The sequence below is a fragment of the Pseudomonas sp. WC2 genome, assembly GCF_050586545.1.
GTDB lineage: Bacteria > Pseudomonadota > Gammaproteobacteria > Pseudomonadales > Pseudomonadaceae > Aquipseudomonas.
In genome coordinates this window covers 111,833-169,503 of sequence record NZ_JBOBDR010000015.1, presented here as the reverse complement: position 1 = coordinate 169,503, position 57,671 = coordinate 111,833, and the positions used below count along the sequence as shown (strand labels likewise).

Genomic DNA, 57,671 nt, shown 5'->3' with positions numbered 1-57,671 from the left:
CGTCATGATGTGTTGCGCAGCAGCTTCTACTGGCAAGGCCTGGACAGCGCCCATCAAGTGATCAGCCGCCAAGTGCAACTGCCGCTGCAGGTGCTGGAAAAAACGGACACCGATGCGCTGGCCGAGACGGAGCGGGCGCAAGGTTTCGAACTCGACTGCGCGCCGTTGTTGCGCTTGAAGCTGGTGCGCACCGCCGCCGATAGCTGGCATTTGATCTACACCAGCCATCACATCCTCATGGACGGCTGGAGTAATGCGCAGTTGCTTGGCGAGGTGATTTCGCACTACGCCGACGCGCGCTCATTGCCGGCGCCGGTGGGGCATTACCGCGATTACATGGGCTGGTTGCAGCAGCAATCGGCAGACGCTGGCAAGGCGTTCTGGAACGCTGCGCTGGCGCCGTTGCAGGCACCGACATTGCTGGCCGATGCCGTGCGTGCGCCCGTGGCTGGCCACGGCACAGACGAGCATCGCGAGGTGATCGACGCCGCCGCAACGCGGCGTCTGGGCGAGTTCGCCCGTCAGCAAAAAGTCACCCTCAACACGTTGCTGCAAGCGGCCTGGAGCCTGTTGCTGCAACGCTACACCGGGCAGGATTGCGTAGCGTTCGGCGCCACGGTGGCCGGTCGTTCGGCGCCGCTGCCGGGCATCGAACAGCAACTGGGGCTGTTCATCAACACCCTGCCGCTGGTGTGCAACCCGCGCCCGGATCAGCACGTCGGGCAGTGGTTGAGTGATCTGCAGGCGCAGAACCTGGCCCTGCGTGAATTCGAGCATGTGCCGTTGTACGACATTCAAGGCTGGGCAGGGCATCAGGGCTCGGCGCTGTTCGACAGTCTGCTGGTGTTCGAAAACTTCCCGGTCGCCGAGGCGCTGAAACAGGGCGCGCCGGCCGGGTTGACCTTCGGCAACCTGCATAACCATGAACGCACTCACTATCCGCTGACGCTGGGCATCGAACTGGGCGCCACGCTGAGCCTGGAGATGAGCTACGACGCCGCGCGATTCAGCGCCGCCCAAGTGCACATGCTCTGCGCCAACCTGCGCCACTTGCTTGAGCAGTTGATCACCAATGTCACCGCTTGCCTCGGTAACCTGACGCTGCTCGATGCTGCTGCCACGCACACCATGCTCGCCCATTGCCAGCCGCCAGTGCTGCAATTGCAGCACACCGGCCTGGTGCATGAACGCATTGCCGCGCAGGCCAAAGCCACACCGCAGGCACTGGCCGTACAGTGTGGTGAACAGCGTCTGAGCTATGACGAACTCAACCGTCAGGCGAATCGCCTCGCTTACCGTCTGCTGGCCAGCGGTGCCGCGCCGGGCAAACGCATCGGTCTGGCGCTGCGCCGTGGCCCGCAAATGATCGTCAGTTTGCTGGCCGTGCTGAAGACAGGCGCCGCTTACGTACCGCTGGATGCCAACTACCCGGCCCAGCGTCTGGCCTACATGATCGAAGACAGCCGTATCGATCTGCTGCTCGATGAATCCGCTCTGCTGCAAGACGTGCCGCTGCCTGCAGGTCTTGAACATTTGCACCTGGGCGACGTCATCGAGACGCTGGGCGCTTATCCGGACAGCGATCCGCTGAATCACGCCACGGTCGATGACCTGGCCTACGTGATCTACACCTCGGGCTCCACCGGCCAGCCAAAAGGCGTGGCGATTGCTCACGCGGCGCTGCGCGAATTCTGCCAGACCGGTGCCGAGTATTCGGCGCTCACCGCTGATGATCGCGTGCTGCAATTTGCGACGTTCAGCTTCGATGGTTTTGTCGAACAGTGCTACCCGCCGCTGTGTGTCGGTGCGGCGCTGGTCATGCGCGGTGACGAACTCTGGGACGTCATCCAGTTGGCCGACCAGATCGTCAGCCACGGCGTGACCCTAGCGGACTTGCCGGCGGCTTACTGGTTCTTGCTGGCGCGTGAATGTGCTGGCGGCAACATCGCCAGCCTGGGCCCGTTACGTCAGGTTCACGTCGGTGGTGAAGCGATGTCGGTGGAAGGCCTGCGCCTGTGGCACGAGGCTGGGTTGAGCCATGTGCGCTTGCTCAACACCTACGGGCCGACCGAGGCGACGGTGGTGTCCAGCGTCCACGATTGCCGCCTGAGCGATGCCAGCGATAGTTTCGGCATTCCGATTGGCCGAGCCATCCCCGGCCGCGCGTTGTACGTGCTCGACAGCAGCGGGCAATTGCTGCCGGCTGGCGGCGTCGGCGAGTTGTGCATTGGTGCGAGCGCCTGTCTGGCGCAGCAGTATTTCGACCGTCCGGCCCTCACCGCCGAGCGCTTCCTGCCAGACCCGTTTGCCGCCGAGGCAGGGTCGCGGCTGTACCGCAGCGGCGACCTGGCCCGTTATAACGAAAACGGCGATCTGGAATACGCCGGGCGGATCGACCACCAAGTGAAGATTCGTGGCTTGCGCATTGAGATGGGGGAAATCGAAGCCTGTCTGCAAGCGCAGGAAGGCGTGCACGCCGCCGCAGTCATCGCTCAGGATTTCCCGGGGGGCGCACAACTGGTGGCTTATGTGGTGCCGGAAGCAGGCACCGAGCCTGCGACCGCACAGGCGCAGTGGCTGGGCTCGCTCAAAGCTTCGCTGCAACAAGTGCTGCCCGATTACATGGTGCCGGCGCACCTGCTGTTGCTGGACGCGTTGCCCTTGAACAACAACGGCAAACTGGATCGCACTGCGCTGCCGAAAGCCGAACTGAACCAGGATTTGTGCGCTTATGCCGCGCCGCAGACCTTGCTGCAGGTGCAACTGGCGCAGATCTGGGAAACCGTACTGGAGTCCGGCGCGGTGGGGCTCAACGATCACTTTTTCGAACGCGGCGGCCACTCGTTGCTGGCCACCCAGGTGATTTCCCGGGCCCGCCAGACGCTCAAGCTCGATGTGCCGATGCGCACCCTGTTCGAGCAGCCGACGCTGCAAGCCTTTGCCGCCGCCTGCGCGACCCTGCAACACAGCGAAACTGTGCCAATGCTGGCGTTGCCGCGCGGTGATGCACTGGCGTTGTCTTATGCCCAGGAGCGTCAGTGGTTCCTCTGGCAACTGGAGCCGGACAGCGCCGCTTACCACGTGCCAAGTGCGCTGCGCTTGCGCGGTGCGCTGGACATCGCTGCGTTGCAGCACAGCTTCAATCAACTGGTGGCCCGTCACGAGCCGTTGCGCACCACGTTCCGTCAGGACGACGAACGCACCGTGCAGGTGGTTCATGCGCAGGGCCAGTTGACGATTGAACAACACCGCCTCAACGCTGAAGAGGGTCTGTCGAACTGGGTGCAGACGCAGATCCGCCAACCGTTCGATCTGTTGAACGGGCCACTGCTGCGCGTCGCTCTGCTCTGCATGGCGGCGGATGATCATGTGCTGGTGATCACTCAGCACCACATCGTTTCTGACGGCTGGTCGATGCAAGTGATGGTGCGCGAACTGATGGCGATGTATGCCGCAGAATGCGCCGGACAACCGCTCGAACTGGCAGCACTGACGCTGCAATACGCCGATTTCGCGCAGTGGCAACGACAGTGGATGGACGCCGGCGAACGTCAGCGTCAACTCGATTATTGGAGGGCTCAACTCGGCGGCGAACAACCGGTGCTGGAGTTGCCGCTGGACCATTCGCGTCCGGCGGTGCAGAGCTATCGTGGCGCGCGGCTGGATGCGCCGCTGGAATCCGCGTTGAGTGCGCAATTGCAGGAGGTTGCCCGACGTGAGGGGGTGACGATGTTCATGCTCTTGCTGGCCTCGTTCCAGACCCTGTTGCACCGCTACAGTGGTCAGGACGATATCCGCGTCGGTGTGCCGATTGCCAACCGTAATCGCGCTGAAACCGAAGGCCTGATCGGCTTCTTCGTCAACACCCAGGTGATGCGTGCACAGTTTGCCGGGGACCTGAGTTTCCGTGATCTGCTGGCGCAGACTCGTCAGGCCGCAATGGGCGCTCAGGCGCATCAGGATCTGCCGTTCGAGCAATTGGTCGAAGCGCTGGCGCCGGAGCGCAGCCTGAGCCACAGCCCGTTGTTCCAGGTGCTGTTCAACCACCAGCGCGATGCCGCACCGGTCACCGATGTGGCGGGTTTGCGCATCGAAGGCCTGCCGTGGAACAGCGCCACCGCCCAGTTCGACCTGACCCTGGACACCACCGAAACCGCCGCCGGGCTGATGGTCAGTCTGACCTACGCCAGCGATCTGTTCGAGGCGGCGACCATCGCGCGCCTGTTCGAACACTGGCAGGCATTGCTGCGGGCAATTGTCGCTGCGCCGCAACAGGCGATTGCCGCGTTGCCGATGCTCGCCGCGCAGGAGCGTCAGCAGATTCTCGAAGACTGGAACGCCACTGCCACCGAGTACCCGCTGCACCTGAGCGTGCAGCAATTGATCGAAGCGCAGGTGCTGCGCACGCCGGACGCCATGGCGCTGAAATACGCCGATGAATGCCTGAGCTACGCGCAACTCAATGCCCGCGCCAACCAGTTGGCGCACAAGCTGATGGCGCTGGGTGTCGGACCTGAAAGCCTGGTCGGCATCGCCGCCGAACGTTCGATCGAAATGGTCGTCGCGCTGTTGGCCGTGCTCAAGGCCGGGGGCGCCTACGTGCCGCTGGACCCCGAATACCCGCAGGATCGCCTGGCCTACATGATCGAAGACAGCGGCGTCCAGCTGTTGCTGACTCAGGCGCATCTGCTCGATGCCTTGCCATTGACCAGTCAGGTACAAACCCTGTTGATCGAGGCGTCGCTGGAGGGCTTCGCGAGCGCCAATCCGGATGTAGCGGTCACAGGTGAAAACCTTGCCTACGTGATTTACACCTCCGGCTCCACCGGCAAGCCGAAAGGCGCTGGCAACCGTCATGTCGCCCTGACCAACCGTCTGTGCTGGATGCAACAGGCCTATGAGATCGGCGCGGGCGACAGCGTGCTGCAAAAGACCCCGTTCAGCTTTGACGTGTCGGTGTGGGAGTTCTTCTGGCCCCTGATGACCGGCGCACGTCTGGTCGTCGCAGCCCCGGGCGATCACCGCGATCCGGCAAAACTGGTGGCGCTGATCAATCGCGAACACATCACCACGCTGCACTTTGTGCCGTCGATGTTGCAAGCCTTCTTGCAAGACGCCGAGGTCAGTACGTGCACCAGCCTGCAACGCATCGTCTGCAGCGGTGAAGCGCTGCCGGCAGACGCGCAACAGCAAGTCTTCGCCAAGGTGCCAACTGCCGGGCTGTACAACCTTTACGGCCCGACCGAAGCGGCCATCGACGTGACGCACTGGACGTGTGTGGAGGAGGGGCGCGACAGCGTGCCGATCGGTCAGCCGATTGCCAACCTCGGCTGCTACATCCTTGACGATAATCTTGAGCCGGTGCCGACCGGTGTGCTCGGCGAGTTGTACCTGGCGGGCGTCGGTCTGGCGCGCGGCTACCACCAGCGTCCGGCGCTGACCGCCGAACGTTTTGCGGTCAGCCCTTTCGGCGCCGGCGAACGGATCTACCGCACCGGTGACCTGGCGCGCTACCGCGCCGATGGCGTGATCGAATACGCCGGCCGAATCGACCATCAGGTCAAGCTGCGCGGCCTGCGTATCGAGCTCGGTGAAATCGAAGCGCGTCTGCTCGAACACGCCAATGTCCGTGAAGCCGCGGTGTTGGTGATCGACGGCAAGCTACTGACCGCTTACGTGGTGCTGAACGAAGAAACCGCAGACTGGCGCGACACCCTCATGCGTCATCTGCACGCCGGCCTGCCGGAGTACATGGTGCCCAACCAGTGGCTGAATCTGCCGCAGATGCCGTTGAGTCCCAACGGCAAACTGGATCGCAAGGCGCTGCCGAAACCGCAATGGGGTGCAGACAAGGCCGAATACATCGCGCCGCGCAGTGAGCTGGAGCAACGCATTGCGGCAGTGTGGGCCGATGTGCTGAAACTGCCGCGAGTCGGCTTGGCCGATAACTTCTTTGAACTGGGGGGCGATTCGATCATCTCGATTCAAGTGGTGGCCCGTGCCCGTCAGGCCGGAATCCGCTTTACCCCCAAAGACTTGTTCCAGTACCAGACTGTCCAGGCGCTGGCGGGCGTCGCGACGCTGGGCGATGGCGCGGCGCAGATCGATCAGGGCGCGGTCAGTGGCGCTACACCGTTGCTGCCATTCCAGCAGTGGTTCTTCGCGGCAGACATTGCCGAGCGGCATCACTGGAACCAGTCGGTGATGCTCAAGCCGGCCGTGAGCATTCAGGCAAATGCGCTTGAGCAAGCCTTGCAAGAACTGGTCGCGCATCACGATGCCTTGCGCCTGTCGTTCACCGAAACGGCCAGCGGCTGGACCGCAAATCATCACGCAACATCGGTGCACCACACCCTGCTGATGCAGACGAGTGTCAGCGATGAACAACAGTTGCAGCACGCTTGCCTTGAGGCACAACGCAGCTTCGACCTGGCTCACGGCCCGCTGTTGCGTGGCTTGTTGGTGACCCTGGCCGATGGTTCGCAACGATTGCTGCTGGCGGTGCACCACTTGGTAGTGGACGGTGTGTCCTGGCGGATTCTGCTCGAAGATTTACAAAGCGCTTACCAGCAGCGCATTGACGGCAAGCTCCCGCGCCTGCCAGCCAAGACCAGCGCCTTCAAGCACTGGGCCGAGCGTTTGCAGCAGCACGCGCCGCAACGCGTTGGCGAACTCGAGCTGTGGCGCGCACAACTGGCGGATGCGCCCGTCGACCTGCCGTGCACCCATCCACAGGCTAGCCTGCAAAATCGTTACGCACACACCGTCCAGACGCGCCTCGATCAAGTGCTGACCCGACAACTGCTGCAACAGGCGCCGGCGGCGTATCGCACTCAGGTCAATGACCTGTTGATGACCGCGCTGGCCCGAGTTATCTGCCGCTGGACGGGGCACGCCTCGACCTTGATTCAGCTGGAAGGCCACGGTCGTGAAGACCTGTTCGACGACCTCGACCTGAGTCGCAGCGTCGGCTGGTTCACCAGCCTGTTCCCGGTGCGCCTGACTCCCGCCGCGTCGCTTGACGGTTCGATCAAGCAGATCAAGGAACAGCTGCGGGCGATTCCCGACAAAGGCCTGGGCTTTGGCGTGTTGCGTTACTTCGGCGACGAAGCGACCCGCCGTGAGCTGGCGGCGCTGCCAGCGCCGCGCATCACCTTCAACTACCTCGGCCAGTTCGACAGCCAGTTCGATGACGGCGCGCTGTTCGCCCCGGCCAGCGAAAAGGCCGGTGACGAACAGAGCCCGTTGGCGCCGCTGGGCAACTGGCTGGAACTCAACGGTCAGGTCTACGGCGGCGAGTTGAGCCTGGGCTGGACGTTCAGCCGCGAAATGTTCGATGAAGCAACCATTCAACGCCTGGCCGATGAATACGCGGTCGAACTGGCAACGCTGATCGAGCATTGCTGCGCCGCGCAGAACGCCGGCATCACGCCGTCGGACTTCCCGTTGGCGTCGCTCAACCAGCAACAGCTCGACGCCTTGCCGGGTGCCGGTGCCGATGTCGATGACATCTACCCGCTGTCGCCGATGCAACAGGGCATGTTGTTCCACAGCCTGTACGAACAAGGTTCGGGCGATTACGTCAACCAGATGCGCGTCAGCGTCGAAGGCCTGGATCCCGAGCGTTTGCGTCAGGCCTGGCAGGGCGCGGTCGACCGCCACGCGATTCTGCGTACTCGGTTTGTATGGATCTCCGAGCAGGAACAGCCGCTGCAAATCGTCCAGCGGAGGGCCGAGTTGCCGTTCAGCCTGCATGACTGGCGAGGCCGCGCTGACCTGCCGTCGGCGCTCGATCTGCTGGCGCAGGAGCAACTGCAACAAGGCTTCGACCTGTTGCAGGCACCGTTGCTGCGTCTGGTGCTGGTGCGCACCGATGATGACCGCCACGAAATGATCTACACCAGCCATCACATCCTCATGGACGGCTGGAGCAACTCGCAGTTGCTCGGCGAAGTGATGCAGCGCTACGCCGGTGCAACCCCGGCCGCGCCGCTGGGCCGTTATGCTGATTACATCGCATGGCTGCAGCGTCAGGACGGTCAGGCCAGCGAACGCTTCTGGACTGAGCGTCTGGCCGACCGGGAGGAACCGACTCACTTGGCCCGCAGCTGCGTGGATACGCAGGTGACCGCTGGCCAGAGCGGTTACGACCAGCAAACCCGTTGGCTGGACCGTGAGCAGACGCAACGTCTGGGCGCGTTCGCCCGTCAGCACAAGGTCACCCTCAACACCGTGGTGCAGGCCGCTTGGTTGCTGCTGTTGCAGCGTTACAGCGGCCAACCGACCGTGGCGTTCGGCGCGACGGTCGCCGGGCGTCCGACCGAGCTGCCAGGCGTCGAGCAACAGGTCGGTTTGTTCATCAACACCTTACCGGTGATCGCCACCCCGCGTGTCGAGCAACCTCTCGGTGAGTGGCTGCAAACAGTGCAAGCGCTGAACCTGGCCATGCGCGAATTCGAATACACGCCACTGGCCGACATTCAGCGCTGGTCGGGACAACGTGGCGAAGGCTTGTTCGACAGCCTGCTGGTGTTCGAGAACTACCCGGTGTCGGAGGCGCTGAACAGCGGCGCGTCGCAAGGCTTGCGTTTCGGTCAGGCCTCCAGCCAGGAACAGACCAACCTGCCGTTGACGGTGCTGGTGGATCTGGGCGACAGCCTGTCGTTGCAATTCGCCTACGCCCGGCAACATTTCAGCGCTGCGCAGATCGAGCAGATAGGCGGACACTTGCAGCACCTGTTGCAGCAAATGGCCGACTCGCCGGCGCAACGTCTGTTGGCCGATCTCGGTCTTTTTGATGCCGCGCAACAAGAAGCGGTGTTGCAGGACTGGAACCGTGCGCCGGCCACCTTTGCGCAAACCCGCACACTGCCACAACTGATCGAAGCACAAGTGCGTCGGGCACCGCAGGCCATTGCCGTGAGCCTGGGCGAGGAACAATTGAGCTACGGCGAGCTCAACGCCCGTGCCAATCGCCTGGCCCATGCCCTGATCGCACGGGGTGTCGGCGCCGATGTGCTGGTCGGTCTGGCTGCCGAGCGTTCGATCGAAATGATCGTCGGCCTGGTCGCCATCCTCAAGGCCGGGGGCGCTTACCTGCCGCTGGATCCGCAATACCCGGCCGAGCGCTTGCAATACATGATCGAAGACAGCGGCATTGCCTTGCTGCTGATGCAGCCGGGGGTGCTCGATCACCTGGCGGTGGCCGACAGCGTCGAAACCCTGCTGCTGGGTGATGACAGCCGCTGGCAGGATCAATTGGCAACCGATCCGCAGGTCTGGGCCGACAGCGCCAGCCTCGCTTACGTGATTTACACCTCGGGCTCCACCGGCAAGCCGAAAGGTACGCTGCTGGCTCACGACAACGTGCTGCGTCTGTTCGAGGCCACGGACCCTTGGTTCAGCTTCGGTGCCGAGGACCGCTGGACGCTGTTCCACTCGTATGCGTTCGACTTCTCGGTCTGGGAAATCTTCGGCGCGCTGCTGCATGGCGGGCGTCTGGTGATCGTGCCGCACAGCGTCAGTCGCTCGCCGCAGGAGTTCCATGCGCTGCTGTGCCGCGAGCGCATCACCGTGCTCAACCAGACGCCGTCGGCATTCAAGCAACTGATGCAAGTCGCCTGCGACGCACCACAGGATGCACAACTGTCGCTGCGTTACGTCGTGTTTGGCGGTGAAGCGCTGGAAGTGCGCAGCCTGCGTCCATGGTTCGAACGCTTCGGCGACGCTGCGCCACAACTGATCAACATGTACGGCATCACCGAAACCACGGTTCACGTGACTTACCGTCCGTTGACCCTGGCCGATCTCGAACAGGATGCCGGCAGCCCGTTGGGCGAACCGATCCCGGACCTCGGCTGGTACGTGCTCGACGCCGACCTGCAACCGGTGGCGAAGGGCTGCATCGGCGAATTGCACGTCAGCGGCGCCGGGCTGGCACGCGGTTATCTCAAGCGTGCCGACCTCAGCGCATTGCGTTTCGTGCCCAACCCGTTCGGTGACGACGGCGCGCGGCTGTACCGCACCGGTGACCTGGCGCGCTATCGCGCCGATGGCCGGATCGAGTACGCCGGACGCATCGACCATCAAGTGAAGATCCGTGGTTTCCGTATCGAGCTGGGGGAAATCGAGGCGCAATTGTTGGCGCTGCCGCAAATCCGTCAGGCCGTGGTACTCGATCAGCCTGGCGCCGGTGGCGTACAACTGGTCGCATATCTGGTGGCCGATCAGTCGGTCGAACTCGATCAACAGGGCCCGTGGCGTGAGCACCTGCGCCAGGCGCTCAAGCACAACCTGCCGGATTACATGGTGCCGGCGCACCTGTTGCTGCTCGACAGCCTGCCGCTGACCGCCAACGGCAAGCTCGACCGCAAGGCCCTGCCGCAACCGGATGCCAGCCTGCTGCAAAACACCTACGTGGCGCCTGAAAGTGAACTGCAGCAGCAGATCGCCGGGGTCTGGGCCGACGTGTTGAAGCTGGAGCGAGTCGGCCTGACGGACAACTTCTTCGAGCTCGGCGGCCATTCGCTGCTGGCCACTCAGGTGGCCCTGCGTTTGCGCGAGTTGTTGGGCTTCGAAGTGCCGTTGGCCAGCCTGTTCGCCAGTGCCGATCTGGCGGCTTTCAGCGCGGCCGTACAAGCCCTGCAACCTGATTTGCAGCCCGTTCATGATGTTTTGGCTAAATCCTTGGAGGCTCTCAATCGTTTATCAGCAGATGAACTTGAAAAACTGATTTCCTGAGAGGACCACGGCATGCAGCAGTTGATTGAATCGGTAGGCGCGCTTTCTCCCGAGAAACGCAAGGCGCTGGCGATTCTACTGGGCAAACAGGGCATTAACCTTTATGGCATCGCGCCGATTTTCCGGCGTACCGAAGGTGAACCGCTGCTGTTGTCTTATGCCCAGGAGCGGCAGTGGTTTCTCTGGCAGATGGAGCCGGACAGCGCGGCGTACCACATTCCCACGGCGTTACGCTTGCGCGGCGCCCTGGACATGGCGGTACTGCAGCGCAGTTTCGATACGCTGATCGAGCGTCACGAAACTCTGCGCACCGGGTTTGCCCGAGGTGATCAGGACAAGGCCATTCAGCTGATCAAGGCGCCGTATGCCTTGCCGATCGAGGTTCCCCCACTGGCAGGCGAAGTCGATGAGCCGCGTTTGCGCGCGGCCATCGAAGCACAGATCGCCCGCCCGTTCGACCTTGAACAGGATGCGTTGCTGCGCGTCTGCCTGTTGCAACTGGCACCGGACGATCACGTTCTGGTGATCGTGCAACATCACATCATTTCCGATGGCTGGTCGATGCAAGTGATGGTCGGCGAGTTGATCGAACTCTATGCCGGGTTCAGTCGGGGCGCGCCGGCCAGGCTGGCACCGTTGCCGATTCAGTACGCCGATTTCGCCCAGTGGCAACGCAGCTGGATGGACGCCGGTGAGCGCGAGCGGCAACTGAGCTATTGGGTCGAACACCTGGGTTCGGATCCGGGCGTGCTGGAGCTGCCGGCCGACCATCCGCGCCCACTGGTGCAAAGCTATCGCGGCGCACGTCTGGATCTGCAACTGGACGCGGCGTTGAGCAAAGGCATGCATGACCTCGCGCGACGTGAAGGCGTGACGATGTTCATGCTGTTGCTGGCGGCGTTCCAGACCTTGCTGCATCGCTACAGCGGTCAGGATGACATTCGCATCGGCGTGCCGATTGCCAACCGCAATCGCGCGGAAACCGAAGGGTTGATCGGCTTTTTCGTCAACACCCAAGTCTTGCGCGCCAGCCTCGACAGCAGCATGCCGTTCAGCGCGTTGCTGGCCCAGGCCAAGCAAACGGCGCTGGGCGCGCAGGCGCATCAGGATCTGCCGTTCGAGCAATTGGTCGAAGCCCTGGCGCCGGAACGCAGCCTGAGCCGCAGCCCGTTGTTCCAGGTGATGTTCAACCATCAGAGCGGCACGCGGCAGGTCAATCAGGCCATGCAGTTGCCGGGGCTTGCGGTTGAAAGTGTGAACTGGGACAGCCTCACGGCGCAGTTCGACCTGACCCTTGAAACCCACGAGTCGCCGCAAGGCGTGTGGGCCTCGCTGATCTACGCCACGGACCTGTTTGAGGCGACGTCCATCGAGCGGATGGGCCGGCACTTGCAGGCGCTGCTCAAGGGCATCGTCAGCGATGCGCAACAGCGCGTCGGCGAGTTGCCGTTGCTCGATGCCAGTGAGCGGCAGGTCTTGCTGCACGACTGGAACCCTGTGGACGCGCCGTTTGCCAGCGATCTGTGCATTCATCAGTTGATCGCTCGTCAGGCGGCGCAGACCCCGGATGCACGCGCGGTGACCTTTGCCGAGCGGCACCTGACGTATGCCCAGCTTGAAGCGCGGGCCAACCCGTTGGCGCATGCCTTGATCGAACGTGGCGTCGGCCCGGAAGTGCGGGTCGGCGTGGCGATGCAGCGCTCGGAAAATCTGCTGGTCGCGCTGCTGGCCGTGCTCAAGGCTGGGGGTGTGTACGTGCCGCTCGATCCGGATTACCCGGCCGACCGTGTCGCTTACATGCTCGAAGACAGTCGTGCGCTGTGCCTGCTGACCGAACGCGAGGTCGCCGCCAATCTGGCGATCGCGGCCGACACCGACGTGCTGCTGATGGACAACGCCGCCGAAGATTTCGCCGCGTACCCTGCGCATGCGCCGGACACGCGGGTGTCGGCCGACAACCTGGCGTATGTGATTTACACCTCCGGTTCTACCGGCAAACCGAAAGGCGTGGCGATTGCGCATCGCAACGTGCTGGCGCTGATCGACTGGTCGCAATCGGTGTACAGCCGCGACGATATTCAAGGCGTGCTGGCCTCGACCTCGGTGTGTTTCGACCTGTCGGTGTGGGAGCTGTTTGTCACCCTGGCCAACGGTGGTTCCCTGATCATCGCCCGTAATGCGCTGGAGTTGCCGCAGTTGCCGGCCCGCGATCAGGTGCGCCTGATCAACACCGTGCCGTCGGCGATTGCCGCCCTGCAACGCAGCGGCGAGATCCCGCCGAGCGTGCGCATCATCAATCTGGCCGGCGAGCCGCTCAAGCAAGCGCTGGTCGACACCCTATACGCGCAACCGACGGTCGAGCATGTTTTCGACCTGTACGGTCCGTCGGAAGACACCACCTATTCGACCTGGACCCGGCGCATGGCCGGTGGCCAGCCGAGCATCGGACGGCCACTGAAGCACACCGCCAGCTATGTCCTCGATGGCGAGCTGCAACCGGTGCCGCAAGGCGTTGCCGCCGAACTGTATCTGGCCGGTGCCGGCATCACCCGCGGTTACCTGGCCCGGCCGGCGTTGACCGCAGAAAAATATCTGCCGAACCCGTTCGGCGCTCCGGGCGAGCGCTTCTACCGCACGGGTGACCTGACGCGTTATCAAGCTGACGGCAACCTGCAATACGTCGGGCGTATCGACCATCAGGTCAAGGTGCGCGGGTTCCGCATCGAGCTGGGCGAGATCGAAGCACGCCTGCTGCAACAAGACGCGGTGCGCGAACTGGCGGTGCTGGCGCAGGAAGGCGCGAGCGGTCAGCAACTGGTCGCTTACATCGTGCCGAGCGCTGCGCTGGGCAATGCCGAAGAACAGGCGCGGCTGCGCGAAGTGCTCAAGGCCGGCCTGCGTGAACACCTGCCGGAGTACATGGTGCCGGCGCACTTGCTGTTCCTCGAACGACTGCCGCTGACCCCCAACGGCAAGCTTGATCGCAAGGCCCTGCCCAAACCTGATGCAGCGCTGGAGCAGCACACCTACCTGGCACCGAGCAACGACAACGAACGGCAATTGTGTGAGATCTGGCAGGCCGTGCTCGGGTTGGAGCAGGTGGGCGTCACGGATAACTTCTTTGCCTTGGGCGGTGACTCGATCATCTCCATTCAGGTGGTCAGCCGCGCCCGTCAGGCCGGTCTGCGCATTACCCCCAAGGATTTGTTCCAGTACCAGACCGTGCAAGGTCTGGCCCGGGTCGCCCAGCGTGGCGAAGCGGCGTTCAGCATCGAGCAGGGCGCCGTCACCGGCAGCACGCCGTTGCTGCCGTTCCAGCAACGATTCTTCGAACTGCAGATTCCCGAGCGTCAGCGCTGGAATCAGTCGCTGCTGCTGAAACCTTCGCAGGCGGTCGATGCCAACGTCCTTGAACGCGCCTTGCAGGCGCTGGTGGCGCATCACGATGCCTTGCGCCTGAGCTTCAGCGAAGGCGCTGAAGGCTGGACGGCCACGCACCGTGTGCCGGAGAACCAAGCGTTGCTGCAACAGGCGAGCGTGCAGCACGTCGACGAAATCGAAGCGGTGTGCGACGCCGCGCAAGGCAGCCTCGATCTGCAAAACGGCCCGCTGTTGCGCGCCGTGCTGCTGAATGTGGCCGACGGCAGTCAGCGTTTGTTGCTGGCGATCCATCACCTGGTGGTCGACGGTGTGTCGTGGCGCGTGTTGCTGGAAGATTTGCAGAACGCTTGCGAGCAACTGCAAAACGGTCAGACGATCAAACTCGCGGCCAAGACCAGCCCGTTCAAGGACTGGGCGCAACGCCTGCAAACGTTCGCCGCCGGCGAGCTGCAAAACGAACTGGCGTGGTGGGCCGAGCAGTTGGGCGAGGCGCCTGCCGATTTGCCTTGCGACAACCCGGCGGCGACCTTGCAAAACCGTCACGCGGTGAGTGTGGAAACCCGCCTGAATGCTGATCAGACCCGCCAACTGCTGCAGCAGGCGCCCGCCGCCTATCGCACGCAGATCAACGATGTGCTGCTGACGGCACTGGCGCGGGTGATTTGCCGCTGGACCGGTCAGGCTTCGACCCTGATTCAACTCGAAGGTCATGGTCGTGAAGAGCTGTTCGACGACATCGACCTGAGCCGCACCGTCGGCTGGTTCACCAGCCTGTTCCCGGTGCGCCTGACCCCAGCCATGGACCTGGCCGATTCGCTCAAGGCGGTCAAGGAACAACTGCGTGGCGTGCCGAACAAAGGCCTGGGTTTCGGAGCCTTGCGTTACCTGGGCAATGAACACGCGCAGCAGACCCTCGCCGCGCAGCCGGTACCGCGCATTACCTTCAACTACCTGGGGCAGTTCGACAGCCAGTTCGACGATGCCGCGCTGTTCGTGCCCGCCAGTGAAAGCACCGGCCGTGAACAGAGTTCGCTGGCACCGCTGGCCAACTGGCTGGACATCAACGGCAAGGTCTATGGCGGTGAGCTCAACCTCAGCTGGTCGTTCAGCCACGAAATGTTCAATCAGGCGACGATCCAGCGTCTGGCTGACGACTATGCGCAAGAACTCAATGCGCTGATCGCCCATTGCTGTGAGGCGCACAACCGCGGCGTGACGCCGTCGGACTTCCCGTTGGCTGACCTCAGCCAGGCGCAGCTCGATGCGTTGATCACGGATCCGCAAGCGGTGGACAACGTCTACCCGCTGTCGCCAATGCAGCAGGGCATGCTTTTCCACACCCTGTACGAACAAGGTTCGGGCGATTACATCAACCAGATGCGCGTGTCGGTGGAAGGGCTTGATGTCGAGCGTTTCCGTCAGGCCTGGCAAGCGGCGCTGGAGGCTCATGACATTCTGCGTACGCGGTTTGTCTGGGGCGGCGAGCAAGCACAGCCACTGCAAATCGTCGAACGCACGGCCACGCTGCCGTTCATCCTTCACGACTGGCGCGGCCAGCCGAGTGAGGCGCTGGATGCGCTGGCCGAGGCCGAGCGCAGCCGTCCGTTCGACCTGAACGAGGTGCCGCTGTTACGCCTGGTGGTCGTGCGCACCGCTGCAGACCGTCACGAACTGCTCTACACCAGTCATCACATTTTGATGGACGGCTGGAGCAACTCGCAGTTGCTCGGTGAGGTGTTGCAACGCTATGCCGGGCAAGTGCCAGCAGCAGCCATCGGCCGCTACAGCGATTACATCGCCTGGCTGCAGCGTCAGGACCGTCAGCTCAGCGAGCAGTTCTGGCTTGAGCGTCTGGCGCAATTTGATGAGCCGACCCGCTTGGCCCAAGGGCTGGCGGATCGTTCGGCGAGCGCAAATGGCGAGACCGAACAGTATCAGCAGTGGATCGACGCCACCGGCACGTTGCGCCTGAGTGAATTTGCCCGCCAGCAAAAAGTCACCCTTAACACCTTGGTGCAAGCGGCGTGGCTGCTGCTGTTGCAGCGTTACACCGGGCAGTCGACCGTGGCATTCGGCGCCACGGTGTCGGGGCGTCCGGCGAACCTGCCGGGGGTCGAGCAGCAGGTCGGCCTGTTCATCAACACCTTGCCGGTGATTGCCCGTCCGGAACCGCAATTGACGGTCAGCCAGTGGCTGCAAACCGTGCAGGAACTCAACATCGCCCTGCGTGATTTCGAACACACGCCACTGGCTGATATCCAGCGCTGGTCGGGGCAGGGCAGCGATGGCCTGTTCGACAACCTGTTGGTGTTCGAGAACTACCCGATCTCCGAAGCGCTGGAGCAAGGCTCAGCGCTGGGCCTGAATTTCGGCGCGGTGGACACCCGTGAACAAACCAATTTTCCGTTGACGGTCGGGGTCAATCTGGGCGACACCCTGTCGGTGCATTACAGCTTTGCTTCGGCGAATTTCAGCCAGGAGGCGATTGTGCGTCTGCACGCACAACTGGCCTCGCTGCTGGAGCAATTCGTGCAGTCGGCCAGTGCGCGTCTCGGCGCGTTGACCCTGCTCAGCCGTGAAGAACAGAACCGTTTGCAGGACAGCAACCGTGCGCAGCCGTGCACGGATCCGTTGCTGGTGCATCAGCGCATCGCGGTGATTGCGGCGCAGCAGGCGCAACAACAAGCCGTGCGGTGTGGCGATCAGGCGTTGACCTTCGCCGAGCTTGAAACCCAGGCCAATCGCCTCGCGCATGTGCTGATCAATGAAGGCGTCGGCCCGGAAGTGCGCGTCGGCGTAGCCCTGCCGCGCAGCCCATCGATGCTGGTGGCCTTGCTCGCTGTGCTCAAGGCCGGCGGCGCCTACGTGCCGCTGGACGCCAGTTATCCGCGCGAGCGCCTGGCCTATCTGATCGAAGACTCGGGCATCGCGCTGTTGCTCACCGATTCGCAGCTGCGTACCCGGTTGCCGCTGAGCGCCGGTCTGCGCGCACTGGATCTGGACACCCTGCCGACCGCCGAATGGCCAGACGCTGCGCCGCAGGTTGACGTGCACGCGGAAAACCTCGCCTACGTGATTTACACCTCAGGTTCCACCGGACAACCCAAGGGCGTATGCGTAGCGCACGGCCCGTTGGCGATGCATTGCCAGGCCATCGGCCAGCGCTATGAAATGACCCCGGACGATTGCGAACTGCACTTCATGTCGTTCGCGTTTGACGGCGCCCATGAGCGTTGGCTGACCCCGCTGACCCATGGCTCGCGGCTGTTGTTGCGTGACGACAGTCTGTGGAGCCCGGAGCAGACCTATAGCGCCATGCAACAGCACGGCGTGACCGTGGCGGCGTTCCCGCCGGTGTACCTGCAGCAATTGGCCGAGCACGCCGAACAGGTTGGCCAGCCGCCCGCAGTGCGCATCTACTGCTTCGGCGGCGACGCCGTGCCCAACGACAGTTTCGAGCGGGCGCGTGCCGCGCTGGCGCCGCAGTACATCATCAACGGTTACGGGCCGACCGAAACCGTGGTCACCCCGCTGATCTGGAAGGCCGGACGCAATGACGAGTGCGGCGCGGCCTATGCACCGATCGGTACGCGTATCGGCGACCGCAGCACCTGTGTGCTCAGCGCTGATCTCAACGCGTTGCCCCAGGGCGTGATGGGCGAGTTGTACCTGGGCGGCAGCGGGCTGGCCCGGGGTTATCTGGATCGTCCGGCGATGACCGCTGAACGCTTCGTACCCGATCCGTTCGGGGCGCCGGGCAGTCGTCTGTATCGCAGCGGGGACCTGGTGCGTGAGCGCGCCGATGGCGTGTTTGACTATCAGGGCCGCGTCGACAACCAGGTGAAAATCCGTGGTTTCCGCATCGAACTGGGCGAAATCGAAGCGCGTCTGCTGGAACTGAGCAGCGTGCGCGAAGCCGTGGTACTGGCGCATGCCGGGCCCAGCGGCAAGCAACTGGTGGCGTATCTGGTGCCGACGCAGCCGCTGGCAGATTCGGATCTGAGCGAATGGCGCGACAGCGTACGCAACGTCCTCAAGGAGAGTCTGCCAACGCACATGGTGCCGGCGCACTTGATGGTGCTGGCGCACCTGCCGGTGACCCCGAACGGCAAACTCGATCGCAAGGCGCTGCCGGCACCGGACGCCAGCCTGATGCAGAACAGCTACGTGGCGCCGCGCAACGACATGGAGCAACGCATCGCCATGATCTGGGCCGATGTGCTGCGCCTTGAACGTGTCAGCGCCACGGACAACTTCTTCGAGCTGGGTGGTGATTCGATCATCTCGATTCAAGTGGTCGGCCGTGCGCGGCAGGCCGGTATCCAGTTCACACCCAAGGATTTGTTCCAGCACCAGACCGTGCAGGCACTGGCGGCAGTCGCGCAACTGGGCGGCACGCTGCTGAGCATTGACCAGGGGCCGGTCAGCGGTGCGACGCCGTTGCTGCCGTTCCAGCAATGGTTCTTCGCCAGCGCGATTCCCGAGCGGCATCACTGGAACCAGTCGTTGCTGCTCAAACCGGCGATGACCCTGCACGCCGACAGCGTTGCGCAAGTGCTTCAGGCACTGGTTGCGCATCACGATGCCTTGCGTTTGTCGTTCAGTGAAACGGCTGACGGCTGGACAGCCACTCACCGCGCGATCGAGCCTGCGCAAACACTGCTCTGGCAGCGCACGCTGACCGATCCTGATGAAATCGAAGCCACCTGTCAGCAGGCCCAGGGCAGCCTCAATCTGCACGACGGTCCGCTGCTGCGAGGTGTGCTGCTCGACCTGCCGGACCACACTCAGCGTTTGCTGCTGGTGGTGCATCACCTGGTGGTCGACGGTGTCTCGTGGCGTGTTCTGCTGGAAGATCTGCACACCGCGTTCAGCCAGATTCAGGCCGGGCGCGAGGTCGCGTTGCCGGCCAAGACCAGCGCCTTCAAAGCCTGGGCCGAACGCCTGCAGGCGCACACCGCCAGCCTCGATGATGAACAGGCCTTCTGGCGTGAGCACTTGCAGGGGGCGAGCGCCACGTTGCCGTGCGAGCGCCCGGACGGCAGCCTGGAAAACCGCTACGCGCACAGTGTGCAGACGCGTCTTGCCCCTGAGCTGACCAAACAACTGTTGCAACAGGCCCCGGCGGCTTATCGCACGCAGGTCAACGACCTGCTGCTGACCGCACTGGCGCGCGTCATCAGCCGCTGGAGCGGGCATGCCTCGGCGCTGATTCAGCTGGAAGGTCATGGTCGTGAAGACCTGTTTGACGATATCGATCTGAGCCGCACCCTCGGCTGGTTCACCAGCGTGTTCCCGGTGCACCTGACCCCGGCCAGCGGGCTCGCTGATTCGATCAAGCAGATCAAGGAACAACTGCGCGCGATTCCCGACAAGGGCATCGGTTTTGGCGCCTTGCGTTATCTGGGCGATGTGTCGGCGCGTGAGGCGTTGGCAGACCTGCCAACGCCGAAAATCACCTTCAACTACCTTGGCCAGTTCGACAGTCAGTTCGACGAAGCTGCGCTGTTCCTGCCGGCCGGCGAAAGTGCCGGCAATGACCTCAGCGATCGCGCCCCCCTGGGTAACTGGCTGTCGGTCAACGGCCAGGTGTATGGCGGTGAGCTGAGCCTGTCGTGGAGCTTCAGCGAGCAGATGTTCGACACTGCGACCGTGCAGGCATTGGCCGATGATTACGGGCGTGAGCTGACAGCGCTGATCGACCACTGCGTGGTTCCGGGCAACCACGGCCTGACGCCGTCGGACTTCCCGCTGGCCGCGCTGAGTCAGGCGCGTCTGGACGGTTTGCCCGTGGCGTTCGCGGACATTGAAGACATCTATCCGTTGTCGCCGATGCAGCAGGGCATGTTGTTCCACACCTTGTCCGATGATGGCGACGATCTCTACGTCAATCAGCTCAACCTGTCGGTGGAAGGCCTCGATATCGAGCGCTTCCGTGCCGCGTGGGAATGCGTGGTGCAGCGTCACGAAATTCTGCGCACGTCGTTCCACTGGCAAGACAGTCAGGCGTCACCCGTGCAGATCGTCCACCGTCAGGGCGTGGTTGACCTGCAAGCGCTGGACACGCCGATGGATGATGCGCAACTCGCCGAGTTCGCCCGTCAGCAGCGCGTTCAGGGTTTTGCGCTGGACCGCATGCCGTTGCAGCGCACGCGCCTGATTCGTCTGGGTGCGGACAAGTACCAATTGATCTGGACCAGCCACCACATCCTGATGGACGGCTGGAGCAGTTCGCAGTTGTTCGGCGAGGTGCTGCAGCATTACGCAACCGGTCAGGTTGAAGGCGAGAGCGGTCGTTATCGCGACTTTATCGCGTGGTTGCAGCAGCAGGATTCGGCGCAACTCGAGCAGTTCTGGCGCGGCCACTTGCAGACGCTGGTCGAACCGACGGCGTTGAGCCAGGCGATGCACCCGCGTCACGAGTCCGCCGAGCACGGTCACCAGGCGTTGTACACCCGTTGGGATGCACAGCAGACCGCTTTGTTGCAGCAGCATTGCCGAGCGCAGGGCATCACCGCCAACACGCTGATTCAAGGCGCATGGTTGCTCTTGTTGCAGCGCTACACCGGGCAGCACAGCGTGGCGTTTGGTGCCACGGTGGCCGGACGCCCGGAGGGCTTGCCGAATGCCGGCAGCATGCTGGGTCTGTTCATCAATACCTTGCCGGTGATCCAGACCCTCGATCCGGCACAGCCGTTGAACGCCTGGTTGAGCAGTCTGCAGGCCTATAACCTCGACCTGCGTGAACATGCTCACGCACCGCTGGCGGACATACAACGCTGGTCGGGGCAGGGCGGGCAAGCCTTGTTCGACAGCATCATCGTGTTCGAGAACTACCCGATCGACCAGCGTCTGGAACAGGCTCCGGGCGGCTTGCGCTTCGGCACCTCGGCCAGCCATGACGTGACCAACTTCCCGATGGACCTGGCGGTGCATCTGGGCGAAGAGTTCTCCATCGAGTACCTGTTCCTGCGTGATCGTTTCACTGTCGAAGCGGTCGAGCGGATCCGCCAGACCATGGAAGTGTTGCTGCACAGCATGATGCAGCAGCCGACCGAGCGTCTGGGCAATCTGCAACGTCTGGCTGCGCCACAATGGCAGGCCTTGCAACAGTGGGGCGCAGAACCGGCGGCGGTGCACCGGCGCGAGCTGTTACCGGCGATGATTGCCGCGCAACGCCCTGAGGCGATTGCCGCCGAATGTGCCGACGAGCAGTTGAGCTATGCGCAACTTGAGCGCCGTGCCAACCAGTTGGCGCATCATTTGATCGCGGCGGGTGCCGGTCCGGAAGTGCTGATCGGTGTCGCACTTGAGCGCTCGCTCGACATGCTGGTGGCCTTGCTCGCGGTGTTCAAAAGTGGCGCTGCCTACGTGCCGCTGGACATCGATTATCCGAGCGATCGCCTGGCCTTCATGATCGAAGACTCCGGCATGCGTCAGATGATCAGCCGTGGCGCCGCCAGCCAGCGCTTGCCGCTGCCGGCGAACCTGCCATTGCTCGATCTCGATCATTTCGATGGCAATCAATATCCGCACACCGCGCCGCGGGTGCAGACCTGTGATGACAGCCTCGCTTACCTGATCTACACCTCGGGCTCTACCGGTTTGCCCAAAGGTGTTGCGGTGACCCACGGACCGCTGAGCATGCATTGCCAGGCGATCCGCGAACTGTACGAAATGGACGCGACCACCCGCGAATTGCACTTCATGTCGTTCGCCTTCGATGGCGCGCATGAACGCTGGCTGACCACCCTGGCCTGCGGCGGCACCCTGGTGCTGCGCGATCATGAACTGTGGACGCCGGAGCAGACCAGCCACGCCTTGCTCAGCCGTTCGATCGACATCGCCTGCTTCCCGCCGGCCTACCTCAAGCAGGTGGCCGAGTACGTCGAGGCCAGCGCTATGACCGTGCCGAAGGTGCGCATTTACTGCCTGGGCGGTGACGCTGTGCCTGAGCAGACCCTGGCTCAAGTGCGCCGCGTGTTGCAGCCGCAGTTCATCACCAACGGTTACGGCCCGACCGAAACCGTGGTCACGCCGATGCTCTGGAAAGCGCCGAACGATGAAGCCTGCGCTGCCGCCTATGCGCCGATCGGGCGAGTGGTCGGCCAACGCTCGTTGTGGGTGCTGGACGACGATCTCAATCCGCTGCCACAAGACTTGTCCGGCCAGTTGTATATCGGCGGCTACGGGGTTGCCCGAGGTTACCATGGCCGTGCAGCCATCACCGCCGAGCGCTTCGTGCCGGATCCGTTCGGCGCGCCGGGCAGTCGTTTGTACCGCAGCGGTGACCTGGTGCGCCTGCGCCAAGATGGCATCCTCGATTACGTCGGCCGCGCCGACCATCAAGTGAAGATTCGCGGCTTCCGCATCGAACTGGGTGAAATCGAAGCCTGCCTGCGCGCTCAGGACGGCGTCACCGATGCCGTGGTCATCGCCCGTGACGGCGTCTCGGGCAAACAGTTGATCGGTTACGTGGTCAGCGCTGACGACAACGCCGGCGACCGTCTGAAGACCCTGTTGCGCGCACAACTGCCGGAATACATGGTGCCGCTGCAGATCATTGGCCTGGCGCGCCTGCCGATCTCACCGAATGGCAAACTGGACCGCAAAGCGCTGCCGGAGCCAGCCTTTTGCGCCGATCAATATCAGGCGCCACGCAACGAGCAGGAACGTTGGCTGGCAGAGATCTGGGCCGACGTGCTGCAAGTGGAACAGGTGGGTATCAGCGACAACTTCTTCGAGTTGGGCGGTGATTCGATTCTCAGCCTGCAAGTGATTTCCCGGGCGCGCAACCATGCGCAACTGAAACTGGAGATCAAGCTGCGCGACCTGATGCGCTTCCAGACCATTGGCAACCTGTTCGACCAGCAAGCGGTCGCCCGCTCGAGCCAGACTGCCGATAGCAGTCATGTGGCGCAGGCGGGCGCGTTTGGTCTGTTGCCGATTCAGGAGTGGTTCTTCGCCGAGGGTATGAGTGAACCGCATCATTTCAACCAGGCGATGATGCTGCGTTCGCGCCAGGCACTGGATGCCCCGGCGCTGGAGCAGACGCTGCGGTTGATGCTCGAGCAGCATGATTCGTTGCGCCTGCGCTTCCATCAGGATCAGGGCCGCTGGTTGCAGCACTATCAAACGTTGCCGGACTGCCTGCGCATCGCTGAACGCAACCCGTTGTTGTGGCAACGGGAGATCAGCGACATCGAGCAACTCGACGCACTGGTCAACCAGGCCCAGCGCAGCCTCAACCTGCTCGAGGGGCCACTGCTGCGCGGCCTGCTGGTGAACCTGCCGGACGGCGAGGTGCGTCTGCTGTTGGTGGTGCATCACCTGGTGATCGATGCGGTGTCGTGGCGGGTATTCCTGCAAGACCTGCAACTGGCCTACGAGGCGTTCAGTCAGGGCCGCGAGCCGCAACTCGCGCAGCGCACCAGTAGCTATCGCGCCTGGGCCGATGGCCTCGCGGCGCAGGTGCCGGCACTGGTCGAGCAAGAGCTGGATTACTGGCTGGCACAGCTGGATCAGCCGGGCAAGGATCTGCCGTGTGACAACCCGCGTGGCAAGAACCTGGTGCGCTTCCGCGAAGAAACCTTCATGGGCCTCGACGCCACCCGCACCGGGCAATTGCTCAAACAGGCGCCAGCGGTGTACGGCACGCAGATCAACGATCTGCTGCTGACGGCGCTCGGTCGTGTGCTGTGTCGCTGGAGCGAGGCCGAGTCGGTGCTGGTGCAACTGGAAGGGCACGGCCGTGAAGACCTGGTCGAAGGGCTGGACCTGAGCCGCACGCTCGGCTGGTTCACCACCATGTTCCCGGTACGGCTGGCGCCCTTGACCGAGCAGGATTTCGGCGCGTCGATTCTGGCAGTACGCGAACAGTTGGCGGCGGTGCCGCAGAAGGGTGTCGGCTACGGCGCGTTGCGCTACATGGCCGATGCGTCGGTGCAACAGCGTCTGGCGGCGTTGCCACAGGCGCGACTGACCTTCAACTACCTGGGGCAGTTCGACCAGACCTTTGATGAGCAGGCGATGCTGATGCCGGCGGACGAGCACATCGGCGACGTCTACAGCCTGGACGCCAACCTTGGCAACTGGCTGGAAATCGTCGGTCAGGTGTTCGACGGCAAGCTGTCGATGCGTTGCATGTACAGCACCCGTCGCTTCCGCCCAAGCACCATCGAAACCTTGATGCAGCAGTATCAGGCCGAGCTGGAAGCGCTGGTCGAGCATTGCCTGCAACAGTCGGCGCGCTGAGCCGGTCTTTAACTTTTTGACAGGGCCGGTGCGCATTGCGCGCAGCGGCCCGGGATGTGATGCATGCCATTGAATTCTGAAGTAGCGGCGTTTCTTGATCTGGTCGAAGACAGTCAGAACGACGCGTTTCACCAAGGGACACCCGAGCAGGCGCGAGAGGCGTTCGAGCAATCCTCGCAACAGATGCGTTGGGCCGTGCCGGATGTCGACGTGAGCGAGGTGCAACACCGTGCCCGCGACGGCGCTGAACTGACCTTGCGGTTGTACCGTCCGTTGCAAAAGGGCGGTGTTTTACCAGTGCTGCTGTTTTTGCACGGCGGTGGTTTTGTCGTCGGCAGCCTCGACTCCCACGACGGTATCTGCCGCGAGTTCTGCGCGCGCACGCCGTGTGCAGTGTTGTCGGTGGGCTACCGCCGCGCGCCGGAACACAAGTTCCCGGTGGCATTGCACGATTGTGCCGATGCACTGGATTGGCTGCGCGAACAGGCTGGTGAATTTGCTCTCGATCTGTCGCGCCTGGTGTTTGGCGGCGACAGCGTCGGCGCCACGCTGGCGACCGTGCTGGCGCTTGAGGCGCGCGCCCCCGGCGCGCTGAAACCGTGCCTGCAATTGCTCTGCTACCCGGTGACCGACGCCTCGCAGCGCCGTGAATCGATGGACTTGCTCGGCGAAGGCTACCTGCTGGAAAGCGATTCCCTGGAATGGTTCTACCAGCACTACGCCCGCAGCATCGAGGACCGCAGCGACTGGCGTTTCTCGCCTCTGCTGAGCAACGACCTCGCCGGCGCCGCCCCGGCCTACATCGCCCTGGCAGGCTTCGACCCGCTGCTGGACGAAGGCCGTGCCTACGCCGAACGTTTGGCCAGCACCGGAGGACTGCTTGAATGCCGCGAATTCAGCGGCCACGTGCATGACTTCCTGCGCATGCGCATGGTCACTGAAGAAGTGGAGGCGATTTATCAAGAACTGGTGGGTGTGCTGCGCACCGTGATGTATCCGGAGACGGTCTGATCCGCCCTGGCCTGATGTGTGCGTCGACACCTCAGGCCATCAACATCCGCCCCTGTGGGAGCGAGCCTGCTCGCGAACAGGCCGGTCCTGACAGCTTGTTTCAGGAACTGACTATTGCGGTTTGAAACCTGGTTTTCCGTTGGCGGCTCGCCATTCTTTGATGGTGTTTAAAACGCCTTCTGGACTGTCCTCAACGCCTTCTTTTGGGTCATAAAGAACGCCGGTTCCATCAGGGTGTTGAGACGTGCGGAGGATGTTTTCAATGATGGCGTCATGCTCGCGCTCGGATGAATAATCTCCTTCGAACAGGCGACTAATCAGGGCTGAATATTCTGCCTCTGTGTATTCCTCAAACTTGGCCTTCAATATCATTTTCAAATTATCTCTACCAATACCGGACAATATTGAACCCTTGGCGAGGGAGCTGACTATTCTGGTTTGAAACCCGGTTTGCCGTTGGCGGCTCGCCATTCCTTCACTTTGCTAACGATCGCTTCCGGGGTCGCCTCCTCGTCGGAGTCGGCGTAATAAATCATGTCCGAGCCGTGGGGGTGTTCAGTCAGCTCTTCAAATAACAGCACTGCGCGGACCTGTTCTTTGTCCGAGTCAAATTGCGCATTGCAAATTCCGGATACGAACCGCAGAAAATCTGTTTCGGTGTAATCGGAAAGAATTGGTTTGTGCATTTCAATTTTTTTTCCTTGTGGATTTCAGAGTGTTGTTTTGGTGTGGTGACTCTGATGTTTTCAATGTCGTAGACCTTGCCGCTTTTGGATATGTATTTCGTGTGGTGTAGTTTGAGATTAATCTGGGTGACAGTTTTTTCAGGGGCTGACTATTCCGGTTTAAAAACTGGTTTATCGTTGGCGGCTCGCCATTCTTTGATGGCTTTTAGTACGCCGGCTGCGCTGTCCTCAACGCCTTCTTCGGGACAGTACAGAATGTCTATTTCATTCGGGTGTTCCGAAGTTTTTACGATGTTTTCTACAATGTCATCGTGTTCTTTCTCTGAACGGTAATTTCCTTGGAATAGCCGGTTTATAAGGCTGAGATATTCTGATTCTGTGTAGTGTTCAAACTTGGCCTTCAATACCATTTTCAAATTATCTCTACCAATACCGGACAATATTGAACCCGTGGCGAGGGAGCTTGCTCCCGCTGGTCTGCGCAGCAGACCTGAGTCGGTATACGCGGAGTGTCAGGCACACGTTGAACTCTGGTTTTACGACTGCTGCGCAGCCGAGCGGGAGAAGCTCCCTCGCCACAGGGTTATGCTGGAATTGACTATTCTGGTTTGAAACCTGGTTTACCGTTGGCGGCTCGCCATTCTTTGATGGCTTTTAAAACGCCTGCGGGACTGTCTTCAACGCCCTCTGCCGGGTAGTACAAAATCCCTGTTCCGTTTGGATGCTCTGAAGTCCGGACGATATTATTTACAATTGCATCGTGCTCCCGCTCTGAGGAATAGTCTCCCTCCACCAAACGATTTATTAAGGCTGCATATTCTGACTCTGTGTACTCTTCCAGTTTCTCTTTGAATTTCATCTTATGTTTTTCCATTTTTTGAATGGGCTTTGATGTGTTGTATTGGTGTGAGTAGTTGGAGGTTGTCAATATCGTAGACAGAACCTCCTTCGCTGATAGGTTTAATGTGATGTATTTCGTACTTCTGTCTTCCACCCACTTGCTCTTGAGGGGGAGCACTGGGCGAAAGAGCATTTCTGATGTCGATCTTGTTGAAAAGTGTGAATTCATCCAAAAACACGCGCTCATGCGCCACAGCCTTCCAAAACGCCCGCCTGAACGCTTTAAAACTGGAAAACTCCCGCCCCCTCAGCTTACTCGCAATCTGCGCGGGTATCGGTGCGCCCTCCGGGGTTGACGCCGCCCCCAGCCAATTCCCCGATATCACTTGTCCATTCCCCGTAGCGATTCCCGGATCTTGTCGCCGATCCCTGAACATCGTGAACACGGGTGAGATACCCGAGTCCGCCGGGAACACCGTGATGAACCCACCGAAACTATAGGCATCCAGTTCCGGGTGAGTATCGATTCGTCCTTCAAGTACCGCGACGGCTGTGCCGTCGTACACGACAATGTTTGGCCTACTGGCCGGTAAAGCGGTTGAGTTGTTAGCCGGTTTGACAATGGGCGTCCATGTCATGCCGATTGAGGGAGTGTCTGGACTGTCGACCCTGAAGACATTCAGACTGGAGTCGAACCTGGCGAGCCGGACCGGAGTCCTCGACGCGATACCGGTGTTGTGGGTCGACGCCACGAAGAACTCAGTGGCGTTATTGATTGTTCTGGAGCCCAGCGTCACTGGAAGGTCGATATCGCCATTGGTGAGCGCAATGGCGTTCAGTTCTTCAATGGGTACGGTCGCCAGATCTGCCAACGGAACACTCAAGGCACGGGTTTCGTCGGGTTTGAAGTCTGTGACTTCAACAATCCATGATTGGCGATCCTTGGGCACGAAGTCTGAAAGGGAGCCCTCGATAACTCGGGCATCGGAGTTGCCGAGTGGTGCAGGAAACAGTAACGCGGCAAACCCGACCAAAACGACGGATGAGGTTGTGACTGCGGCCGTTGTTGCTGTAACGATACCTGCTTGCAGAGCCGCTCTGATTGCTGCTGCAGTGGCAGCACGTGCTGCCACTTGGCCGGCGTTTACGGTGAACACTGGATTTGATGTTGCGAAGGAACTTGAGACCAGAAACGGGCGTAGTGCTCTAGCCGTGTCGAGCGATATCAGCCAATTGTTCAGATGTTCGAGTTGGGCATTTGAGTCTGCCATCTGCTTTGCGTGCGCATCCTCGCGCGCTTTGACCTCCTGTGCCTCGCGCGCTCGTTCGCGATCCCTGCGTTCTTGCTCTCGCTGTTGCTCCGCAGCAATCCTTGCGTGTTCAGCGGCCTGACGTGCCGCTTCGGCGGCAGCCGCTTGCGCCTGATCGTTGGCCTGCACGGTGGTCAGCCAGTTGTGCACATTGGCTTGTTGTTGATGCAGAACCGTGAGGGTCTGGGCCAGCAGTCTGGCTTCCAGCGCCGCTCGGTAGGACTGTTTCCACACGTTCATTCCCGGGCCGTTGGGGCTCAGGATCCGGTCGACGATCTGAGCGCGGGAGAGGAACTGGAAAACTGTTTTATCGGTAGGATCGCTGCCGTAGAAACCGTGGGACACCTGGATCTCGTGCTGCAGTTGCCGGGTCTTGCGCTCAATCACGGTGTTGCGCACACCCAGCTCGCGGATCAGCGATGCGGCGGGTGGTAGCGGCTGGGTAGAAATTTCCTGTCGTGCGGCAGCCAGGTCTGCTTCGATGGTCGCCGGAATCTGTGCAGTCTTGCCTCGATAATCCGCTTCCAGCGGGCCGGTAAAATTCTGCAGAACTTGTTGATATCGGCCGGTATTTCGCGGCGGTCCGAACATTCCGCTGTTGGGAATCGTGGTGCCGGTTGCGGGACTGATTGGAACGTTTTTGGGGGCTATTGCGGTTGTATGGACAGCCTCGTCCAACTCCCAGACTTGGGGCTTCTTCGGCATATTCATATCCTTTTGAATGTGCGCGGTTTATCGATAAGCAACTGGCAATGTTCCGTTGCTTTCTGCCATTCAAAATTACAATGAAACGGTTGCAGACGTTTCCGAGAAGCCCGTAGCTGATGACAGGAGATGAGGCAGGCGTTTTCGACGGGGCGTCGGTTTTAGCGCAGGCTTCGTTCAGGTAATCGGACGTTTCCTATGCAACGAAAGGAAATGCCTTTCAAACCGCACGCCGTGTAGTCCGTTAAACCTTTACCCATAAAAAAAGCGCCCCGGTTTGGCCGGGGCGCTTTTTGTGTTGCGGTGGTTAAATCAGAACGTGTACTTGAAGCCGGTCATGATGTTGCGCGGTGCGCCGTACATGCCGTGGTCGCCGGCGTAGCTGAGGTATTCGCGGTCGAATACGTTGTTCAGGTTGACCGAGGCGCTGAGGTTTTTGTTGATGTCGTATCGTGCCAGCAGGTTGGTGACGGCGTAGCTGCCTTGCTGGAAGGTATGCAGGTCGGCACCGGTCTTGCTCTGCCAGTTCACGCCACCGCCAACGGTGACTTTGTCCAGAATGCCCGGCAGGCGATAGCTGGTGAAGGTCTTGAGGCTGTGACGGGGCAGGGTGGTGACGATGCGCTCGTCATTGGAGTCGGTGCTGACCGCGTAGGCGTAACCGGCCGACGCTTGCCAGCCCTCGGCCAGTTCACCATCGAGGGTGAATTCCGCACCTTTGGTGGTGGTGCCCTGCTCGGATTTGTAGGTGTTGCCGCCTGGGGTGTCGATCCAGATCGCCAGGTTGTCCTGCTCGATCTTGAACAGCGCGAAGCTGGAGTTCAGCTTGCCATCGAAGTGGCTACCCTTGATACCGGCTTCGTAGCCGGTGCCTTCCATCGGATCCAGAGGTTTGTTGTTGATGTCGCGAACCCACGACGATTGCGGGTTGAAGATCTTGGTGTAGCTGGCATACAGCGACCAGGTGTCGTTGACGTCGTAGACCACGCCCGCGTAAGGGATGTAGACGCCGGTTTCCGATTCCTTGGTCTTGGTTTCTGCACCGCCGTACGGTTTGTCTTCGATATCGCGATGCCAGTCGACCACACGGCTGCCGAGCAGGATGCTCAGGTCATCAGTGGCGCGCAGGCGGGTGGCCAGGTAAGCGGCGTATTGCGTTTCATCGACGGTGGATTTGCCGGTGACGTTGAATTCGGGTTTGACCGAGTCGCCGTTCCAGTTCAGCAGGTTGTCGATGGCGCCGGCAGGGGAGCTGGAATAGTCGTATTTCCAGCTGCCGTAGCTCGGCACGTTTTCGTAGTATTGGGACAGGGTCACACCGGCGATCAGCTCATGCTCGCGACCCAACAGGCCGAACGGGCCGGTCAGGTAGGCGTCGATGTTGTTCTGGCGCGGGGTACCGGAGAAGCGCACCGGCAGTTGGGTCGTGCCGCTGCCGTCAGGGTTCAGGCCACCGTTGACGTAGTTGAAGACCTCGTCGAATTTGTTTTCGGAGTGAGTCAATTCAACCTTGCCGCTCCAGCCATTGCCGAATTGCTGTTCGATCGAGGTGAAGAAGCTGGTTTGTTCGTGGTCGTTGTAAGACCAGGTCTGCGCCGAGTTCAAGGAACGTTTGAGGTTGGTGCGCGAGCCGTCGGTGAAGCGGGTCGGCAGACCCGAACGCATTGGCGAGTCGACGTCGGTGCGCTGGTAGCTGAAGCCCATCGTCAGCAAGGTGTCTTCGGTCAGGTCGAACTCAGTGATGCCGTACATCAGTTGCGAATCTTGCTTGTAGCGGTCGACCCAGGACTGTTCAGTCTTGAAGTCGCCGACCAGACGGCCACGGATGTTGCCGGTTTCGGTCAACGGCCCGGAGACGTCGAAGCCGGTGCCGTAGCGATCCCAGTTGCCGGCTTCAGCGGTGACGCTGGCCTGAGCTTCGGCGGTCGGACGCTTGCGGATCAGGTTGATGGTCGCCGAAGGGCTGCCCAGGCCGCTGATCAGACCGGTGGCACCACGCACCACTTCAACACGGTCGTACATCGCCATGCTCTGGGTGTAGTTGTCCATGCGCTTGACGGTCGGCACGCCGTCGATTTCGAAGTTCTGGATCTCGAAACCACGGGAGAAGTAACCGTCGGACTCTGCGCCCTGGCCGTCACGCAGCACGATGATGCCTGGTGTGGCGTCGAGGGTATCGCTGAGGTTGGTCAGGCGCTGGTCGTCGAGGCGCTGACGGGTCATGACGGTCAGCGACTGCGGGGTTTCCTTGGGTGTCAGGTTCAGACGCGTCGAACTACTGGATGAATACGTGGTGTACAGCCCGGTGCCTTCAGTGGTCGACCCCGGCGCCTTGCCGGAAATCGATACCGCGCCCAGCTCCAGTGCGTTTCCCGCCGCTGCTCCGGTGGCCGGCACCAGCGAAACGGTGTTGCCGGTCAGTTGATAAGTCATGCCGCTCCCCAGCAGCAAGTTGTCCAGCGCCTGTTTCGGCTCCAGGTGACCGGAGACCGCACTCGACCTCAGGCCAGCCAGGGTTTCCGGACTGTAGAGAATCTGCAGGTTGGCTTGTTGCCCAAGCTGTTGCAGTGCGCTGGAGAGCGGTTGCGCAGGAACGTTGACGTCGACCGGCGTCGCTTGTGCCTGGGCGCTGCCCAATAACATCAGCGTCAGCAGGGCACCTGACAGCACGGCGCCACGCGGATTGCGGCGGGAAATGGCTACAGCCAGAGGGGTGCGGGACAACTTTAAGGCTTGCATTTGCTCGGGATGCTCCTGAAGTGCGAGTGCAGTTTTATTAGTTAATGATAATTAGACGCAACACTGCGTAAAAACCGGAAAAAAATCCCGCCAACCGCGAAAATCTCTGCTATCGCGTGAAGGCGGGATCAGCCCATCCCTGAGCGGTTGGCGGGTCAGGCCGGGTTGAGCGCGGTTTTGACTTTGCCGGCATCCATGCGCACCAACTGGTCGGCGACATCGAAGTAACGGTCATCGTGGGAGATCACGATGATGGTTTTGCCCAGGCGTTTGAGGTCGGGCAGCAACTCGGTGTAGAAGATGCGGCGGAAGGTTGGGTCCTGATCCGCGGCCCATTCGTCGAACACCAGCACCGGGCGTTCCTCCAGCCAGGCATTGACCAGCGCCAGCCGCTTGCGCTGGCCAGTGGACAGGTCGGTGGTGGTGAAGCTGCCGTCCTGCACGCTGACCTTGTGGGCGATTTCCAGGCGTTGCAGGTATTTGTTGGCGTCGTCGGGAATGTGCGTATCGCCTTGCACCACGTCATCGAACAGGTAGTAGTCGGCAAAGACCGTGGTGAACAACTGGCGGTAATCGTCGCGGGTGAGGGCGGTCACGCACTCGCCGTTGAGGCGGATTTCGCCTTGTTGTGGCGGATACAGGCCCAGCAGCAGTTTGATCAGGGTGGTCTTGCCGCAGCCGTTTTCGCCGACGATGAACACGATGTCGCCCTGTTCGATTTTCAGGTTCACCGGCCCCAGCGTGAACGGACTGGCGTCGCCCACGGCCGGGAAGGCGTAGCGCACGTCTTTGAGTTCCAGGCTCTGCACCGGCTCGGCTTTCTTGCCCTGATCGCTGAGCAACAGATGCGGCTCGGGCGAAGAGAACTGCGCCGACAGTTCGGCGATGCGGCGGAAGGCGATCTGTGCGCGGCTGACCACCGGCAAGGTGCCGACCAGATGCTCCAGCGGACCTTTCATGTACAGCAGCACCAGGACGAAACCGCTCATTACGGTTTTGTCAGCACTGGGCCAGAACGATTGCAGGGCCAGTGCCAGACCGATGACCACAAAGAACAGCATCGAGCCGAAACTCTTGGCGATCACGAAGGTGTTGATCGATTTGATCTGGGTCTTGCAGATGAAATCGGCAGTGCCCTTGATGCCGCTGTTGTACATGCGTTGGCGACGGGGGCGGTGAATGCGCAGTTCCTTGGCGCCTTCGGCAATCGCGTTGTAATGCTTTTGCAGTTCGTCTTCAGCATCACGGGCGGCGAAGAAACCTTTGATCCCGCGCCCTTGGGCGAAGTACTGAATGCCCGTGCCGATCAGGATCGCCACCACCATGATCAGGAACATTGGCCACGACAGCATCGCCAGATAACCCATGCATCCGAGGGTCACGGTCAACGAGATGGCCAGTGGCGCGAAGGCGAAGGCGAAGTCGCTGATGGTGTCGACATCGTGGGTCAGCACCGGAATCAGGCGATGGCTGCGATAGCGTTCGATCTGTTCGATCGGTGCCGACAGGACTTTCTCGCCCAGTTGTTTGCGCAGGGTGGCGATGATGTGCTGGCCGACATAATTGGTGCCGATGTCCGAGCAGATCGAGCTGAGCAGCGCCAGCACACACAGGCCACCGAACAGCGCGACCACGCCTTGGGTCAGACCGGATTCGGAGTGCAGCGCGTTGTTGATGGTGGCCAGCAGGACCGTGACACTCAGGCCACCGACCATACCCAGAATGACCGACAGTGCGACGACGAGCCGAAAAGGTTTGAGTAGGGTGAACAATTCATGAATTGCACCGCGCGTAGGCTGGGTCATGACAGGACAGTTCCTTGGGTCGTAAAGGCAGATACCCTGTAGAACGTCTGATCCGCTGCTTAATTTAGACGGTCGCCGACTGGCGGCGACCGGGGGGAGAGGAGAAGCGTTACTGCCGATTACAACTCACGCACGACGCGGAAACCGATCCAGTCGCCGCGGGTCTTCGGATCGATGTCGTTGCGGTTGCCCGAACGGGAGAATACCGGCGCTTCACCCCAGTCATTGCCGCGAATGCGCAGGGTCTCGCAGTTGGGTTCCAGCCACGCGCTGCCGTCGGTTGGCGCACCTTTGTAGTCTGGGTGGTAACAATCTTCGACCCACTCGTAGACATTGCCGTGCATGTCGTACAGGCCAAAGGCGTTGGGCGGATAGCTGCCTGCCGGCGAGCTGAAACTGTAGCCGTCCGCCGGGCCGTAGGTGTTGGCGTGCTTGGCGATGCTGTAACCCTTGCCTTCGTCGAACGGGAAGGGGAACGGTCCTTTGGAACCTGCACGGGCACCGTATTCACGCTGGGCTTCGCTGAGCATGCTGTAGGTCTGCCCGGTTTTTTTCGACAACCAGGCGACGTAGTTCTTGATGTCCTGGAAGTCCATGCACACCGCCGGCTGGCGCGGGGTTTGCGGGTAGCGCGGTTTGCTCGCGACGCACTCGCGACCGGGGCGCGTGTCACCGTCGGCGATCACCGCACCGCTCTCGCGAATGTAGCTGTCCCACTCACCTGCGGTGATTTGAAAGCGGCTCATGGCGAAGGGTTTGGCAACGGTCACTTCGTGCATCGGGCCTTCGTCGGGTTCGCGCCCGACTTCATCGTCCGGTGTGCCCATGGTGAAGGTGCCGGCCGGCAGCACGACCATTTCCGGGCAATCCTTGCAGTCCTTGAACACTTTGCCCGCAGCAGGGGCGGTTGCGGCCTGGGCGGCGCTCGGCAGCAGGCCGCTCATGAGGGCGGCGAGGGCCAGTGCCTTGAGCGCCTTGGCGCCGAGGGCAGGGGTCAACAGATCACGTTTCATGAGTCATCTCGTTTAAAGGAAAGCGGGGCGTCACAGCTGTTTGTTGAGCACGGCCATGAAACGCTCGATGTCGTTTTCGCTGTTCAGCAGGCCGGGTGCGATGCGGATTACCGGGCCGACGTCGCGCTCCACCGCGTCGCACACCACGCGGTTTTGCATGAGTTGAGCGGCGACCTGATCGCAATCGCGATCCTTGATCCGGAAGAAGGTGAAGCCGGCAGACAGATCGCTGCTGCGCGGTGTTACCAGTTCAATCGAACGGTGTTCCAGCAAGCGATTTTTGGCGTAGGTATTGAGTTCGTGAATACGCGTTTGCACCTCGCGCTTGCCCAGCGTCAGATGCAGTTTGAATGCTTCATCCAGCGCCCAGCGATGTTCGAAACTGTGATACCCGCCGGGGGTCATGATGGTCGAGAACGTGGTGGCTTCGGAGAAGGTCGGGATGGTCGGGGTGACGTCCTTCAGTTCGCTGGAACGTGCGCAGATGATCCCGGTGCCGCGCGGGCCGAACATCCACTTGTGGGTACCGGCGATAAAGAAATCGCAATGCATGTCGGGGAAGTCGAGGTCATCGACACCAAAGCCGTGCACGCCATCGACGACGTACAGGATGCGATCCTTTTCCTCGCGCTGGCGATTGTGCTGGTCCACCAGTTTGCCGATCTCGCCGATCGGCAGCTTAACGCCGCTGCCCGATTGCACCCAAGTCATGCCCAATACGCGGGTTTCAGGGCGAATGCCTTTGTCGATACGGGTCAGTATTTCGTCGACGGATAGCGTTGCGCTGCTGTTGAACAACTTCAGTTTGCGCACCTTGACGCCATCTTTCTGCTGGCGATAAGCCAAGGTGTAATTGGTCGCGTAGTGCTCGTGTTCGGTGGTGAGGATTTCCTGATCGGCGCGCACATGAATGCCGCCATAGATCAGCGCCAGACCTTCGGTGGTGCTGCCGGTGAGGGCGATCTGCTCAGGCTTGGCCTTGAGGTAGCGACCGGCCCATTCGCGTACGGCTTGCTCGCGTTTTTCGGTTTCACCCAGATCCCAATCCATCGCCCGGCCGGGGTTGCGATCCAGCGTGGTGCGATGCCGCTCTATGGCTTCGCGCACCGGCCTGGGGTGAGAGGTCACGAGGAAATTGGCGAAATGCAGGTAGTCCGGATCCTGATCGAACAGCTGGCGCAGTTGCGTCCATTTGTCCGCGGAGACCGGTTGCGGATTGGCGGCCCGCGCGGGGAGGCTGACAGCAGCGCCCAGGGGCAGGCCGGCGGCCAGAATCCCGGCCTGCTTGAGGAAAGAACGGCGGTTGGTCATAAGGTCGGTTTCGCTTGTTCAAAAGGGCATCAGTGGGTGGCGACGGGTTTTGACGATTGCTGCACCTGTTCCCAGACCCGCAGGAAGTTGCCGCCCCACAGTTTCGCGATGTCGGCTTCGCTGTAGCCACGGGAGATCAGTTCGGCGGTTACGTTGCGGGCCTCGCTGACGTCTTTCCAGCCATCGATGCCGCCGCCATCGTTGAAGTCGGAACTGATGCCGACATGGTCGATGCCGATTTTCTTCACGGCGTAATCAATCGCATCGCCGAAGTCCTTGAGGGTCGCTTTCGGTTCCTCGTCGACAATTCCATAGAGCTGGCTGGCGTACTCGCCGAAGCGTTGTTCAGACCACACGGTGATGATCGGGTCGCCAGGCATCAGCGCCATTTCCAGGCCCTGCAGTGGCTGCAGATCAAACTTCGCACGCAACGCGTTGAGCTTGTCCTGGGTTGTTTGGCTCAGGGGGCGCAAGTAGGTCGGGAAGCCGACGATTTGCACCACGCCGCCACTGTTCTTGATCAGTTGCATTTCCTGGTCGCTGATATTGCGCGGGATATCCACCAGTGCCCGGGGCGCCGAGTGGGAGGCCACGATCGGTGCGCGGCTCAGCTGCGCAACCTGTTCCAGTGCCTTGGTCGACATCTGCGAGACATCGATGATGACGCCCAGATCGTTGAGGCGATGCACAGCCTGTTTGCCAATGTCCGACAAGCCGCCAAGGGCATCGCGGGTGTCATTGAAAAATGGCAGGGGCCGCGAGGAGTCGGCCCAGGCGTTGTTGCCCACGTAGCTGAAACCGAACATGCGCATGCCGCGTGCAGCCCATTTGTCCAGGGCATTGAGGTCGTTGCCCAGTGGGTAGGCGTTGAGCATGCTCATGAAAATCGCAAACTTGCCTTCGCCGTGCAGACGGCGGAAGTCGTCCGGGGTGTAGGCGATGGCGACCTGATTGGGGAAGTCGCGCACCAAGGTGCTGATGATCTTGTAACGGGTTTCCTGTTCGAAGCGTGCTTCTTCGACGAACCCGGCGGTCGGGCGGTGGGGGGCGTTGGCGCCGTTCCAGATTTCCGGCCAGCCGAAGATCGTCAGGGCAGCACCGGAAAGGCGTCCGCGCGCGGTTTTCACCAGGTCGAACTGGCCACTGCCATCCTTGTCTGCTTCGTTGCCGGCGGTGCCGAAATCCAGTGGCACGGTGATGTGGCTGTCGAAAGAGAGGATGCGATCCTGCAACTCATCGGCTTGCTGCATGACTTTGACCGGGTAGCCGGGGTTGTCCTTGAACCAGTGCTCCCAAACCGCGAAGCCTGCAGCGGTACTGATCGCCAGGGCCAGCGGCAGGCCAATGTAAAGAGCCTTTTTCGAACGTGGTTTTGTCATTGCCATCTCAGTCATGTTCGCCGTCGAGGTGCAGGCACAAGGGCCTTTGCTATCTGGGAGGAACGACTGACCGGGCGCAAAATTTAGGGGTTCTCGCCACAGGAAATCATTGCGCGGACCATTAAATTTGCGTGGGCAACAAACGTTCTAGCTTGGATAAAGCCTGCTTCATGGCTGACACAGGTAGGGCAATGACGATTTCTCGACGATGGTTCATGGCGGGTCTGGCACTGACCGGCGCCGCTGTGCCTGCAGCGTATTTTGGGCATCGTGAATGGACGAAGCCGGATCCGACGATCACCCCGGGTGAAGCGTCGTTCGATGTCGCGGACGTCGCTGGGCAACGCCTGGCCGATGCCCTGCGCGGTGTCTGGCAGATTCGTTTCGAGGGTCGTGACGCCGGTATCGCGGGTTTGCCCGGAGAGGGCCTGGAAGTGTTTCTCGATGTTGCCCATAAAGGACGTGGCGTCATCGGTTTTCTCGACACGGCCGAGCGCTTGCGCTCGTCTCAGGCGCCGCGCTACCGAATCCTCGCTGACCTCGCCGATGTCAAAGCCTCGCAGTTGAGCTGGCGTCTGGTCAGCACGTCGGCGGCCGATGGCGCACCGGACTACGAATTCAGCATGGCGCTGGACGAAGTCTGGGGCGGCTTCGGCAACGCCGGCAGCGGCAGCCTTAGCGGGCGCGTCCTCAACCTTGATCGCCCCTTGATGCTGCCGGCGCAGGACAACCGTTTTATTGCCGTCAAACGCGTATTCCCCGAGGCACGCGAGCGTGCAGGGTTGAACCCGACGTTGCTGGCCTGGCTGATTTCTCCCGAGCACCGCTTGTTCCATCAGCTCTGGCACGCCAGCCGTGACAAGTGGCATACCTTGAGCGAGGAAAAACGTGGCGCCCTGCGCGGTATCGGTTGGCAACCCGGCCCGCGCGACAAGGAGCGCGACGCCCGTGGCCCGCGCAAGGACCGCAATGGTTCGGGTATCGATTTTTTCTTCATGCACCGGCACATGTTGGGCATGGCGCGTTCGATGCAGGATCTGCCGTCGTGGCAGCATTTTCCGCTGCCGCAGCCGGAATTGATCCGCGATCGCCGAGGCTTTGCGGATTATTTCGACAACCACGACGGCACTTCACTGCCGCCGACCTGGCTGGCCGAGGACGATGACGAGTACTCGCAATGGGTCAGCGACATCAAGACAGCCGAGACGTATCACAGTAATTTTCTGGTTTGGGAATCGCGTTACCGCGACCCGCGTTATCTGGCGAAACTGACGTTGGGGCAGTTCGGTTCGGAGGTCGAGCTGGGGCTGCATGACTGGTTGCACATGCGCTGGGCTTCCGTGCCGCGCGATCCCTCCAACGGGCATCCGGTGCCGTTTGCCCGTGATCCCGCTGATTTTTCCGCGCGTTGGTACGCCGCTGAAAACGATTTCCTCGGTGACCCGTTCTCTTCTCACGTGAGCCCGGTGTTCTGGGCGTTCCATGGCTGGATCGATGATCGTCTGGAAGACTGGTTCCGCGCGCACGAACGCTTTCATCCGGGTGAAGTCAGTCGCTTGCAGGTCAATGGTGTGGAATGGTTTGCGCCGGGCCGCTGGGTGGAAGTCGCCGACCCGTGGCTCGGGCCGAGCACCCACGGCTGCAGTACAGTGCCGGGCCTGCAACCTGGCAAGTCAGTTGAAATGGATCCGGAAACCATGAAGCTGGCGCTGCGCATCACCTTCAGCGATGACGAGAAATTGTTGTCGTCGTTGTTCCGTAAAGTGCCACAGCGTCCGTGGTATGCGCGCCATCTGAAACCGAAACAGGCTTCGGCATGAGACCGCGTCATCATGCTTGGCGAGCTGGCTCGCTTCCATAGGTTTTGTATTAGCCACAGATTGTGGCAACACCACCTGTTTTTGTGGGAGCTGGCTTGCCAGCGATGGCATCAGGTCAGTCAAATTTGCTGTCGGGCGTGCTGGCCCAATCACTGGCAAGCCAGCTCCCACAGGTTTTGTGGTGACTCGTAGCTTAGCGGCAGCACCCGGATTACAGCGCCTGCCACCCGCCCCCAAGCGCCTTGTACAAGGCAATGCTTGCCTGCATTCGCGACAATCTCAACTGCACATTCAAGTCCTGCGCGGCGTACAACGTGCGTTGGGTTTCCAGCACCGTCAGCAAGTCTTCGGCACCGGCCTGGTAGCGGCTCTGGGCGATGTCGAATGCGGTCTGGGCTTGCCGCAGTTCTTCGCTCTGCCACTGCCGCTGTTCGTCGAGGCCGCGAATGCTGTTCAAGGCTTTTTCAACATCGGCGAAGCCGTTGATGATCGCACCGCGATAGTTCTGCAGCAGTTCTTCCTGGCGTGCAGTGGCCTTGTCGCGCTCTGCGCCGAGGCGGCCGTTATTGAAGATTGGCCCGATCAATCCGGCGGTCAGGTTGTAGAAGGGGCTGCGCAGAACGTCGCGGAACTGGTCGGCCCCCGAGCCGATGTCGGCGCTGAGGGTGACGGTGGGGAGCATGGCGGCGCGGGCAACGTTGACGTCGGCTTCGGCGGCGGCCAGTTGCGCTTCGGCGCGAGCGATGTCGGGGCGTCGATTGAGCAGATCGCTTGGCACGCCAGCGGTGATTTGCGGCCATTGCAGTTGATCGAACGATTCTTCGTTCAACATCAGCTCCTGAACGGGGCGACCGAGCAGAGCGGCGAGGCTGACCGAGGCGTTTTGAGCCTGTTGCTGCACCAGCGGCAATTGCCGTTGCTGGGCCGCCACCAGACTCTTTTGCTGAGCCAGTTCGAGGGCGGTGGCCGAGCCAGAGTCAAAGCGCGTCTGCACCAGCTTCAGCACGCGCTGCGCATTGGCCAGATTGAGTTCGGCAATGCGGCTCTGCTCGCGCAGCGACAAGGTTTGCGCATAGGTGTCGGCAACACTGCCGAGCAGGGTCAGCTCAACCGTCGCACGATCAAACTCGCTGGCCTGCAAAGCAAATTGCGCGCTGTCGCGCGACGCCTGTTTGCCTCCCCAGAAATCGATTTCGTAACTGGCATTGAGATTGGCGTCGAAGTAATCCACGGCCTTGTTACTGCTGTTGGCGTCCAGTTGACTGTAGCCATTGCCGCGCAACAACTTCTGCCGGTTGGCATTGAGCGAGGCCTGCACTTCAGGCAATTGTGAGCCGCCGGCGATCACGCTGTCGGCCTGGGCCTGGCGTACCCGGGCCATGGCGGCGGCAAGGTCGAAACTGCCGGCGCGGGCCTGTTCGATCAGACGATCCAGCTCCTGGCTGCCGAACTGTGTCCACCATTGCGGGTTGCTGCGGGCGCTGCTGGCGACATGCGCTGCCTGCCACGCGGCAGGAGGCTGCAAGCCGCTGTCCGGGCGCTGAACGGGACTGCCGCAGGCGCTGAGGATCAGGCACACGGTCAACAAACTGAGGCGCGGTTTCATAGATCGATCATTCACTGGTAAGGGCCGTGACCGGGTCGAGTCGGGCAGCTTTGCGGGCCGGCATGAAGCCGAAGACAACACCGGTCACGAGCGCGCAGCCAAAAGCGCCCAGCACCGCGATCAACGAGAACGCCACGGCGACTTCGCTGAGGATCAATACGCCGCCGACGATCAGCGCCAGGGCGATGCCGGCGATACCCCCGACCACCGAAAGCATCACCGCTTCGGTGAGGAACTGACGGAGGATGTCGCGTTGGCGCGCGCCGGTGGCCATGCGGATACCGATCTCGCGGGTGCGTTCGCGCACGGTCATCAGCATGATGTTCATCACGCCGATGCCCCCGACCAGCAGCGAAATCGCCGCGATCGAACCGAGCATCAGCGACAGGGTGTTTTGCGTGCGCGCTTCGGCCTGAATCATCGCGGCGTTGTTGGTCAGTTCGAAATCCTTCTTGCCGTTGTGCAGGCGCAGCATCGTGCGCTCGATGGCCTGTTCGGTTTCCTTGACCCTGCGCGCGTCGACGGCGGCAATCGCCACATATTCAGGGTTGTAAGTGCCAAACAGGCGTGTGCTGGCGGCGGAGTAGGGCACAGCGATGCGGTCGTCGCTGTCGGAGTCGCCGGAGCTGGCGCCTTTTTCTGCGAGTACACCGACCACTTGAAACGGCACGTTCTCGATCAGGATGTACTGGCCGACAGGGTTGGCGACATCTTTGAGCAGTTTGGTCCGCACCTTGTGTCCGATCACCGCCACGGCGGCGCCGGCGGCCTCATCGGCGGCGGTGAAATAGCTGCCCTCGGACACTGGCCAATTGAAGATTTTCGGGAAATTGGTGTCGTTGCCACCGACATAACTGTTGTGGTCGAGGTTGCCAAAGCGCACCACGGCTTCGGCGCCATTGACGGGCATGATCTGCTTGATCATCGGTAAGGTGGCGAGCACCGCGAGATCGTTCAGGGTGACGATGCCTTGGGGCGCCCGTGGGTGCGGGGAGGCGCCGCCCAGATAAATGATGTTCGAACCGAACGCGCCCATTTGCGCCATGACCTGACGCTTGCTGCCTTCGCCCACGGCGAGCATGACCACCACCGACGCCACGCCGATGATGATGCCGAGCAGGGTCAGCGCGGTGCGAAAACGGTTGATCCACATCACCCGCCAGGCGGCGTGCAAGGCGTCGACCAGTTCACCTTTCCAGGCGCCGGTGGCTTCGGCGCCTTCGCTCAGGCGTTTGCGCAGATCGACCGCCTGCAAGGCGCCGGGGTTGGCACTGGTCTGGGCGTCGGGGTTGTCTTTGGCGCTGTCGCTGATGATCAGGCCGTCGCTGATTTCGATGATGCGTTTGGCCCGCGCCGCCACTTCGCGGTCGTGGGTGATGAGGATCACCACATGGCCCTGGCTCGCCAGTTCGTCGAGCAGCGCCATGACTTCCTTGCCGCTGTGGCTGTCGAGGGCGCCGGTCGGTTCGTCAGCGAGGATGATGTGGCCGCCGTTCATCAACGCGCGGGCAATCGACACCCGTTGTTGCTGTCCGCCGGAGAGCTGATGCGGTCGGTTGCCGGTGCGTGAGGCCAGGCCGAGGCGGTCGAGCAGGGCGGCAGCACGGGCGTGGCGCTCGGCGGCCGGAGTGCCGGCATAGATCGCCGGCATCTCGACGTTTTCCTGGGCGGAGCCGGACGGAATCAGGTGATAACCCTGGAACACGAAACCAAAGGCTTCGCGGCGCAGCCAGGCCAGCTCATCGCTGTCCAGGCCGGCGACGTTTTCCCCGGCGAACCGGTATTCGCCGGACGTCGGTCGGTCGAGGCAGCCGAGGATGTTCATCAGCGTCGATTTGCCGGAGCCGGACGCGCCGACAATCGCTACGAATTCGCCGGCGTGGATCGACAGGTCGATGCCGCGCAGCACATGAACTTCAGGCGCGTCGCCGCCACCGTAGGATTTGCGGATGTCCTGCAGGTCGATCAGGGGCGTCTGCATTCAACCACCACTGCCGTCGGCCGGACCGATCAGCAGGTGATCGCCTTCACTCAGGCCATCGAGAATCTGGACCTTGAGTCGATCGCTGATGCCGGTGCGCACCTCGCGAGATTCGATGTTGCCGTTGGCGGCGACTACCTGCGCGGTCTGCAGATCCGCCTTGGCGCTGCCTTGCAGAGCGGCGACCGGGGCGGTGAGGACATCCTTGGCCTGATTGGCGACGAAGAATACCTGGGTGGTCATCTCCGCCATGAGTGCGTTGTCAGCGTTATCGACGTCGAGCAATACGGTGTACAGCACGACACGAGCACTGCCACTTTTACTGCTGCTCGCGGGGCTGCCGCCACCCTGGCTGGTTTGATCGAGCGGTTTGGGCGGCACCGGCAGAATCTGCCGCACGGTGCTGCTCCAGCGCCGATTGCCGCCGCTGAGGGTGGTGAAGTAAGCGGTCATGCCCGGTTTGACGTGGCCAATGTCGGCCTCGGAAACTTCCGCCCAAACGGTCATCGGCGACAGCTTGGCGATGCGCAGAATCAGTGGTGTCTGCTGTTGCGCGTTGAGGGTCTGGCCTTCGCGAGCATCGAGGGCGACCACGGTGCCGGCCATCGGCGCGTAAATCCGTGTGTAGCCGAGCTCGGCCTGATCGCTGCGCAGGCTGGCTTCGGCCTGGCGAATCTGTGCCTGGAACATATCGATGCGCGCCTGCGTGGCTTTCAGTTCGGCGCGGGCGGTCTGCACATCTTCTTCGCGGGTTGCGCCGCCGGCGGCCAGATTTTGCTGGCGCTGGTATTTCTGCTGCGCCAGTTCATGTTGCGCGCGTTGTTCCTGCAATTGCGCTCGCAGGTTTTCGATCGAAAAGCGGCCCGCGTCGAGTTTGGCTTTTTGCGTCGACGGATCGATCTCCACCAGCAACTGGCCTTCCTTGACGACGTCACCGACTTCCACATGAATCTTCTGAATCTGCCCCGATGCCTGGGCGCCAACGTCGACATAACGACGCGGTTGCAGCGTACCGAGCGCAGTCACGCTGCTTTCTATATCGCCACGCGACACTTGCACGGTGGCGAATTTATCCCGGCCCGGTGGCAGCATTTGCCACGCGGCATAGCCGACAACCGGGATCAGACTGAAGACTACGAGCAAGGCGCGTCGGGCGGGGCGGGGACGTTTCATGCAGGGTTCCGGCCAGTGGAAATCGGCCCGTCGTTCGGCTGGCACACAGGTTCGGGCAGCGCTGAACGCTGTCGCAGGGCGCGACAGACACGGGGAGCTGTCCTGTAAACGTTGCAAGGGCGGGGGAATTTAAGCGCGGAAACACGAAGTAACAGCTATAGAGCAGGACTATTTGTCGGTCAACGGTAAACACCACTTTAAATCTATATGAGAATTACTATAAATTACGCACCTCAAGTTGCCACTATCTTGCTACTGCGTTTCGCGACGCGGTAACTCAGTGAGCTCAAGGACAGAACCCGCAGGTTTGCGGCCGGGAGTCATGTTGGAAAACTACTATCGGGAGCTGGTGTGTTTCCTGAACGCCAAGCTCGGCAACCGTCAGGTTGCCGAAGATGTGGTGCATGACGCCTATCTGCGAGTGCTGGAACGTTCCAGTGACACACCGATCGAGCAACCCCGGGCCTTTCTCTACCGAACCGCGCTCAATCTGGTCATCGACGACCATCGGCGCAATGCTTTGCGCCAGGTCGAATCACTCGACGTGCTCGATAATGAAGAGCGCTATTTCACCCCGTCGCCCCACGGCACCCTCGATCATGGCCAGCGCCTGGAGATGCTTCAGCGCGCCCTGGCGGAATTGTCACCGCTGTGTCGCGAAAGTTTTCTACTGCGCAAGATCGAAGGTCTGTCGCACCCGGAAATCGCTGAGCAACTCGGTATTTCCAAGGCTCTGGTGGAAAAGCACATCGTCAACGCCATGAAACATTGCCGCCTGCGCATCAAGCAATGGGATGCCCATTGAGCCGTCCGCGTTAAATTTTATTTCACTGTCCTCGTTCCTACTCAACAGACGACCTGCTGTCCTGCTCAAGGCCGGTCAGGTCACTTAGGCTCTCCTTGCCCCTTGTTGAGGGGTTCATCCAGAGGACACTGGAAATGACACAGGCAATTGCATCGCCCATCGTTCACGACCTGATCGGCGTCGGTTTCGGCCCTTCGAACCTGGCGCTGGCCATCGCTCTGCAGGAACGCGGGCCGACCCAGGGTGAACTGGATGTGCTGTTCCTCGACAAGCAGACCAACTACAGCTGGCACGGCAACACCCTGTCGACCCAGAGCGAGTTGCAGATTTCCTTCCTCAAGGATCTGGTGACCCTGCGCAACCCGACCAGCCCTTACTCGTTCGTCAATTACCTCAAGTACCACGGTCGTCTGGTCGACTTTATCAACCTCGGCACCTTCTATCCGTGCCGCATGGAATACAACGATTACCTGCGCTGGGTCGCCGGGCAATTCGCCGAGCAGAGCCGTTATGGTGAAGAAGTACTGACCATCGAGCCGGTGCTGCACAATCATCAGGTTGAAGCGTTGCGCGTCATTTCCCGTGGCAGCGATGGCCAGCAACACGTGCGTACCACCCGTTCGGTGGTGGTCAGCGCCGGCGGCACGCCACGTATTCCCGAGGCGTTCAAAGCACTGAAGGGCGACACCCGCGTGTTCCACCACTCGCAGTACCTGTCGCAAATGGCCAAGCAGCCGTGCGTGAACAATCAGCCGATGAGCATTGCGATCATCGGTGGTGGGCAGAGCGCGGCGGAAGCCTTCATCGACCTGAACGATTCGTTCCCGTCGGTGCAGGTCGACATGATTCTGCGCGGTTCGGCCTTGAAGCCTGCGGACGACAGTCCGTTCGTCAACGAAGTGTTTTCGCCGGAGTTCACCGACCTGGTGTTCCAGCAGAACAGTGCCGAGCGCGAACGTCTGGTCAACGAGTACCACAACACCAACTATTCGGTGGTCGACATCGACCTGATCGAACGCATCTACGGCATCTTCTATCGCCAGAAGGTTTCCGGGATTGCCCGTCATGCGTTCCGTACGCTGACCACTGTCGAGAGCGCTACCGCCACCGAAAACGGTATCGAATTGGCCGTGCGCAACAACGCTACCGGCGAAGTCACTGTGCGTCACTACGACGCCGTTGTGCTGGCCACCGGATACGAGCGGCAGATGCACCGCAAACTGCTGGCGCCGCTGGAAGAGTATCTGGGTGAATTCGAGGTTGATCGCAACTACAAAGTGATCACCGACGAGCGCTGCAAGGCCGGCATCTACATGCAGGGCTTCTGCCAGGCCAGCCATGGTCTGAGCGATACGTTGCTGTCGGTGCTGCCGATCCGTGCGGACGAGATTGCGGGCTCGTTGTATGAGCATGGCAAGAACCGTGGGCATCGTTCGATGGCGGATCTGTTGTTGGCGACTGCCAGCTGAATCTGCTGCGCCTGAACCAGATCGTTCCCACGCTCTCCGTGGGAATGCCTCTTCGGACGCTCCGCGTTCGGTCTTCGAAAGGGACGCGGAGCGTCCCGGGCTGCATTCCCACGCAGAGCGTGGGAACGATCATCCTGAACCCTTCCTGAACATCCCCAACATTCCCCGACACACTTCCTTTTGCGGGTTTACTCTCCAATCATCGGGGCGTAAGCTTCGCGCGTTTTCATCAATAGCGGAGACCCACAGTGGGTACTTGTTCGAGTGACAGTTGTCGGCCGGTCTCGGTAACCGGCAGATTCTCGGCAAGATAACGCGCAGACTTTCTCTGTCGTTGTCTCGCCGTAAAAGCGAGCAGCGGCATCCCGTGCATGACCCGTCCTGGGCCATGGCTAGACGTCCTTCTCATCGACGCTGAACAGAGCGTGGTTCCGACTTTCGTGTCGTGATCGCAGCCCTATCGACACGCCTGTCTTTTCTGACCGGCGCGCCAAGCCTTGCCGTGCCGGTTTTTCCGGCGGACGAGGCGCGGCCGTACCTGCTTGACGGTTTCCCGGCTGACCACAGGGGCAACAGCCATGAAACTTACGCTCAAGGAATTTTTCGCAGGCTTTCTGCGGACCCGCCACATCGCCCGGCACTTCCGTCGCCTGGCGCTGCTGGAATCGATCAACGACACCACGGTCAGCCGTGAAGTCCCGGCCACGCTGGCCAACACCCTGGTCGATGCCGCGCAGTGCGACAGCGGTGTATTGCTGTCGTCACTCGGTACGCATTCCGATGGCCTCACCGATTTCGAAGTCGATGCGCTGCGTGCGCAATACGGTCTCAACGAAGTCGAACACGAGCAGCCACTGCCTTGGTGGACTCACCTGTGGCACTGCTACAAAAACCCGTTCAACTTGCTGCTGACGCTGTTGGCGGTGATCTCGTGGCTGACCGAAGACCTCAAGGCCGCCGTGGTGATTTTCTCCATGGTGGTGCTGTCGACGCTGCTGCGCTTCTGGCAGGAAAGCAAATCCAACCAGGCCGCCGACGCGCTCAAGGCAATGGTCAGCAACACCGCCACGGTGATGCGCCGTGACGCGCCGCGCAGCGAGTTGCCGATCAAGCAACTGGTGCCGGGCGATCTGATCGTGCTCTCGGCCGGTGACATGATCCCGGCCGATTGCCGCGTGCTCATCGCCAAGGATCTGTTCGTCAGCCAAGCGGCGATGACCGGCGAATCGATGCCGGTAGAGAAGTTTCCGCGTCAGGCCGATCGCGATACACGTAATCCGCTGGAGCTGGACAACATTCTGTTCATGGGCACCAACGTCGTGTCCGGCACAGCGGTGGCGGTGATCCTGACCACCGGCAACAGCACCTATTTCGGTGCGCTGGCCCAGCGTGTCGGCGCAACCGATCGCGCAGTCACGTCGTTCCAGCAAGGCGTCAACAAAGTCAGCTGGCTGTTGATCCGTTTCATGTTCGTGATGGCGCCACTGGTGCTGTTCATCAACGGTTTCACCAAGGGCGACTGGACTGAGGCGCTGCTGTTCGCGCTGTCGATTGCCGTCGGCCTGACCCCGGAAATGCTGCCGATGATCGTCACCTCGACGCTGGCCAAAGGCGCGGTGTTTCTGTCGCGTAAAAAGGTCATCGTCAAACGTCTTGATGCAATCCAGAACTTCGGCGCGATGGACGTGCTCTGCACCGACAAGACTGGCACGCTGACCCAGGACAAGATCTTCCTCGCGCGTAATGTCGACGTCTGGGGCGCCGATTCCGATGACGTACTGGAAATGGCTTACCTCAACAGCTACTACCAGACCGGCCTGAAAAACCTGCTCGACGTCGCGGTGCTGGAACACGTGGAAATCCACCGCGAACTGAAAGTCGGCACAGCGTTTCGCAAGGTCGATGAGATCCCGTTCGACTTCAACCGTCGGCGCATGTCGGTGGTGGTCGAAGGGCGTGGTCAGCCACATCAGTTGATCTGCAAAGGCGCCGTGGAAGAAGTGTTGGCGGTGTGCAGCCGCGTTCGTCACGGCGACGTCGATGAAGCCTTGAGCGATGAATTGCTGACCCGGATTCGTCAGGTCACTGCAGCATTCAACGCTGAAGGCTTGCGCGTGGTGGCGGTGGCCGCCCGCTCGATGGCCGAAGGTCGTGAGATTTACAGCCTGGCGGATGAACAGGAACTGACGCTGATCGGTTACGTGGCGTTCCTCGATCCACCGAAAGAAAGCACCGCGCCCGCGCTCAAGGCCCTGGCCGAACACGGTGTGGCAGTGAAGGTGCTGACCGGTGACAACGAACTGGTGACGGCGAAAATCTGCCGCGAAGTCGGCCTCGCGCAACAAGGTCTGCTGCTGGGCAACGACGTTGAACGCATGAGCGATGCCGAGCTGGCCGTGGCCGTTGAAACGACTAACGTCTTCGCCAAACTGACGCCGTCGCACAAGGAGCGCATCGTGCGCATCCTCAAAGGCAACGGCCATGTTGTCGGGTTCATGGGCGATGGCATCAATGACGCGCCAGCCTTGCGTACCGCCGACATCGGTATTTCCGTGGACAGCGCGGTGGACATCGCCAAGGAAGCGGCCGACATCATCCTTCTGGAAAAGAGCCTGATGGTGCTGGAGGAGGGCGTGCTCGAAGGGCGCCGCACCTTCGCCAACATGCTCAAGTACATCAAGATGACCGCCAGTTCCAACTTCGGCAACGTGTTCTCGGTGCTGGTCGCCAGTGCATTCATTCCATTCCTGCCGATGCTGCCGATGCATCTGCTGGTGCAGAACCTGCTCTACGACATTTCGCAGATTGCGATTCCGTTCGATAACGTCGACGAGGAGATGCTGAAAAAACCGCAACGCTGGCAGCCGGGCGATGTCGGGCGCTTCATGCTGTTCTTCGGCCCGATCAGTTCGATCTTTGACATCACCACGTTCGCCTTGATGTGGTACGTCTTCGATGCCAACACCCCGGATCACCAGACCCTGTTCCAGTCCGGGTGGTTCGTGGTCGGGTTGCTGACCCAGACGCTGATCGTGCACATGATCCGCACGCCGAAGATTCCATTCCTGCAAAGCCGCGCAGCGATGCCGCTGCTGGTGATGACCGGAGTCATCATGGCGGTCGGCATCTTCCTGCCGATGGGGCCGCTGGCGCACTACTTCAAATTGCAGGCGCTGCCGTCGCTGTACTTCATGTTCCTGCCGGTGATCCTGCTGGCGTACATGGCGCTGACTCAAGCAGTGAAAGGCTTCTACATCCGCCGGTTCGGCTGGCAATAACAGCAACACAACACTGCTCCTCACTGTGGGAGCGAGCCTGCTCGCGAAGGCGTCGTGTCAGTTTCAGGAATGTTGGCTGACACACCGCTTTCGCGAGCAAGCTCGCTCCCACAGGGGGGATTTGTGTGTATTCAGGGAGATGACGATGCAAGCCATCAACAACCTCAACCTCGATTCACTGCTCGACACCCTTGTCAGCCTCAGCGCCGCCTTCATCCTCGGCGGTCTGATCGGTTTCGAGCGCCAATACCGGCAACGCACGGCGGGTCTGCGCACCAACGTGCTGGTCGCCATCGGTGCGGCAATTTTCGTCGACATGGCCAACCGACTCGCCGGCGCTGAAGGCGCGGTGCGGGTGGTCGCTTACGTGGTTTCCGGGATCGGTTTTCTCGGCGCCGGCGTGATCATGCGCGAAGAGGGCAATGTGCGCGGGCTCAACACCGCCGCCACACTGTGGACGTCCGCCGCAGTCGGCGCCTGTGCCGGGGCTGATCTGCTCGCCGAAGCGGTACTCGGCACGTTGTTCATCCTTGCTGCCAATACGCTGCTGCGGCCGATCGTCAACAACATCAACCGCCAGCCGCTGGACGTGGTCTCGGCAGAAGTCACCAACATCGTCTACGTCATCGCCCGACGCTCACAGCAGAAAGCCGTGTTCGCCTTGCTCGAGGCTGAACTGGAACGCAGCAACTACCCGGCCAGCGATATCGATATGCACGCGTTCGGTGCCGATGAAATAGAAATCGAAGCGACGCTGGCGACGACGTCGGTCGATGGCGATGAGCTTGATGAACTGGTTGCACGGATCTCGACGTCGGCACTGGTGGTGCAGGCGTTCTGGAGTCCCAGTACGACGGAGTGAAGTTATTCAGGTCGCGAGGAATTGTCCTACACACCGGCAAGAAAATACGTACATTTTCAGGGTTGGGTATCGATCATTATTTTTCCCGGAGCAGAGATGCCCGGCGTCCTGAATATTTGCAACAGCATGATCCTGCTGTCACTGATACCTGGAAAGTTCGGCAAGGAATCGCCGAAAACATGGGCGGGACCATCAGTGACAGTTGCGTTCATCCGTTTATCATTCAATTCGATAAACCCTGTTTACAAGTGTTTTGGGAAGCCAGGCCGCTGGGCCGAATAATTAACTTTCCCAAGAGAAGTACATAATGAAAAAAATCGTCGCTGTGACCGCTGCCACCGTTGTAATGGGGCTCGCCTCTTTCGCTAACGCCGCAACGCCAGCTTCCGGCAACCCAGGCACCGTACGTTTTATCGGTGAAATCGTTTCCGGCGCCTGCGGTATCGACGCCAGCTCTCTGGACCAGACTGTTTCCCTGGGGCAAGTGCCATCGAACCAATTCAACGCCGTTGGTGATCGTTCGACACCAACCAAGTTCGATATCATTCTGACTGATTGCGATACCACCACTCAGAAGAATGCCCGCTTCACCTTCAGTGGCGTACAGGATCCAGCAGTGCCTGGCCTGTTCGCTACCACCGGTCTGGCGCGGAACGTTGGTATCCGTCTGCAGGCCAGTGCCGGCGAAATGCTCGACAACGGCACAGAGCAGGTTGCTCCGGTCGTGCTGCAGGACGGCAATAACACCGTAACGTTCGCCGCCATGTACGAAGCCACTGCGGCCACCGTGACCACCGGTGAAGCAGACAGCGTGGCCAACTTCACCGTGGCCTACAACTGATACGCCCGTATCGCTGGTTGTAAGAAAAAGGGGTGAAAACCCCTTTTTTCTTTTCCGTCAAAGTTCTCAGAAAGGCTATTTCCCGTGTACGGCCGAAAAATTTTCGTGTCTTGCGTGTTGATCTCCTGTGCCCGCTATTCATGCGCGGTGGAGTTCAATTCGGAGTTCCTGAATATCGATAAGGACGGCGATATCAGCCTCGGACAGTTTGCCCATGCGCAATACACGGTGCCTGGCCGTTACTTGCTCGATATCACGGTGAACCAGCGTTATTTCGGTTCGCGCTCCATCGAGTTCAAGGCCGGCGATCACGCGGATGAAAGTTACGCCTGTCTGCCGGAAGAACTGGTGGCCACTTTCGGTCTTAAACCTGACTTGCTGGGAAGCCTTCCGCGTTTGGCGGACGGGCAATGTGTGGATCTACGCGGCATTGAAAATGCTTCGATCAAGTATGTGAAAAACCTTGGCCGTCTCTCGATCAGCCTGCCTCAGGCGACGTTCGAATACGACGACCCCAACTACATTCCGCCCGCCGCCTGGAGCGACGGGCTCAACGGTGCGTTGCTCGATTACCGAGTGATTGCCAACAGTCGCCAAACCAATGGACCATCGGGTGATTCGCGCTCGTTGCAGAGCTACGGCACTGCGGGCATCAACCTCGACGCCTGGCGCATTCGTGCCGATTATCAGGCGCGCGAGGAATCCGGAGGCCAAGGCAGCGCCTCGCACGGCGAAGCGTTTCAGCTGAACCGCTTGTACGCCTATCGCGCCTTGCCAGCCATCCGCTCAAAGCTGTCGGTGGGTGAGGATTACCTGAACTCCGACGTGTTCGACACGTTCGCCTTGCGTGGCGTGACCCTGAGCAGCGATGACCGCATGTTGCCGCCGAACGTGCGCGGTTATGCGCCGCTGATCAGCGGTCTGGCGCGCACCAACGCCACCGTCACCGTAGCGCAACAGGGCCGGGTGTTGTACTCGACCACGGTGACGCCGGGCGCGTTCGCCATTCAGGATCTCAACAGCAGCGTGCAAGGCACGCTGGACGTGACCGTGCGTGAAGAAGACGGCACCGAGCAGACATTTACCGTCGCGACCGCTGCGGTACCGTTTTTGTCTCGGGAAGGGGAGTTGCGCTACAAGGTTTCGGCCGGACAACCACGCCTGACCGGCAACGGCGGCACTGAGCCGGAGTTCGTCGCATCGGAAGCGGCCTATGGTCTGCCCGGTGAGTGGACGGTCTACGGTGGCTTGCTTGCCGCTTCGGGTTATCAGTCGAATGCCATCGGTATCGGTAAAGACCTTGGCGTCTTCGGCGCGGTGTCCGGTGACGTCACCACGTCCCGCGCGAAGCTGCGCTGGAGCGGTGAAAGCGTGATCGGCAATTCCTACCGGATCAACTATTCCAAGCGTTTCGATGCGATTGGCACCGACCTGCGCTTTTTGGGCTATCGCTTTTCCGACAAGACGTTCACCAACTTCTCGCAGTTTGTCGGTGACGCGGATTCCTATTCGTTGAACTCAGGAAAGCAACGTTACTCGGTGACCGTGGCCAAACATTTTTCCTGGCTGTCGACGAGCTTCTCCTACGACCACTCGACCTATTGGGACGCGCCGGCCGCCGATCGCTTCGGCATGACCGTGGCGCGCAGTTTTTCCCTCGGTAACGTCAAGAACATCACCGTCAACCTGTCGGCTTATCAGACGCAAAACAGTCGGCAGAATGACTCGCAGATTTACCTCGGTGTGACGGTGCCACTGGGCAGCCATTCGATGCTCTCAAGCAACTTGCAGCGCTCGGGTTCCGGCGACTCTGCCGCCAGTGTCGGCTACAGCCACGATGATGGCGAGGGCCTGAATTATCAGGTGTATGGCGGGGTGGGCGACAACCGTTACGTCAACGCCTACGTCGGCAAGCGGGCGTCGAGCTATCGCGCCAACGCCTCGGCAAGCACTGACGGCAGCACCTATCGCTCACTGACCGGCGAACTGGACAGCTCGCTGGTGGCGACCCGTTACGGCGTCTCGGCCCATGGCAACGGCACCAATGGCGATACGCGTTTGCTGGTGTCCACCGACGGAGTGCCGGACGTGGCTTTCACCGGCCAGACCCGTACCAACGGCGCAGGCTACGCGGTGATGGACGGCTTGCCGTCGTTTCAGGCCTACGAAGCGCGGGTCAATGTGGAAAAGCTGCCGCTTAACACCGAGGTCTCCAACCCGATCCAGCGTCTGGCGCTGACCGAGGGTGCCATCGGCTACGTCAATTTCGCCACCGGCAAGGGCCACAACGCGTTCGTCCTGTTGACCCGGGTCGATGGCAAACCGGTGCCGTTCGGCGCGTCGGTGCAGGACAAGAACACCAACAAGGAAGTGGGCATCGTCGGCGAGGCGGGCATCACTTATCTGTTGGGCATCAAGGCCGGAGCTGAACTGGTAGCGCGTTGGGATGACGCCGGCCAATGCAGTCTGGCCCAACTTCCTGAGGAGGACGTGGTGACCAATGTCGCCAAGCCTGCCCAGTGTCTGTAAATCGCGTTTTCCACGAATACGGAGTCACCATGTCTCGTTTTGCTTCATTGATCGTTCATCGCCTGTCACTGGCCGTTGCGCTCTGCATGCCGCTGTTGGCCAGCGCCGCCGTGGTGCCGGACCGCACGCGCCTTGTTTTCGAAGAAAGCGCGCCGTCGGTCAGCGTCACGGTGAGCAACAAGAACCCGCAATTGCCCTTCATTGTGCAGTCGTGGATCGAGAACGAAAGCGGTCAGAAGGTCACTTCACCGTTCATGGTCCTGCCGCCGTTGCAGCGTATCGAACCGAACGAAAGCAGCGTGTTGCGCATCGTGAAATTGCCCGAGCTGGCGTTGCCGGCGGATCGTGAATCGGTGTTTTACCTGAACATTCGCGAGATCCCGCCGAAGAGCCAAGCGGTCAATTCGATGCAGATTGCCCTGCAGTCGAAGATCAAACTGTTCTATCGCCCAGCGGCGGTGAAGCGGGAGCGTGGCGAAGACCTCGCGCTGGGCCTGAACCTGAAAATCGACCCGGCCACCAGGCAACTGCTCGTCGACAACCCGACTCCGTTTCACATCACCGTGGTCGGCCTGCTCGCCGGCCCGGAAAAAACCCCAATGCCGATCGATACGGTGATGATTGCCCCTCGTGGCAATGCCCGGGTTGCGTTGAGCAACACCGCGTTCACCACGTTGCGGGTTTCAAACATGAATGACTTCGGCGGGCAGTCCGACACGTTGTTCAACTGCGTGGCGAACGTGTGCAAGGGCGTGAAACCATGAATTCGCGCACGGCGCTGATCTGGCTTGTGGTCTTTTCAGGGTTGTTGATGGTATCTGCGCCGGCCTCGGCACTGGTCTGCAAGTCGCTGGATGCCGGCAGTTATCTGAGCGAATACATCGGCCCCGTGTCGGTGCCCGATACGGTGCCTGACGGCACGATCATCTGGCGCTCGAAAACCCACGTGGTGCCGGCCAACTGCTGGAAACTCTTCGATATCCACTACAAAGAAGACGATCCGATCTATTTCTATGGCAACCCGGCCGGCCTCAACGCCACGCCGTGGGGCATCGAGTTCGGCCTGGTGTATCGGGGCGTGACAGCCTGGGATGGTGACTGGAGTTCCAACCCTACCCAAGGCGTGAACAGCGGTTTCGTTTCCCGTGGTTGCCCGGGCGCGACCAGTTCGGCCGACATGCTCGCCTGCTCGCAGGTGACGCCAAGCGTCGCGTTTCAGGTGGTGATCCGCAAGCGTGGACTGCAGCCCCTGCAGCGCCCGTCGCAAGACACCTATGACGTGTTCCAGTTCGACGGGCTCTATGGCCTCAACGGTGGGCCGAGCAACCCGGCCGGCAATTTTCGTTTTCAGCTCAGCGGGTTGCAGAATATTGTCGGTACGGCGTGCACGGTCGATGTCACGGTGACGCCGGAGCCGGGCATTGTCGATTTCGGCGCGATCCAGAAAACCACCACAGGCTTCTCCCCGCCCAATCCAAGCAGGCCGTTCAGCCTTGCGCTGGAGAAGAAGTGCAGCAGCGCGATCAATGTCGGTGCGACGTTTGTCACGGCCAATCAACAAGGTTTGTACAACATCCTGCCGTCTGCGGGGAGCCAGTTCGGCATCCAGGTACGTGACGCCCGTAACAACCTGGTGCAGGTCAACGAACCTTTTCCCCTGGCGAATTTTCCGGCAGACATGAGCCATATCGATGTGCCGTTCAGCGCGTCGGTGGTGGCATTGGGTGATCCCGAGGTGGGGCCATTCGAAGCCATCATGGTGGTGCAGATCATTTATTACTGAGTTCACTGCATCTTGGGAAATTTCCTACATGGATGAAGGATAAGTCCTTCGTCCATCCTCGCCGTTGCCGGCCACTATCCCGCTCCCGGGTCTATTGAGTGATGAAAGGACGATGACCTCCCCACGAATTCTGGTGCTGGAAAATCACGCGTTTACCCGCAACGTGCTGGTCAGGATGCTGCACCGTCTGAGTGTGCGTGACGTGCTGCAAGCCCGGGACGCCGAACAGGCCATGGTGCAGATGCATTTGCACGGCGGGGTCGATATTGTCATGTGTGACCTGACGGATCGTGGCCTGGACTGTATTGAGTTCCTGCGACTGGCCAGCCACAGCGGCATGGTGCGCGCGGTGGTGCTGTGCAGTGAACTGCCGCCGGAGCTGAGTCGCGCTCTGGGGCACATGGCGTCTCTGGCAGGTTTGCAATTGCTCGGTGTCTTGAACCGGCCTATCCAGTTGCGCCCCTTGAATCGACTGTTGCAACGCTACAGCTGGCTTCGGTCGGTGCCGACGCTGGTGCCGTTGAGCAAAGAGTTGCCCACTGAGGATGACGTACGTCGAGGGCTGGCGCTGGGCGAGTTCAAAGCGTGGTTTCAGCCGCAGTTTCAACTGCAAAGTGGCACGGTCAGCGGGATCGAGGCTCTGGCGCGCTGGGAACATCCGACCCGGGGTTTATTGCTGCCTTCAGACTTTCTCGCTGCCGTATTGGCGTACGACCTGACCGACCAGATGTTCAAGCAACTGCTCGAGCAAGGCCTGAACCTGCTGGGGATTTTGCGTCATCGCGCGGTCTCGCTGGAACTGTCATTCAACCTGCATGCCTCGCAGCTCAATAACAATGCGCTGGTGGAGCACATCAAACAGACACTGGAGCGTCATGGATTCAAAGGTTCGGCGCTGACCTTCGAGCTGGCGGAAAACGGTTTGCTCGATTGCCCGGCGGGCACTCAGGAGAATCTGCTGCGTTTGCGCCTGCTCGGTTGCGGATTGTCGGTGGATGATTTCGGTGTCGGTTTTTCGTCGTTGAAATTGATGTGCCAGTTGCCGTTCACCCAGATCAAGCTTGAGGGGCGTTTCGTCCAGCACCTGGATCGTCAGCGCAATCGCGCGATGGTCGCCAGCACGCGGGGGCTGGCCCGGTCACTGGGCATGGAGTTGGTGATCGAAGGCGTCAGCAGTCCTCAGGTGCTCGAGCATTTGCTGGAACTGGAATGCGAGATCGGTCAGGGGTATTACCTGGCGCGCCCCATGAGTGGTCACGATCTGTTGCAATGGCTGGAAAAACCGGAAGATTTGCACTGACCCTCACAGCTTTTCGCTCAGACATTTTCAAGAAATTTCCTACACTCCAGTGATCCTCGTGTATTTTCGACACGCGGATTATCTGGACTGCTGTCCCATCGTTGTTCGTGGCGTTGCCGATGTCGTACATCGACGTGTCCTACAGGGGTTTTTATGCTTAAAGCGATCATCGTGGACGATCATCCGTTCATTCGCTCTGCGGTCAAAATGCTGTTGAAACAGGAGCACTTCGACGTTGTCGCCGAAGCGGACAATGGGGCCGATGCGGTGCAACAGGCACGTGAGCACACGCCTGACCTGATCATTCTCGATATCGCCATGCCCAAGCTCGACGGGTTGGAGGTGATCGCGCGCATCAGCGCCCTCAATCTGTCGTGCAAGATTCTTGTGCTGACGTCGCAGTCGGCGCAGTTCTATTCCATGCGTTGCATGAAAGCGGGCGCGGCCGGGTATATCTCCAAGACCAACGACCTGGACGAGTTGGTCAAGGCGATCAGAGTGGTGATGGACGGCTATACCTTTTTCCCCAACCTCGCCAACAGTTCGGTGCGGCGCAGCGATGGCCAGGCGACGGATCTGGAGCTGATCCAAAGCCTGTCCGACCGCGAGCTGACCATCCTGCAGCAGTTGGCCAAAGGCCTCAGCAACAAGGAAATCGGTGACGCCATGCTGTTGAGCAATAAAACCATCAGCACCTATAAAACGCGGCTGATCGAAAAACTCAACGTCAAGTCAGTGGTGTATCTCGCTGATTTTGCCAAGCGCAACAACCTCCTCTAGATGATGAACTCCGTCAGAAAATGCCTTGCTGGCCTGCTGCTGTTCGGCGCTTTGGGAGGGTTGCACGTTGTGGCCGCGCCCGTACCGGACACGCTGCAGCTGCTCGGTCGTTCGGACGTCAGCGATTATGCGGTGTCGCTGGATGAGCCGGACTGGCGCTGGCTGCGCCGCAAAGGCACGCTGTTGCTCGGCGACAGCAGCCCCGATTACGCGCCGTTCGCGATCACCGGCAATGGCAACGATTACGAAGGCCTGACAGCCGATTACGCC

Annotated in this window: 28 protein-coding genes and 1 pseudogene (2 of these 29 running past the window's edge); 15 read left to right on the top strand and 14 right to left on the bottom strand. The window is 61.0% G+C overall.

Going from position 1 to position 57,671, the window contains the following annotated elements; all coding sequences use genetic code 11:
* The 3 genes from ACQ4OE_RS19390 to ACQ4OE_RS19380 form a co-directional block, all read left to right on the top strand.
* Window positions 1-10,740 carry the 3' portion of a non-ribosomal peptide synthetase gene (locus ACQ4OE_RS19390; RefSeq protein WP_430947589.1) on the top strand. The gene continues 4,821 nt to the left of window position 1, outside the view, so the window shows 10,740 of its 15,561 coding nt (coding positions 4,822-15,561); its start codon lies beyond the left edge, outside the window; it ends in the stop codon at window positions 10,738-10,740.
* 12 nt (window positions 10,741-10,752) lie between these two features.
* On the top strand, window positions 10,753-24,375 hold the full coding sequence (locus tag ACQ4OE_RS19385; RefSeq protein ID WP_430947588.1) for a non-ribosomal peptide synthase/polyketide synthase: 13,623 nt from the start codon (window positions 10,753-10,755) through the stop codon (window positions 24,373-24,375).
* Window positions 24,376-24,438: 63 nt separating this feature from the next.
* The gene (locus ACQ4OE_RS19380) at window positions 24,439-25,386 is read left to right on the top strand and encodes an alpha/beta hydrolase (RefSeq protein ID WP_430947587.1); all 948 of its coding nucleotides are present in this window, start codon (window positions 24,439-24,441) and stop codon (window positions 25,384-25,386) included.
* A 111-nt stretch (window positions 25,387-25,497) separates the two neighbouring features.
* Here ACQ4OE_RS19380 and ACQ4OE_RS19375 read toward each other — a convergent pair whose 3' ends face one another.
* The 11 genes and pseudogenes from ACQ4OE_RS19375 to pvdM form a co-directional block, all read right to left on the bottom strand.
* Window positions 25,498-25,788, bottom strand: a complete 291-nt coding sequence (locus ACQ4OE_RS19375) for a bacteriocin immunity protein (RefSeq protein ID WP_430947586.1) — start codon at window positions 25,786-25,788, stop codon at window positions 25,498-25,500.
* Window positions 25,789-25,814: 26 nt separating this feature from the next.
* Window positions 25,815-26,060 (bottom strand): bacteriocin immunity protein, encoded by a 246-nt coding sequence (locus ACQ4OE_RS19370; protein ID WP_430947593.1) that lies wholly within the window; start codon window positions 26,058-26,060, stop codon window positions 25,815-25,817.
* Window positions 25,946-26,200, bottom strand: a pseudogene (locus ACQ4OE_RS19365) (hypothetical protein); the annotation flags it as partial. The gene ACQ4OE_RS19370 and the pseudogene ACQ4OE_RS19365, both read right to left, overlap by 115 nt.
* Window positions 26,201-26,221: 21 nt before the next feature.
* On the bottom strand, window positions 26,222-26,512 hold the full coding sequence (locus ACQ4OE_RS19360; protein ID WP_253756673.1) for a bacteriocin immunity protein: 291 nt from the start codon (window positions 26,510-26,512) through the stop codon (window positions 26,222-26,224).
* Window positions 26,513-26,670: 158 nt separating this feature from the next.
* Window positions 26,671-26,931, bottom strand: coding sequence for a bacteriocin immunity protein (locus ACQ4OE_RS19355; RefSeq protein WP_430947585.1), 261 nt, complete (start codon window positions 26,929-26,931; stop codon window positions 26,671-26,673).
* A gap of 1 nt (window position 26,932) precedes the next feature.
* Window positions 26,933-28,927 (bottom strand): S-type pyocin domain-containing protein, encoded by a 1,995-nt coding sequence (locus tag ACQ4OE_RS19350; protein ID WP_430947584.1) that lies wholly within the window; start codon window positions 28,925-28,927, stop codon window positions 26,933-26,935.
* A 312-nt stretch (window positions 28,928-29,239) separates the two neighbouring features.
* Window positions 29,240-31,666: a TonB-dependent siderophore receptor gene (locus ACQ4OE_RS19345; protein ID WP_430947583.1), complete on the bottom strand. Its 2,427-nt coding sequence runs from the start codon at window positions 31,664-31,666 to the stop codon at window positions 29,240-29,242.
* 155 nt (window positions 31,667-31,821) lie between these two features.
* The gene (locus ACQ4OE_RS19340) at window positions 31,822-33,471 is read right to left on the bottom strand and encodes a cyclic peptide export ABC transporter (RefSeq protein WP_430947582.1); all 1,650 of its coding nucleotides are present in this window, start codon (window positions 33,469-33,471) and stop codon (window positions 31,822-31,824) included.
* A gap of 119 nt (window positions 33,472-33,590) precedes the next feature.
* Window positions 33,591-34,484, bottom strand: coding sequence for a formylglycine-generating enzyme family protein (locus ACQ4OE_RS19335; RefSeq protein ID WP_430947581.1), 894 nt, complete (start codon window positions 34,482-34,484; stop codon window positions 33,591-33,593).
* 30 nt (window positions 34,485-34,514) lie between these two features.
* Window positions 34,515-35,795 (bottom strand): aminotransferase class V-fold PLP-dependent enzyme, encoded by a 1,281-nt coding sequence (locus tag ACQ4OE_RS19330; protein WP_430947580.1) that lies wholly within the window; start codon window positions 35,793-35,795, stop codon window positions 34,515-34,517.
* A 29-nt stretch (window positions 35,796-35,824) separates the two neighbouring features.
* Window positions 35,825-37,174, bottom strand: a complete 1,350-nt coding sequence (gene pvdM, locus ACQ4OE_RS19325) for a pyoverdine-tailoring dipeptidase-like protein PvdM (RefSeq protein WP_430947579.1) — start codon at window positions 37,172-37,174, stop codon at window positions 35,825-35,827.
* 191 nt (window positions 37,175-37,365) lie between these two features.
* Between pvdM and ACQ4OE_RS19320 the strand changes: the two genes are divergently transcribed.
* A complete protein-coding gene (locus ACQ4OE_RS19320; protein ID WP_430947578.1) occupies window positions 37,366-38,994 on the top strand; it encodes a PvdJ/PvdD/PvdP-like protein in 1,629 nt (542 codons plus the stop codon).
* A 211-nt stretch (window positions 38,995-39,205) separates the two neighbouring features.
* On the opposite strand, the gene ACQ4OE_RS19315 is transcribed toward ACQ4OE_RS19320, so the two are convergent.
* From ACQ4OE_RS19315 to ACQ4OE_RS19305, 3 genes are read right to left on the bottom strand one after another with little or no spacing between them, the layout of a single operon-like run.
* A complete protein-coding gene (locus tag ACQ4OE_RS19315) occupies window positions 39,206-40,600 on the bottom strand; it encodes an efflux transporter outer membrane subunit (protein ID WP_430947577.1) in 1,395 nt (464 codons plus the stop codon).
* A gap of 7 nt (window positions 40,601-40,607) precedes the next feature.
* A complete protein-coding gene (locus tag ACQ4OE_RS19310; RefSeq protein WP_430947576.1) occupies window positions 40,608-42,581 on the bottom strand; it encodes a MacB family efflux pump subunit in 1,974 nt (657 codons plus the stop codon).
* Window positions 42,582-43,754: an efflux RND transporter periplasmic adaptor subunit gene (locus tag ACQ4OE_RS19305; RefSeq protein WP_430947575.1), complete on the bottom strand. Its 1,173-nt coding sequence runs from the start codon at window positions 43,752-43,754 to the stop codon at window positions 42,582-42,584. It abuts the gene before it with no gap.
* Window positions 43,755-44,076: 322 nt separating this feature from the next.
* Here ACQ4OE_RS19305 and ACQ4OE_RS19300 point away from each other — a divergent pair, with 322 nt between their 5' ends.
* From ACQ4OE_RS19300 to ACQ4OE_RS19250, 11 genes are all read left to right on the top strand, one after another.
* Window positions 44,077-44,559 (top strand): sigma-70 family RNA polymerase sigma factor, encoded by a 483-nt coding sequence (locus tag ACQ4OE_RS19300; protein WP_110719718.1) that lies wholly within the window; start codon window positions 44,077-44,079, stop codon window positions 44,557-44,559.
* A 134-nt stretch (window positions 44,560-44,693) separates the two neighbouring features.
* Window positions 44,694-46,028 carry a lysine N(6)-hydroxylase/L-ornithine N(5)-oxygenase family protein gene (locus tag ACQ4OE_RS19295; RefSeq protein ID WP_430947574.1) on the top strand — a complete coding sequence of 445 codons (1,335 nt, stop codon included), beginning with the start codon at window positions 44,694-44,696 and terminating at the stop codon, window positions 46,026-46,028.
* A 578-nt stretch (window positions 46,029-46,606) separates the two neighbouring features.
* Window positions 46,607-49,306, top strand: coding sequence for a magnesium-translocating P-type ATPase (gene mgtA / locus ACQ4OE_RS19290; protein WP_430947573.1), 2,700 nt, complete (start codon window positions 46,607-46,609; stop codon window positions 49,304-49,306).
* A 145-nt stretch (window positions 49,307-49,451) separates the two neighbouring features.
* Window positions 49,452-50,168, top strand: coding sequence for an MgtC/SapB family protein (locus ACQ4OE_RS19285; protein ID WP_122592503.1), 717 nt, complete (start codon window positions 49,452-49,454; stop codon window positions 50,166-50,168).
* 307 nt (window positions 50,169-50,475) lie between these two features.
* Window positions 50,476-51,009 (top strand): fimbrial protein, encoded by a 534-nt coding sequence (locus ACQ4OE_RS19280; RefSeq protein ID WP_430947572.1) that lies wholly within the window; start codon window positions 50,476-50,478, stop codon window positions 51,007-51,009.
* 114 nt (window positions 51,010-51,123) lie between these two features.
* Window positions 51,124-53,538, top strand: coding sequence for a fimbria/pilus outer membrane usher protein (locus ACQ4OE_RS19275; RefSeq protein WP_430947571.1), 2,415 nt, complete (start codon window positions 51,124-51,126; stop codon window positions 53,536-53,538).
* Between the two features lie 29 nt (window positions 53,539-53,567).
* Entirely contained in the window at window positions 53,568-54,302 is a 735-nt protein-coding gene (locus ACQ4OE_RS19270) for a fimbrial biogenesis chaperone (RefSeq protein ID WP_430947570.1), read from the top strand.
* Entirely contained in the window at window positions 54,299-55,321 is a 1,023-nt protein-coding gene (locus tag ACQ4OE_RS19265) for a fimbrial protein (RefSeq protein ID WP_430947569.1), read from the top strand. Before ACQ4OE_RS19270 ends, ACQ4OE_RS19265 begins: the two co-directional genes overlap by 4 nt.
* Window positions 55,322-55,433: 112 nt before the next feature.
* Window positions 55,434-56,621: an EAL domain-containing response regulator gene (locus ACQ4OE_RS19260; RefSeq protein ID WP_430947568.1), complete on the top strand. Its 1,188-nt coding sequence runs from the start codon at window positions 55,434-55,436 to the stop codon at window positions 56,619-56,621.
* A 153-nt stretch (window positions 56,622-56,774) separates the two neighbouring features.
* Window positions 56,775-57,401 (top strand): response regulator, encoded by a 627-nt coding sequence (locus ACQ4OE_RS19255; protein ID WP_430947567.1) that lies wholly within the window; start codon window positions 56,775-56,777, stop codon window positions 57,399-57,401.
* A 3-nt stretch (window positions 57,402-57,404) separates the two neighbouring features.
* Window positions 57,405-57,671 carry the start of a transporter substrate-binding domain-containing protein gene (locus tag ACQ4OE_RS19250; protein ID WP_430947566.1) on the top strand. Its footprint extends 3,360 nt past the window's final position, so only the first 267 of its 3,627 coding nucleotides appear in the window; it begins with the start codon at window positions 57,405-57,407; the stop codon falls past the right edge of the window.

Coding starts and splice junctions, on each gene's coding strand:
- mgtA (WP_430947573.1), top strand. CDS start 46,607: ATGAAACTTACGCTCAAGGAATTTTTCGCAGGCTTTCTGCGGACCCGC.
- ACQ4OE_RS19255 (WP_430947567.1), top strand. CDS start 56,775: ATGCTTAAAGCGATCATCGTGGACGATCATCCGTTCATTCGCTCTGCG.
- ACQ4OE_RS19300 (WP_110719718.1), top strand. CDS start 44,077: ATGTTGGAAAACTACTATCGGGAGCTGGTGTGTTTCCTGAACGCCAAG.
- ACQ4OE_RS19260 (WP_430947568.1), top strand. CDS start 55,434: ATGACCTCCCCACGAATTCTGGTGCTGGAAAATCACGCGTTTACCCGC.
- ACQ4OE_RS19305 (WP_430947575.1), bottom strand. CDS start 43,754: ATGAAACGTCCCCGCCCCGCCCGACGCGCCTTGCTCGTAGTCTTCAGT.
- ACQ4OE_RS19280 (WP_430947572.1), top strand. CDS start 50,476: ATGAAAAAAATCGTCGCTGTGACCGCTGCCACCGTTGTAATGGGGCTC.
- ACQ4OE_RS19330 (WP_430947580.1), bottom strand. CDS start 35,795: ATGACCAACCGCCGTTCTTTCCTCAAGCAGGCCGGGATTCTGGCCGCC.
- ACQ4OE_RS19265 (WP_430947569.1), top strand. CDS start 54,299: ATGAATTCGCGCACGGCGCTGATCTGGCTTGTGGTCTTTTCAGGGTTG.
- ACQ4OE_RS19295 (WP_430947574.1), top strand. CDS start 44,694: ATGACACAGGCAATTGCATCGCCCATCGTTCACGACCTGATCGGCGTC.
- ACQ4OE_RS19340 (WP_430947582.1), bottom strand. CDS start 33,471: ATGACCCAGCCTACGCGCGGTGCAATTCATGAATTGTTCACCCTACTC.
- ACQ4OE_RS19335 (WP_430947581.1), bottom strand. CDS start 34,484: ATGAAACGTGATCTGTTGACCCCTGCCCTCGGCGCCAAGGCGCTCAAG.
- ACQ4OE_RS19315 (WP_430947577.1), bottom strand. CDS start 40,600: ATGAAACCGCGCCTCAGTTTGTTGACCGTGTGCCTGATCCTCAGCGCC.
- ACQ4OE_RS19380 (WP_430947587.1), top strand. CDS start 24,439: ATGCCATTGAATTCTGAAGTAGCGGCGTTTCTTGATCTGGTCGAAGAC.
- ACQ4OE_RS19310 (WP_430947576.1), bottom strand. CDS start 42,581: ATGCAGACGCCCCTGATCGACCTGCAGGACATCCGCAAATCCTACGGT.
- ACQ4OE_RS19320 (WP_430947578.1), top strand. CDS start 37,366: ATGACGATTTCTCGACGATGGTTCATGGCGGGTCTGGCACTGACCGGC.
- ACQ4OE_RS19350 (WP_430947584.1), bottom strand. CDS start 28,927: ATGCCGAAGAAGCCCCAAGTCTGGGAGTTGGACGAGGCTGTCCATACA.
- pvdM (WP_430947579.1), bottom strand. CDS start 37,174: ATGACAAAACCACGTTCGAAAAAGGCTCTTTACATTGGCCTGCCGCTG.
- ACQ4OE_RS19345 (WP_430947583.1), bottom strand. CDS start 31,666: ATGCAAGCCTTAAAGTTGTCCCGCACCCCTCTGGCTGTAGCCATTTCC.
- ACQ4OE_RS19385 (WP_430947588.1), top strand. CDS start 10,753: ATGCAGCAGTTGATTGAATCGGTAGGCGCGCTTTCTCCCGAGAAACGC.
- ACQ4OE_RS19285 (WP_122592503.1), top strand. CDS start 49,452: ATGCAAGCCATCAACAACCTCAACCTCGATTCACTGCTCGACACCCTT.
- ACQ4OE_RS19355 (WP_430947585.1), bottom strand. CDS start 26,931: ATGAAATTCAAAGAGAAACTGGAAGAGTACACAGAGTCAGAATATGCA.
- ACQ4OE_RS19270 (WP_430947570.1), top strand. CDS start 53,568: ATGTCTCGTTTTGCTTCATTGATCGTTCATCGCCTGTCACTGGCCGTT.